This is a genomic window from Candidatus Jettenia sp. AMX1 (genome assembly GCF_030263775.1).
GTDB lineage: Bacteria > Planctomycetota > Brocadiia > Brocadiales > Brocadiaceae > Jettenia > Jettenia caeni.
Genome location: NZ_SZPP01000045.1, coordinates 1 through 47629, shown reverse-complemented (window position 1 = coordinate 47629; position 47629 = coordinate 1). Strand labels below are relative to the sequence as shown.

The following is a 47629-nucleotide window of genomic DNA, read 5'->3' as shown; positions in this document are numbered from 1 at the left end:
ATAAGGCAGGAACTTCTCCAACGGTGGATAATGCCTTGTTGAGAAGAGAGCAGGAAAGCCGTATGAGGGAAAACCTCACGTACGGTTTGACGAGAAGATGCTGGAAATAGGGTATGGTTGTGATCATGTGACACTCTCAGAGAAAACGGAGAGAAACGGGGAACACAAACCTCAGCCTGTTGCCACTACGCCAGTGTTTTACTCTACAACCCCTATATTTTGCATGGTCGATAGCTCATCGCGTTTTCATGGCTAAACACAGAGAGAAATATTCCAAATTGAGGGTTAAGATTATAAACCTGAACCTGCCTATGGGTATCGTCCCCATCTGCTTTTCCTGCCATCCCCACACAGCCTGTTCTTGTGGAAACGGGAGCTTTTCCTCACAAAACTTGTTCTCATGAAAAAGGGGAGTAGGAATCCAGTTTCCTTTGCTGTTTGCTTCCCTATGCTGGATTCCCGATAAAGACGTTCGGGAATGACAGGGAGAACCGCCGTAGATTATGCAAATCCAAAAATCGGTTTATGTGCAATTACAGGCGCCTATTTTTATGATATTACAACAACTATGCTTTTTCCCTTATTGACAAAGGGTTAGATGTCTGTTAGTATTTGCACCTACATAATTTGAACATACCCTGTAAAAATTCGAATATAAATACCTGTTGATTTTGGAAATGCTTTAATCCGTGTCAAATAAACGTAAAACATCCTATAATATACAATGAAACAAGTATTAATCAGGCAGGGACAGGTTGTAGTGGAAGAGATTCCAGTACCACAAGTTGAGTCTGGAACTGTACTTGTGCGGGTGAATTATTCCTGTATCTCTATCGGCACTGAAATGAGTGGCATCAAAGCAAGTGGTCTGCCACTCTGGAAAAAGGCGCTCAAACAACCTGAAAATGTAAAAAAAGCATTGCAGATGGTTGTAACACAGGGGCTTGCCCATACCCGTAACCTGGTTGATAGTAAACTCTCCGCAGGCCAGCCGACAGGGTATTCTGCTTCCGGTATTGTAATAGAAGCAGGCAGTGGAATTGATGATTTGCGGCCGGGTGACCGGGTTGCATGTGCCGGGGCTCAGTGTGCCCATCATGCGGAGTTCATCCGTGTTCCGGGAAATTTGACAGTTCCTGTACCGGAAAATGTAGATCTTGCTTTAGCGAGTACTGTTACCCTGGGAGCTATAGCCCTTCAGGGAGTACGCCGTGCCAGTCCGACATTGGGTGAAACATTCGTTGTTCTTGGTTTAGGTATTTTGGGGCAGCTTATTGTTCAGTTGCTCAAGGCCAATGGTTGCAGGGTTATAGGAACCGATCTTGATAGGGAACGTGTTAATCTGGCTAATAAGCTCGGTATGGATATAGGGATTCATCCTGACGAGGGCAATGATATTGAAGCGGTTGCGCGTTTCACTGATGGTATCGGCTCTGATGGTGTGATTATAGCGGCCTCTACATCTTCCGATAAAGTCATTTCAACAGCTTTTCAGATGTGCCGTAAAAAGGGACGCGTTGTATTAGTTGGCGACGTAGGACTAAACCTTACTCGGGCTGATTTTTATCAAAAAGAACTGGATTTTTTCATCTCAACTTCCTATGGGCCGGGTCGCTATGATTTTCTCTATGAGGAAAAAGGTTTAGACTATCCTGTGCCTTATGTACGCTGGACTGAGAATCGCAATATGTCGGAGTATCTCAGGTTGATTTCTGATAGAAAAGTCAAGGTAGATCCTCTCATTGCGGCTACTTATTCTATAGAACAGGCTGGGGAAGCTTATGAATCTCTAAAAGCTGAAGGGGCAAAGCCTCTTATGATACTGCTTTCCTATCCAAAATCAAAAGAAGATACTACTCCCATCCGTACTGTTCCAAATCCAACAGCAACTCCTGCAGGATCTCATCAGATCCGGATAGCAATTGCGGGGGCCGGTGATTTTGCCAGAGGTATGCACCTTCCCAATCTCCAGGCGCTATCAAGCTCTTACCATATACAGGCAATTATGAGCCGGACAGGCCATAACGCAGTCGCTACTGCAAAACAGTTTAATGTCAACTATGCTACTACGGATTATCAACAGATTCTTGATGATCCGGAGATTGATGCTGTTTTAATTGCTACCCGGCATAATCTTCATGCCATAATGGCTTTGAAGGCAATCCAGGCAGGCAAGCATGTGCTGCTAGAAAAGCCATTGGCGCTTACCAGGGACGAGCTAAAAGAAATCGAAAATTTCTATTTGTCATCTACCGGCCATCTCCTGCCGGTTTTAATGACGGGTTTTAATCGCCGTTTTTCCTGTCATATCCGCCGCATCTATGAAATAATCAAAAACCGGAGCAACCCGATGATATTGAATTACCGGATGAATGCAGGGTATATTCCTTTTAATCACTGGGTTCATACGGAAGAGGGTGGTGGCCGTAATTTAGGCGAGGCTTGCCATATTTATGATCTTTTTACCTATTTAACAGAAAGCAAAGTTACATCAGTGAGCGCAAAAGCCATCAAGCCTGCTCATAATTATTACCGTTGCAAGGATAATTTTATTGCAACAATAACCTTTGAAGAAGGCTCTGTTGCTACACTTACCTATACAGCTCTTGGAAGCAAAGAATATCCGAAAGAACAACTCGATATTTTTGTTGATGGAAAAGTTTTATCTCTCAATGATTACAAGGAACTTACGATAACTGGCTCTAAAGTGAAAGGAACTGAGACCAAAAGAATCGACAAGGGACAGAAAGATGAGCTTGAGGCCTTCGCCCTTGCTATTCAAAAAGGAGGAGAATGGCCTATTCCTCTCTGGCAGCAGGTGCAGGCAACAAACATAGCCTTTTTGGTAGAAGATGAGATTGGGAGTTGCTTTCTGCAAGGCTAAAGCCTTGCCCTACGTCGATACTGTTTTTTTCATGTGTAAGGGGCAGGTTTGAAACCTGCCCCCACTGTTTCATTTTAATTATACTATATCTGTTTCTCTCTAAATGTGTGGAATAGTAGGATCTTTCGTATTTCGAAATAGCGACTTTATTATTACAGAGCCGTATATCATCCGTATGCGGGATACTATGGTACACAGGGGGCCTGACGGTGCGGGTATATGGATTTCTGAAGACCGCAAGGTAGGACTTGGACATCGGCGCCTTTCTATCATTGATTTATCCCAGGCTGCTGCTCAACCTATGTGCAACGAAAACGGTACCCTGTGGGTATCTTTTAATGGTGAGATATATAACCATGCAGAGATACACTCTGAATTAAAAACAATCGGCGGTCATCATTGGAAGACAGATCATTCTGATACCGAGGTAATACTTCATGCCTTTGAACAATGGGGTATCAACTGTTTACATAAATTTCGTGGTATGTTTGCCATTGCCCTATGGGATGCAAAGAATCGGGAATTGTGGCTAATTCGCGACCGTATCGGTATTAAACCGTTATATTACAGTGTTCACAATAACCGTATTACCTTTGCCTCTGAAATCAAGTCATTATTAGAAGACCCTGATCAGAAGCGTGCAGTACATGAGGAATCCTTCTATCATTACCTCTCTTTTTTAACTACCCCCTCTCCCCAGACCTTATTTGATGGAATTAAGAAATTGTCTGGCGGTACATGGTTAAAGATAAGTGAAGACGGCCGGATCCAGGAACAACGCTATTGGGATGTATGGGATTATACGAAACCCTTAACGAACATCTCTGAAGATAAAATAGCTGGTATGATCCTCTCCGAGCTTCGTACTGCAGTAAAGTTGCGCAAAGTCAGTGACGTGCCGGTAGGCATTTTTCTCTCCGGTGGTATAGACTCCAGTACCAATGCCGCTCTGTTTTCTGAAGGAGAGGAAAGAACGGTAAAGACCTTTACCATTGGCTATGAGGGAGAATATCAGACGTATCAAAATGAACTCAACTATGCCCGCCGGATGGCCGGTGAAGTAAAGGCAGAATACCATGAGCGCTTACTGAATGTTGATGACCTTATGAACTTTCTGCCAGAGATGGTTTATCTGCAGGATGAGCCAATTGCTGATCCGGTTTGTGTGCCGGTTTATTACGTATCAAAACTAGCACGTGACAATGGCATCATTGTTTGTCAGGTTGGAGAAGGGGCTGATGAACTTTTTTGTGGTTACTCCGGTTGGATGACGGCACTCAAGCTGCAGCGTCTTGATGACCTGCCAGTGCCACGATTATTTAAGAAAATAGGACTTTCATGCTTACGCTTGCCAGGTAAGAATATGACTTCCTATTATGAATGGTTGCGTCGGGGTGCAGAGGGGGAGCCTATCTTCTGGGGTGGAGCGGAGGCGTTTACCGAAACGCAGAAAAGGCGACTGCTTTCTCCCCGGCTATGCAAAAAATTTATAAACTTTTCCTCATGGGAAGCCTTGAAACCAATCAGACGCCGTTTTGAAGAAAAAGCATGGGAGAAATCGCATCTCAACTGGATGACGTATCTTGATCTAAATCTGCGCCTTCCTGAGCTGCTATTGATGCGGGTGGATAAGATGACTATGGGGGTAAGTCTTGAGGGACGGGTACCTTTCCTGGACCATAAGTTTGTGGAGCTAGCCATGAGCATCCCTGAGGCAATAAAGACAAAAAACGGTACTTTAAAATATATACTCAAGAAAGCTGTGCGCGGCCTCATTCCTGATGAACTCATTGACCGCAAAAAACAGGGATTCGGTGTGCCGGTGTATGAGTGGTTCTTTGACAGGTTAGGAGAGCAAATTCGCAGAGAACTAAGCGATTTTTGCGACCAGACAGACTTTCTTGACCGTGTCGAGGTGATGCGCATGATTAATCAGGGTAACGGCCCTCAGGCGTGGTATCTGTTTAATCTTGCATTGTGGTGGAAGGAATACATTGTATGAGGACTAAGATATATGCCTTATTAACTGTGCAGAACGGCTCCTTCCATCAAACATTGTTTGATCTTTACAGGAGGTCTATTGCTTCCGATTTTATCCGAAAAGTGATGGAAACCTTTGCAGCTCAGGTGGTACAAGTATGCATTAGTTTACTTACTACTGTACTTGTGGCTAGGGCTCTTGGGCCTGAAGGAAGGGGGCTTTACGCTGTAGCGTCGGCCATAAGTGCCATGGGTGTGCAATTTGGCAATTTGGGTTTGCATGCTTCGAATACGTATTATGTTGCCAAAAACCGTGAACTCCTTCCTTCACTATTAGGCAATACAATAGCAGTTAGCTTTATATTCGGCAGCTTTGTGATAGGTCTGACGTGGCTGATATTTTTTCTATGGCCAACAATTCAACCTGTGCATGGTTTGTTGCTTATAATGGCATTGGCTTGGATTCCTTTTGGTCTTGCTCACATGTTAATGCAAAATCTCCTTCTTGGTATTCATAAAGTGCGTGCTTTTAATATAAGTGAGATAGTAACAAAAATTTTAGGAATTACCCTGATTGGATTAATAGTTATGTCTGGTAATGTAACGGTAGAGAAAATATTTCTCGCTGGATTTATTACCTTTTTTTTTACTTTACCCTGGATGTTATGGTGTTTAAAACCCTATATCGTATCTTTCCCTTTCCCATCATTTACGGTCTTCAAAGAAAACATTTTTTATGGGCTGAAAGCCTATTTGGGTGCTTTTTTTGCCTTCTTAGTGTTACGTGTAGATTTGTTGATGGTAAAACATATTTTAGGGGCACAGCAGGCTGGATACTATTCTATTGCCGTAACCATGACTAATGTGTTATTTATGTTGCCTGTTGCAATCGGAACTATTTTATTTCCAAAGTTGTCATCTCTATCAACTGAACTAGACAAATGGATTCTCGCAAAAAAAGTAGCACTGCTTGTGGGTGTCATGATGGTTGTTATAGCAGGATTAGCTACATTGTTAGCAGCGCCACTTGTGCGATTGTTATTTGGTATGGCTTTTTTGCCTGTAGTGATACCTTTTATTTGTTTGCTGCCAGGTATTGTTATGTTATCTATCAATTCAATTTACATGAACTACTTTGCGTCTATGGGGATGCCTCTTATTACGGTATACTCTCCTGCTATAGCAGCAATACTTAATATTCTACTCAATTTAAAGATAATACCCATATTTGGCGTTGTTGGGGCATCAATCGCATCTACAGTATCATATGGATTTATGCTTATTGCAAGTATTATCTATATTTTTTATGCCAGAAGAAATGTAGTATCATGAAATTAGTGACCTTCCAGGAGTTCAATGAAATATATCAAGAGTCTGTTCGCACTGTTTTTACGTATTGGACACCGCAAATGCAGATGGAAATTGCAACCCACTGCTATAGCTGGAGTCCAAATGTTTTCGATTTTCAAGGTTACTTACAGGCTTCGGCAATCCGCTTTTACAAAGCTTATTCAACATTTGCTGAAAACGGATGTGAACAGACAATCTGTGATATTGGAGGATTTTGGAGCGTCTTCCCAATAACACTGAGAAAATTAGGATTTGCGGTAACAATGACTGAATCTTTGCAATATTATAGTAATTCATTTAACAATTTATTTAAACATGCTGCCGATTGGGGAGTGACAGTCGTAAGCTATGATCCTTTTCAGGCAGGAGCAATTGTTCCTGGTTGTTTCGATGTGATTACAATTATGGCAGTTTTGGAACACTACCCTCACTCTTTAAAGACTTTTATGGACAATATTACTTCTATGCTAAATTCTAAAGGGATATTGTATATTGAGGTTCCCAATATTGCTTATTGGCCTAAAAGAATAAGCTTACTTTTTGGACGAACACCTCTTGTGCAACTCCAGGAAATTTATAAATCAAAAGTTCCTTTTATTGGTCATCATCACGAATTTACCATCGGAGAATTAAGAGATTTGGCAAAACTATCAAAACTTGCTATTGCTCAAGAATTATATTTCAATTACTCTGCGCAAAACAATTTTTTCCGGCGATTTATTGCTCAGCCTCTGGAAACTTTAATACAATTTGCTATACCTGATACAAGAGAAGTTTTAGCAATCGTTTGTCAACAATATACGAAATCATAATATTGTGGACAAAATCAAAGAAAACGCATTTGGCAGTCTCAAATGGTTGCGCCAGGTATTAACGTCCATCAACAAAAATGGCATGGTAGTGAAATATGGTTGTAGTAGAGGCTATTTGATTTTATTGCCATGAGCAAAAATCTTGTGGAGAGAATAATGGATACGAGAACTTTTAATGATCCAGAAGAATACAAAAAACAGGCACAGAAACATTGGATGTCTGCTCCATGTGGTTCCAACTATTCTGCTAAGGAATTGATGTCTAATGAATTTTTTGAGGAAGTCGAAAGACATCGTTACTGTACTCATCCATGGATACTTGAGAATATAAAAAGATTCGATCTGAAAGGTAAAAAAGTGTTGGAGATTGGTTTCGGTATGGGAACCGACCACCTTTCCTTAGCAAAACAAGGTGGTATTATGCACGGAGTTGACTTAACTCCACGAAATCTTGAAATTATCAGGAAAAGGTTTGAGATATATGGTCTCAAATCAGAACTTCTTGTTAGTGATGCTGAAAATTTACCCTATGATGATAATTTGTTCGACGTTGTATATTCGTTTGGAGTTATTCATCATTCACCAGATATACAGCGAATAATTTCTGAAATACATCGGGTATTAAGACCAGGCGGCAAATGCTGGGTAACGGTTTATCATAAAAATTCAATCTTTTTCTGGTGGTCTGTATTTCTGATAGACTGGGTTTTTAAAGGAGGGTTTCGGCGGGAAAGCTTAAAGGGACGACTGAGCAGAATTGAGTATCCAAATGACAACCCGAATATAGTAGTCCATCTTTATACAAGGAAAAAATTTGCTGCTATGTTCTCCATTGCTGGTTTTCGCAAGATTCAATCATCAATAAATCATTTAATTGCTGACGATATTGCTTCCCTGGGTAAATATATACCCAGGAAGATACTCGAAAGATTAGCAAAAAAGTTTGGCTGGTATGTAATTATTGAGGCAGTTAAGTGAAAGATGCAAAACTTACAAATATTATACCTAAAGAAAATATTTATGGGCATACCAAACGTCTGTTATGGATTCTTTCAAACATCAAAAAAAATGATACAATCATCGAGTTGGGCTGCGGAACCGGGTGTATGATCACTCTTCCTCTGGCGAAGTTAGATTATTCTATCATTGGTATTGATACGGATAAATCGAGTATTGAATTTGGACAAAGGGTTTTTAGCCAGGAAGGAACCAGTCCCGAGATACTAAAAGTTTCAAACATAGAGAAGCTGGACATTAATCCAGATATTATTATTGCTTCCGAAGTATTTGAGCATATGCCAGATAAGGATTTGGGTATTACTCTTACTAAAATTTACAATAAACTTATACCCAGGGGCAAATTACTTGTCACGGTTCCTAACGGATACGGTTGGTTTGAATTAGAGAGTTTTCTTTGGTTTAAGGTTGGAATTGGCAAACTTTTGGAGTGGACACAAGTGACCCGTGTGGCCAATAAAATTAAACATATAATAGTTGGCGCTGACTTCGAATCGCCATATTCTTCCACCCTTTCTGCCTCATCTCACGTACAACGTTTTACTTTTAAATCTATCCAGGAGTTGCTCCGGAAACATCATTTTAAAGTAGTTGCTATTTCGGGCTCTGTACTTTTCGCCGGACCCTTTAGTAATTTTTTATTTACTGGCATACGGCCAATTATGCAGTTAAATTGTGCACTGGTAAAATGGTTTCCCAGGCTGGCGTCTGGTTTTTTTGTCGAATGCCTGGCAGATACTGAAGGCTCTTTTTCCCACAGTGAAAACTAAAATTTGTCACGGAATTTATGCAAAAGATTACAATTCTTAAAGACGCAATTCAAAAACCTGAAGTATCTGACAATACTACAATCATTACATTTGATAAATTGAAAAGTTGGATTAAACAAGGCAAAATTGTTAAACATCTCTTTGGTTATCAGGAAGCAGAAATTTTAACATATCATCTGGCGATTATTCCCAAACCTTTTCAAACAGCAGTACTTCTTAAATTGTTAAGCAGAAATACCTGTCATTTCAGGGATGAACAAGGATTCCTCTGTGCAATTACGATTCGTTTTTTATCTCAACTTTTCTGGCAGTTAATAAAGGATTATAGACGGAAGCCTAAATTAATCCAGAAAGTTCATTGCGAAGTCGAAGACTTAATAAAACAGTCTACAGGAAAACCTCAGTCTTCACACAGGATTGATGTATTGGCAACGCCTGTTTATTTGCGCACTGATCTGTGGTTCGGCGTGCGTTCAGGAGGATCGGTAGGGCATATTGCAGGTGTTTTAAATAACGTAGACGAATTTGCTGACAAGCCTGTATTTTTGACAACCGATACAATTCCCACCGTCAGGACCGGGATAGAAACTCATGTAATTTTGCCGGACAACTCCTATTGGAATTTTAAAGAACTGCCAAGCTTTCAGTTTAATGAGGTCTTCGGCCAAAATGCGCGTAAGCTCTTGAATAATAAAAAATTATCCTTCATCTATCAGAGATATAGCATAAATAACTATTCAGGAGTCAAGCTGTCAACGTATTATCGTGTTCCCTTTGTGCTCGAATATAATGGCTCAGAAATATGGATAAATCGAAATTGGGGCAAACCTTTAAAATATGAATTTTTATCTGAACGCATCGAGATCCTTAATCTCAGAGCGGCTGATGTCGTGGTGGTGGTAAGTCAGCCGATGAAAGATGAACTGGTAGCAAGAGGAATCGGGGCGGATAAAATTTTGGTTAACCCCAATGGCGTCGATCCCAATAAATATTTTCCCAATGCAGATGGTTCGAAGATACTCAAACAATATAATCTTAACAGGAAAACAACCGTCGGTTTCATTGGTACCTTTGGCAGATGGCATGGCGCAGAGGTCCTGGCAGAGGCATTCGGGAGGCTTCTGCATGAATTTCCGGAGTATACGGATCAGGTACAGCTCTTCATGATCGGGGGTGGAGAAACCATGCCACAGGTTAAGAAGAACTTGCAGAAATATAACATCACCGATGCTTGTGTGTTTACGGGTCTGGTTCCCCAGGAGGAAGGGCCAGGTTATCTGGCTGTTTGTGATATTCTTGTCTCCCCGCATGTGCCGAATCCTGACGGCACGCCTTTCTTTGGTTCTCCTACAAAGTTGTTTGAGTATATGGCCATGGGAAAAGGAATTGTTGCATCTGACCTGGATCAAATTGGTGAAGTTCTTAAACATGGGCAAACTGCCTGGATGGTAAAACCAGGAGATCCAGAATCCCTGATGTATGGTTTAAAGTCGATGATTGATGATAACGAACTCCGGCAAAGGTTGGGAAATGCTGCCAGGCAAGAAGTAATCGCGAAATATACCTGGAAAGAACATACACGAAAAATTATTGAAAAATTGAAGGAACGCTGTGGACATTAAGCATTATCTGAGACGCGCTGTATCTCTGCCTCCACACATAATAATAAAGAAGATGTCAGACAAGATTTTCCGTAAAGTGGAGTTTGTCCGTCGGCGGCAACATGATATGAAACTCCCGACCTTTACGAAGGCATTGTCTTCTCATGATAAATTGGACAGTTTCTTTAAATGCGTTCCGGTGGAGTTATTATTACCTCACAAAGACTGGATTATTGCTGTAACCGAACACTACCTTGCCCACAGGTTTGACCTGCTTGGTTCAGGATGGGTACAGGTTAGGCATGGAATGAGATGCAGGGGGGTTGAAGGGCATGTGTATTATGCAGGCCGGGAGGTAACACCTGACAAAGACGGCCGCTGGCTTGAAGGTCGAATAAATAGGGCAAATGTAACAGAATCGAAGCGTATTTGGCGTTTCATAGACGGAGATTACAGTCCTATTAACTGGCATTTAGATTTCAAATCTGGCTATCTTTGGTCAGGAGATACCTGGTTTCAAGATATCCCGTATGGCCATGAGCCAGGCGTGGATATTAAAGTGCCCTGGGAGCTTGCCCGGATGCAGCATTTGGCACTTCTGGTTTGGGCTTATTCCCTGAGTAAAAATGGCAGGGAAGGTTTTCGTCAATATGATGTTTATCACCGTGAGTTTTGTAATCAAGTATTGGACTTTATTGCAACCAATCCTCCACGCTTTGGGGTAAACTGGCGATGTGCCATGGATGTCGGAATACGGGTATCAAACTGGCTGGTAGCATATGATTTATTCAAGGCACATGGCGCCGAATTTGACAGAGAATTTGACTCACTATTTTTAAAAAGTATCTATGAGCATGGCCTGCATATTGTAAATAATTTAGAATGGTATTCCCAATTACACGGGAATCATTATCTTGCAGATATCGTTGGACTCTTGTTTGTAGCAGCTTATCTGCCACGTACGCCCGAGACAGATGTTTGGTTGGCCTTTGCCGTGCAGGAGTTGGTAGAGGAGGTGGAATATCAATTCACATCTGATGGGGTAAATTTTGAGGCATCAACCAGCTACCACCGGCTTGCTGCTGAGATGGTAGTTTATGGAACAGCCTTGATAATGGCGCTGCCGTCTGAAAAACTAAGGGCTTTAAAAGACTACGATTACCGGCTCCACCATAGTATTCCTGAATTAAGACCTGCCCCAACGACACTGTATTCTTTAGAGGGGAGTGAAGAAAAGACCCCTTTTCCGGTAAGATATCTTGAAAAGCTTGAGAAAATGGCCGAATTTGCCATGCACATCACAATGCCCGATGGTCATGTCCCTCAAATTGGCGATAATGATAGTGGTCGTTTTTTAAAGCTCCAGCCAGTCTATCAAAGCATGACTGTTGCAGGAGCGAAGATGTGTTATAATAACCTGGATACGTACAATGTGCTCCCGGATGATACAGTCTATTGGTACGAAGACCATGCTGACCACCGGCATTTGGCCGCTGCTATAAACGGGATCTTTCAGCGACACGATTTTGCTGATTTTGCCACAGAGAAACAGCTCGAATACTCTATCGTAAAGTCATTGTGCAATAACGGGAAATTTTTTTCTTACCGTTCTAAAAAGAAGAATAATTATAAGGAACATGATACGTCGGATAATGGATTAGAGCTTTACACGTATCCCGGTTTTGGTCTCTATATCTACAAATCCAAATTTTTATATCTTGCAGTACGGTGCGGGCATATCGGCCAGAATGGAAATGGTGGCCACGCCCATAATGATCAGCTTTCCATCGAACTTGCAATACATGGGGTTCCCATTATTGTCGATCCAGGTACTTATCTGTACACCCCGATGCCAGAAAAACGTAATTTGTTCCGATCTACAACAATGCACAATACTCTATCGGTATCAGGAAAAGAGCAAAACACCTGGCACGAAGGTAGATCGGGTTTATTTGGAATGCTTGATCAGGCGAAGGCAAAAGTTGTTGAGATAAATACGCATAAATTTCTTGGTGAACACCGTGGTTTTGGCACTGTTCACAGGCGTTTGCTTGATATTCATGAACGGTATATTCATGGTTTTGATGAGTGCAATCTGAGTGAGAAAAAAACTGTCGTATTCCACATTGCGTCTGGGGTAAAAATTCATACGACACAGAGAGACAGCAGACTTGATTTACACTGTGGCAAGTTGAAAGTAAGGTTGTCTGCAGAAACAGGTGAGTGGTCAGTGCACGAGTCATTTCATTCTCCTGGATATGGGATAATACAAAATTGTCAGTTGGTAAAATTACAAAGTACTCAAAACAGTATTCGGTGGTTGGCAGAGATCATGGAGACAAAGTGAAACAGAGAAAGATTTTGATGATATGCAGTACTTACTGGAACTCGCCAATTCAGTTAGGAGACCATCATCTTGCTCGTAAATTTGCTCAGGCCCGGTGGGATGTAGCATACATTTCCAATCCTATTTCACCTTTTCACTTTTTTGCAGGAGTTACTTCCGATCTTCGTGACAGATTTAATACTTACCGGTCTGGTGGTATAAAGGATATGGACGGCCATATATGGAGTTATGTGCCTGGGACATTGTTTGCTCCTCAAAACAAACCATTTTTGCGGAGCAGGTGGATTTATAATTATTGGCAGAGATTGACTCTGCCCAATGTGGTAAAGGTTGTTTCTCAAAACGGCTTTACAGAAGTTGATGTCCTTTACTTTAGTGAGCCAAGACAGGCATTTTGGCTTGACGTCATTAAACACAAGATGTCTGTTTATCGTGTTGCTGATAAATATTCCAGTTTCCTGGTATACAATAGGGAGGTGCAGAAACTGGAACGATTATTGGCCAAATCTGTAGATTTAGTACTCTATACTGCAAAAAATCTCAAATGTTATGTTGATGATATGGGTCCAAAGCGCATTGTAAATTTACCGAACGGAGTCAATTTTTTTCACTTTGCCAATGGGAACAAACACATTCCTGATGAATATAAAAAAATCCAAAGACCCATTGTAATATATGTTGGTTCAATAGATTACTGGTTTGACTATGATGTCATTAACTATGCGACAAAAAGTTTACCAGAGGCGTCTTTTATTATCATTGGCCCTGATAAATTAGCACGGAAACAACTTATACCCCGGTCAAATTTATACCTGTTTGGAAAACGAAGCTACACCGAAATTCCCTCGTATCTTTACAATGCCGATGTGGGTATTATTCCCTTTAACATTGCAAGATATCCTGAACTCGTCAACAACATTAATCCACTGAAGCTTTATGAGTATATGGCTTGTGGTCTGCCAGTGGTTGCCACCGAATGGGAAGAGCTTAAAGAAATTAACAGTCCTGCAATATTATATCGTACCAAAGAAGAATTTGTGCAAAAGATTAAAGACGTCTTATTTACCAAGCCGGATAAGGCATCTTATATTAACTTTGCTGAAAAACAGGATTGGACGAAAAGATTTAAACTATTGGAAGATAACATTAATATGATACTATCTTCTTAAATTCAGCAACGATTGAGAAGCACATTGCCAGTAAGGGGATTGCAGGTGGTTGAACAAAGTTTAACAGTGGAACTGGTTATTCCAAGCTATAATAGATTAAGCATCCTGAGAAATACTTTGAAACAGGTAAGGATGTTATATCCGGATCTTAACATTTGTTTGGGGTTACAAGGTGAAAAGCCAGATCAGGATTTTCAGGATCAATTAGAAAGCGACCCCTGTGTGCGGGTTGAAGTATTGCCAGTCCCAAGTACTACCGGGACGTTGAATCATTGTATTTTGAGTTCTCAAGCTGATATTATATTAAGCCTGGACGATGATGCAGTTCCCTGTTTTGGCTGGCTTGAGGCCCATGTAGCAGCTTTTACGAGAGATACTGATTTAGTCTATACTTCTGGCCGTGAGATAAGATCAACAAAAGGGATATCTGCATTTTCAGACTGGTTCCGTATTATGACTGAGTGGTTTTTCGGATTATTTGTAGGATGTGATAAGAAATTACAGGGACGTATAGTTGGTTGGATCAATTGGATTGGATTAATTTTTGCAAATTTCGATCAGCCAGGAACCTGCAAAATAAATTCTCCACGAGAGGGCAACATGGGCATAAGGCGCGAGTTGTTTTTAAAATTTAGCGGATTTAATAAAGCGTTTAGAGGAAATGCGTGGGGATTTGGAGCAGATTTTGGTTTACGGCTGGCCCGGGAAGGTAAATTTGGGCAATATTTAGGAGATGCTATTATCATTCATCATGAGGTTTCTTTTGGTGGAAGCCGTGAGTCGAAAAAGGCACAATGGTTCAGTGATTTTTTCTCTAACAATAAGCTGTTGATACATAATTTAGGGCCTCAGGCGTGGATAGGGTCTCTTCCTCGGTTAGTAAAAAAACGTCTTTTTTAAAGAGATCCCAATATAGTATTTGGTATAACAGGAAAATGGTATCGAAGGAAAGCCTTTAACCATGAGAGACGGTAGTAAATTGCCTGTTTATTTCCCTGTTGCTCTCATGCTTATAAAACTTAAACAGGCATTCATTCATGCCTAACAGTAACATGATAAACCTGAGTCTCTTGCTGGAAAAAAACATCGGCTCAAAACTCCCGCATATCAGAAAGCCTAGAAATGCTGCAAAAAAGCAGATAGAGAGGATATGGTAAAAACTAAACGCCTCTCTCTTACGATTTTCCTTTTCGATGAGAAAGCATCTTTGAATAAAGGTAAATATGAGCCATGCATATGCTGAGAAGCCAACCAAACCTGATGTAGCCAATATCTGAACATAATCCATAGATATTCTCATGTGTTTATCTGTGGAGACAAATTTATATGCATCTGGACCAATACCGGTAAGTAAATCTTTTTTCAAAATTGATATGGTATCTTTTATCATCTGTAACCGCTCCAGATTACTACCCAGCCGTATTCCTCCTTGTTGAAAAGGGTTGATGATACTGCTTATGAGCTTGCCAGTTGTAGAATCCGGATGATATAGTATAGTAACAAAAGCTGCCAGTATTATCATTGATACAAACCATGATGATAGTTTCCAGTTTCGGTAAAATAGTACCAATATTACACTGCTAAAGGTACCTAGCCATGCTATTCTTGAGAAACTCAAAAAGCTTGCTATAAGAAGAACACAGAGAGAGAACAAGAGAAAAGCTTGTCTCCTTTTTTCGATTTGATCCATAATCAAAAGACCGATTATGAGTGGAATAATGAGAGTATTTATATGAGCTGTATAGATATCCAATCGGGAAGACTGCGTTTGAAAGTACTTGAAGATTTCGTAAACAGACCAGGCTGTTGCCATAAGAATAATGAGGCCGACTAACCTTTCTATGAAGTCTCTTTCTAACCGGTAGCTTGCAAGCATAAGATAAAGGAGAAAATATCTTAGATTACCAATTGAGGATAAACTGTAGAGAGGGTTTATCGAAAATAAAGAAGTAAGAACTAAGGCTAGCATAAAGATGCCCATAGGTCTTTCAATCCCGGTGATACAAAATAACGGTTTTTTATTACTGAACCTGTTGATAGTGTAGCCTGTCAAAGCTAGCCAAAATGCTCCTTCATTTACCGCTATCGATAAAGGTAGAGAAATTACAAAGAAAATAAGGCTGCTCCTGAATAAAACATCCCCAAATTTTCCTATCGTAGTCGTAGTAATCTTACGGTACATTATTCTTTTTTTTTCTCTCCTTCTTTTTTTGAACAAGACCTTCAACCCTTTTTATATAGGTATGCACATCTCTTTCCTTGCACTCATTGCAATAGGTAATAAGAAAACGATAGGTATCAGGTTTGGTAAAGAGATTGTCCATTGACACTATGATTTGTGCAAGATTCTTTAACCTGCGCCTCTTGCTAACACAGATGTTGAATTTAACACCTTCCAGATCGATCAGGAATAGCTCGCAGTCTGATTCTTTGCCTTGAACGAGGATATTGCTTGCCTTCAGATCATTATGATATATTCCTTTTGTGTGAAGCAGGGCTATTAATTGAGCTAAATCCTGTATTAATCTTCTTTTCCATTTTCCATGAGGTGCGTTGCTACCCAAAAACCATTTTGTAAAATACCAATCAAGTTTTTCAGTATTGGATACCTTCTCCGTTACATACCAACTTTCACGTAAAAGTCCATATCTCCTTTTATCTAATATGGCAAGTGGCCTGGGGCTATTTGCACCCAGGACCTTAAGATGTTGAAATGCCTGAAAGGCCTTTTTTGATTTTGATATTCTTCGCATGCCGGATAAAAATGGATACTTGTGTACCTTAGCAATAATAGGAAGGTTACTCATGGTAAAATCAACGATTGTTGTTTTGGGTGTTTCTTTGATAACCTTAATTTCAGGCGGTTTTCTGCTAACTGTTGAGATAATACTTTCAGCTACTTCTTTAAAACCTTCCTCTATTATACCTTTATGGCCTTCTATCTTAATGAACTCAAACATCACATCTCAAAATAATCTGGTATAAATGTATAAATTGCTGAGCATTTCTGGAAATGGTGTAGTATTCAGCTATTCTTCTGGCAGCAAGAGAAAATTTCTCTCTTTCGGTGTTATTTGCTAAAAGGAATCGTATTTTCCCCGCCATGTCTTCAATATCGCCTGGATTGTTCAGTAACAAATAATCCATCCCTTCCATTATTTCAGAAACTCCGTTTGCCCTGCTTGTTATTACAGGAAGACCGCTCGCCATTGCTTCAAGGCACACATTTCCGAACGGCTCATAGAGGGTCGGAAGTACAAAGATATCCGCTGCTGCATACAATGTTTTTACATCCGATTGCGGACCTGTAAAAATAACACTGCCAGACAGATTTAGTTTTTCAGAAAAATGCACATACTTTTGAGTCGTATTATCTTTGCCAACGACAATAAGCTTTGTATCCGGGTAATCATTCTGTATTATTGCAAACGCCTGTATAAGAGAGGATAAACCTTTTCTCTCAAACCCCGTTCCAAGAAAAAGGATTACCTTCTCATGCAATTTTATATGAAACCTTTTTCTCACTTCAGAGAAGTATTTTTTCCTGTTGCATGGATGAAACGTGTCTATATCAACGCCATTATAAATAACCTCAATATCGTTTTCTGATATTCTATAGTTTGCGATAAGCTCTTTTTTAACCTGGTTTGAAACGGCTACTATCTTCTTGAAATTTCTTTTTGAAAACTGCTTCTTTTCGATAGAGAGAAGGAGCAACTGATACGGTAGATACAATTTGAAGTATCGTAATATCGGGTTCTTGATTTTCCGCAAAACGTTTTTCCTGTATTCTTTGTGGCAGCCGCCGCCTGCCCGAAAAACATCCTGTTTTATCGTTCTTCCGAAACCCTGAATAATATCAAACCGGTGCTTCTTAAGGACTTGTTGAGAGAACAACAGGAAACTTAGTACCTTTAAAAACCTGCCAGGTTTGATGATAGGGACCTTGTGTACAATAATCCTTCCGTCAATTGGCTTATCAATTTTTCCTACGATAAGATGCACCTCATGTCCCATATCGAGAAGTTGCCTGGCAAAGGTAAAGACAAATCGTTCAGTGCCTCCATGTGTGGTATATTTCGGATAGACCAGGGCAATTTTCAATCCTTACCCGCTCCATTCAATAAATTTAAACGCTGCTTAATTTTTTACCAATAATATTTTGAAGCTCTTTCGATATATCGTATAAATTATGATACTTCCGGATATATTCAACACCTGCATTTCCTAACTGGTCAATTTCTGCCTGATTTTCAATCAATCGGCCCAAAGCCGCTTTCCATTCAGTTATTGAGTTTACCGAAATACTGTTCTTGTTGGTTAAGAATTCGCTCGCAGCTCCTTTAATGTTACCTACAACAGGAACTCCACAACTGAGATACTGTAAGGCCTTAAGTGGTGATTTGCCCATGGAATATGGTTCGTATTCAAGGGGGAGCAATCCAATGTCGAGTGATTGAATAAATCCTGCCTCCTTACCGGGTTCGTATTTATAGTAGTCGAACGGGATAGTGAAATCAGGCTTTTTTCCTGAAAAAACAGCTAGGCGTGTCTGTTGATATATTGTAAGGACTTCTTCAAGAACGCTTTGAAGTTTTTCCAGATGCCAGAGATTTCCGGGAGAGCCTGCCCAACCTATAATAATCTCCTTTTTCGGTAATTTTGGGACTGGCTTCCAAATACTTAAATCGAGGGCCATCGGCACAACATAAACACGGTCGGTAAATGTATTGGCAAAATCCGCCAGAACTCGATTGGCTGTGATTATTCCATCAACGTGCTTAAACCAATATCTGATTCTACCATTTACTTTGAGTTGGGTAAACCACGAATAAGGTTTTTTCGGCCGAGTCCATAGAGCGTCATCAAAATCGAAGAACACGGGTATACCGATGGCGAATAGTTTTCGTCCAAATGACGGCCTTAAAAGCGCTTTTTGATTTATGATAGCATCGTAAGATTTTATTCGTGACCAGAAATCTTTAGTAACTTTTTTGATATAATAAATATCGAGCAGATGGCCATCTTCAGCCCACATCTTCTGACAAGCGCGGTATCGGAAAACCGTGCTTGCCGTATTTTCAGCGCCATATCCTATTACCGCAACTCGCATATTTTATTATAAGGTCCTTGATGTTAAATTCTTCATATTACTTTACTTTCAGGCCATAAGCGCTCTGAAAGTTATCCCATTCCTCTTCTCTAAGGGTATTTTTCTATGCTTCATAACCCTTTTGACCGTAATTTCTCCTATTCTTTTCAGCATCCGATTTCTATCAGGTTTAAGGGACTGATTTTCTTCCAAATAAGCATCGAAAAATCTTATCCTGTCAGAAGCAGTTATCCCGGGGACTACCATTCTATTGAGTTGCACCAGATTTTTAATCCGATGTTTTGCTGTAATGATAGAGACCTGTTTTGTTCTTTCGTTATCGAGGAGATAGACAAGACATCTTCCTTCAGCCATTACAATAAATATATTTACCGGGAGGAGATCTCCATGGATAATGCTAAACTTATGTAACTTTCCTATTTCCCTTCCTAACTGATATACCATTTCACGTTTTGCCTTAAGGCTGGTAAGTGATGGAAACACCTCCATGAGGGAAGACCCTTTGACTGGAAGTGTAACCAAAAAAGATTCCTGTAATAACCCAAAACTCCTTTTTTCTCCAATAGCTACTACCTCAGGAGCACGGAAGCCTTTACTCTCTAACATTTCCCCTGCTTTCCATGCCCGATAGGCCCTGGATCCTCTAAAAAGGTCTTTTATCTTAAATAAAAAGCCCGCAGACTGGAAGGTTTTTATAAACAATTCACCAAGTGCAGGATAATAAGTCTTCCAGACTATGGAATGGCGGGATGTATGAAAAGGATGTGACTCTTTTTTACAAATATTTTCCAGAAGCCATTTTGTAATACCTTGAAACCGTTCGTCAATAGAAAGCTTATATCCACCCTGGTAAAATTTAACAAAACCCATAGTTACACTCCGGCGCAAAATGGATTGATGTATGGTAGGCGGTGAGATAAAGTTTTTCTTACTCCTCGTCTACGCCAATTATGTATCATTATTTGCTCCATGTAAGAAATATTTTCATGGTTATGTTAAAAGGCTTTTATACACGGCTTCGGTCTTTTCAACCATTCTATCTACGGAGAATTCATTTACTTTCCTGAGACCTTTACGCGCCAGGTTCTTCCTTAATTTATCATCGGTTAAGAGCTTTATCATGGCCAATGCCAGAGCTTTTGAGTTCATAGGAGGAACTACGAGACCGGTAATACCATCTTCCACAATCTCCACACTTCCTCCAACATCCGTTGTAATAACCGGCACGCCTGTAGCCATTGATTCCTTAAGCACACCTGGCGAGCCTTCACCACTGATGGAAGATAAGACAGTAATTGTGCACAGGGAAACTGCCTGAGGAATATCCTTTTGAAAACCAAGAAATGATACCCTCTCAGCAATATCCAAATTCTTTGCATATCGCTCTAACTCTTCTCTTTTCTCTCCATCACCGATCACCAAAAAACGTGCAGTAGGAATAATGGCTGAGACTTCTTTTGCCGCTTCCAAAAAGTATCTATGTCCTTTATGTTCGGCAAGATGGGCAATAATTCCTACTACGGGTTCTGATGGCTCACAATTTCTTTTCTTGTAACGATTAAGGTCTATGGCGCTGTGTATTGTTACTACTAATTGAGGAGGGATGCCGTAATGTATGAGACTCTCTCTTATATCTTCAGATACGGCAATTACCTTATCAACACCCATGTATTTAAGCCTTCTCAAAGAATGTTTGATAGGAAAACTGACCCTCCTTGAGACTACTGTTTTATGGCCTTTCGTTAGCATGGACGCCAGAAGTCCCAGGGTATGGGCATTGGATGTATGGAGGTGTAAAATATCATAGCCTCTTCTCAATAATTTAGCGACAGAGAAGATGGCACAAGGGTCGACACCGCCTCTCATCCTTACTTCATCAACCCATAGTTTCTCTACCTTTGCTCTTTCCGCCAGAGGACTATTAGGCTGGCATATGACGCCTGATTCATATCCCCGGTCTCTCAATCCCTTAACCAGGTAAAGAACTTGTTGTTCTCCACCGCGCCAGGTCTTTTCAGTATTTATGTGGAGGATTTTCAATTTATGTAAAAGAATTTCAATTCTGTAGGGCAACCCTTTAGGGTTGCTCTTTCCCGCGCACGTTCATGCGGGAAGCAAGGCTAAAGCCTTGCCCTACGGTTTCATAAAAAACAAAATAGCTGAAGGCCTAATTTAATATTTAGAAATTTCAGAGTTTTCCATTATGCTGTTAACACACCCCTAATCCAATTGTAGAGACACGGGATTTTGCGTCTCTCCAGGGGAACGAACCCACCCCTAACCCCTCCCAAGAGGGGAATAAAAAGTCCCCTCTTGGGAGGGGATTTAGGGGTGGGTAAAAAAGAAAAGTCGTTGGGTTTTGCCTTTTAAGACCAAACTAATTTAAAAGCAAAGTCTTTTATCGTTATTTATCTTTTCTCTGTACCTTTCTTTGCGCCCTGATAGTCGATTATATTGATTAACTCCCAGAGTTTTGCGTATTTTAAAAATACATAATAAGCCGAAGATATAGCTATGATAAAACCTGGAAGCCCATCCCTAAAGCCTTGTTTCAGGATATATTTTTTAAGAAATGTTAACGGAGGCCTTACCATGAGGCTCAGGAGGCCATCTCTTTTACCTCTTTTTTTGTATTCTTTAGCCGCCACACTGGTAAGGTTATTCATGGTCTTCACATGGTCTTCAATATTTTCATAGGTAAAGTGATATATATTGCCCTTCAGATAGCCAATCTTCCCATCAACCATAACTTCATCGTGGGGGTCAACCCCGTTCCATTTTCCTTTTTCCGTCCTAAAGAACCTGAGTTTGTAATCAGGATACCAACCGCTGTGCTCTATCCATCGGCCTAAATAATAGACCTTACGAGGTATAAAGTAACCATCATAATGACCTCCTTGCCCTAAGATGCTTTGAATCTCTGCTGCCAGTTCTGGAGAAACCTTCTCATCAGCATCGATATTGAGAATCCAGTCATACGTAGCAAGCTTTTTAGCAAAGGTCTTTTGGGTATTTATGCCTGGCCACGGGTTATAAAATATCTTTTCCGTGTACTCCTTACAAATGCTGATTGTTTTGTCACTGCTCCCAGAATCTACAATGATTATCTCGTCAGCCCATGTAAGGCTTTCTAAGGCATCACGGATATTTCTTTCCTCGTTAAGTGTTATGATGGTGACGGAGAGTTTTTCCATATGTATGTTTAGGAAATTCAAATGATTTATTCTAAGGGTAAAATAATACCATCAAATAGGCGCAGAAAGCAAGAAATTCCTAAGGCAGATGAGCTATTTCCGGATCAATCATTTTAATTCTTGAAAGAGAAAAATAAAAAACTATAATCTAGTGCTTGCACGTTAACTTTATAATAAAGAGAATACATAGTAATTCTTTTAAGGAATAAATAATTCATGAAATGGTCCCAAACACTAATTCCTACCTTGAAGGAGAGCCCTTCAGAGGCTGAAATTGATAGTCATAAACTTATGATTCGGGCGGGTCTTATCAGAAGAATCACGGCAGGCGCTTATGCCTATTTGCCACTTGGAATACTGGTTTTGAATAAAGTTATCAATATGGTGAGAGAGGAAATGAACCGGGCAGAGGCTGTTGAGGTGTTTCTTCCTGCGCTCCAACCGCTTGACCTTCTGCAGGAGAGCGGACGTTTAAACATATTTGGTGATGATTTAATTACCTTTGAAGACCGGCACGGCAAGGTAACTGCATTAGGTCCTACTCATGAGGAAATTATTACGGATATCGTAAGGAATGAGATTAATTCCTATAGACAGCTTCCTGTTACCCTGTATCAAATTCAAACCAAGTTTCGTGATGAAACAAGGCCAAGGTTTGGTGTCCTGCGGAGTAAGGAGTTTATTATGAAGGATGCCTATAGCTTTGATGTGGATTATGAAGGACTCAATAAGAGCTATAAATCCATGTACGATGCATATTGCCGTATATTTGACCGGTGTGGTCTTGAGTATATCATTGTTGAAGCAGACTCTGGTGCTATGGGTGGTGATGTCTCCCATGAATTTATGGTTCCCAGTAACGTGGGTGAAGATATCCTGATCCGGTGCTTAAAATGTGGCTACAGTGCCAATCGCGAACGTGCTGAGGCCGCACCCATTCCTTCGGAGAACAATGCAATTCCTCAAGCATTGAAAGAAATTTCTACTCCTAATAAGCGAACAATTCAGGAGGTGAGTGACTTTTTGAATGTAAAGCCAAACCGGATGGTTAAAACGATGATTTACATTTCGAACGGGCAGCCTATTGCCATTCTCTTGCGGGGTGATCATGAGGCCAATGAGACAAAGCTTGCTAAGGTTCTGGGACAAGAGACTCTTGCACTTGCAGACCATACCACGATTGAACATATCACGGGTGCACCAGTAGGTTTTGCTGGTCCTGTAAGATTGCCGGTAAAAATCATTGCTGATCAGGCAGTGTCCGTTCTTAATAACTTTGTTACGGGCGCTAACAGGCCAGACAATCACTTGTTAAATGTGAATCCTGAAAGGGATTTTACGATTGATCGGGTTGCCGATATTCGGTATGTAGCCAAAGGAGATAGGTGTCCAAAATGTTACCATGAAATCGATATCTCGCAAGGTATTGAAATTGGACACGTCTTCAAGCTAGGTACGAAATATAGTGATGCACTTAAGGCCAAATTCCTTGACCCGAATGGTAAGGAAAAATCTATGATCATGGGGTGTTACGGGATTGGAGTTAACCGCATCATTGCATCCCTTATCGAGATATCACATGACGAAAATGGTATTATATGGCCATTGTCATTGGCTCCGTATCATGTCATTATCATACCTGTTAATGTTAATGATGTACCGAGTATGCAGATGGCGAATCAACTGTATGATGATCTTACCAAGAATGCAGGTCTTGAAGTGTTGTTGGATGACCGGGACCAAAGGCCAGGAGTGAAGTTTAAGGATGCAGATTTGATCGGTATCCCTATAAAAATTATTATTGGTAAGAAGTTTACAGAGACAAAAGAGCTTGAGATAAAATTAAGGAAAACCGGCGAAACATTCCTGACACCACCTGAAGAAGTTAGATCAAGATTAAAATCTCTATTTGAAATATTATCAAAACCTTAAAATTAGCCACGAATTAACATGAAATGAAAAATAAATTAACCACAGATTAACACGAATAAACACTGATAAAGATATTTAAAGAGTGCTTTAATTTGAACATGTTAGGAAATACAAATTCCTTAGTTGTACTATTAACATCGTCAGTTTCTTTTTTTAGAGAAAATTCAGAGATGTGTTGATATGAGACAGAGTTTCACTCGTATATTCGATAGCAAAACAAAGATAAAGATGCTGAAGACCTCATTTAAGCCGATTTTCATTCGTGTCCATTCGTGTTAATTCGTGGCTAAACTTCTATGGGACAAATCTCTTTACCAAAACCTGCAAATTTAATTATCGGTATACTAACAAGCATTCCTGAGCTTTTATTCCAAATAGATAAGACACTGGAAGTATATTTCGGTCCTATAGACCTTCGAAGTGATATCCTACCCTTTACCTTTACTGAGTATTATAACGAAGAAATGGGTACAGGTATCCAAAGGCAGTTCTACAGTTTCGAAAAGCTGATAATGCCAGACGAGATAGCGCCCATTAAAGTACAGACCAATACACTGGAGGAAACCATTGCTTCATCAAAGAAATATCCTGTACAGCGACCCATCAATATTGATCCCGGCTACATGAATGAAAGTAGGCTCATCCTTGCCTCTACGAAAGATTTTTCCCATCGTATTTATCTACGAGATGGAATATATGCCGAAGTAACCCTCAACTATCGTGGTGGAAGACATGAATCCTTTCCCTGGACATTTCCAGACTACAAGAGCGCTGATTATCAAAACTTTTTTCTCAAGGCAAGAGAAGTTTATGTGAAGAAGCTCAAGGGAAAAGAACACTATTAGAATATTTTATCAGTGTTTATCTGTGTTAATCCGTGGTCAATTTAAAAGATGTTTATGTAATTACTCCTGTTTTCTCTATGTTCTCTGTGATTAAATTTTTTAACAAAAGGAATAAATCTCTTATGGAAAAGACCTTAATTATATTAAAGCCAGATGCTGTTCAACGCCGTTTATTAGGAAAGATCATTGCTCGATTTGAAGAAAAGGGATTTCAAATACTTGGGATGAAAATGACGCAGATTTCAGAATCCTTAGCGAGAAAACACTATGCCCCGCATGAGGGTAAGGACTTTTTTGAACCATTGATTAGATACACAACCTCAGCGCCAGTAGTGGTTATGGCGCTTAAAGGCAAGAATGCCATAGAAATCGTCCGAAAGATGATGGGAGCCACCTTTGGCTCTAAGGCTGAACCCGGCACGATCCGTGGCGACTATGCTGTCAGTAACCGTTTCAACCTGATCCACGGCTCCGACTCTCCTGCTTCTGCCGAAAAAGAAATCGGTATCTTCTTTAAGAAAGAAGAACTCTTTGAGTACAACCTAACGGATATTCAATGGGTTTATGATATGTCGACAGGGGATATAATATAGGAATATGGGGATATTTGCATTGAATATGACAGTAAAATTGCCTGATTAACAGAGATATTGAAAGATTTTACTATCGGGCAGTGAAAGTCCTGGAAAAAGCAGGCTATTGGAAGATAGCGCAAAGAATATCGATATTTCATACAAAACTCAGAAACAAATGCATCCAGGTAGTACATGATTTACATGGTAAGGCGGTTTTATAATGATAAAATTACAAATTCAATCTGACACAGAGGATGGAATTATTGATGTTATTCGGGCTGCCATTTCTGCTGAAATCAAAAGGCTCGAGATTGGCTTGAGTAAAACAAACATGCATATTAAAAAGTTTGAAACTGAGTATAAGGTAACATCAGAAGTATTTCAGAAAGAGTTTTCAGCCGAAAACCTGAAAAATGGAGACCAGGAATATATAGAGTGGGCAGGCGAATTGAAGAAATAGAATATGTTGCTCACTGAATATTTCGCCAGACTTGTAAAGGGTATTGAGGAATATTCAGGTATGATAATGCTGACCATAAACCTCGGTTAAACTTCAATTCTCATAAACACCTCTCATCGGGCGAAATAGTTCAATCTGGTGTGCCCGAATTAAACAATATTTTTGAAGAAGTAATGGATTATATTTTACGAATTAAATAACAAAACACAACTCCTGTGAAATAAAGGTATTATCTACTCAGTAGCCTGTAAATCTTAAATTTGCATTCCCAGAATTCCTGGTTAGATTTACTACATCTGGTAATATAAGCCAAATGAAGCATTAGCAATTCTCTTACTTCAAATTAAAAATCAAGGGCATATTAGTATACTCACTTAACATATCCTTCTGTTTGATTCTTGCCATAGGTGACCTCATACAGTGATCCTATCGCAATAAAAGAATTCCGGCTGTTGGGTTTTCTTGCATCTGTTGTATGGTTTCATAATGTGCTCGTATCAATTTCTCGATTTGGCTAGTAGTACAATTACCTACTCTGATCCAGATTATCTTGGGAGGGAAACCTCGCAATGTACTTATAGTGATCAACGCCTGAAACCGGACAGGAAGAGATATCATGATTATGGTATAAGGTATCTTTCTTTTTCAATCCCGAAGGGATGTCATGATGATAGCAAGAACAGAAAAAAGGTTTTCAACCCCGAAGGGGTGACATGAGGAACCTGCGTTCCGGTGTCATCCCTTCAGGATTTGATTTCATGATACTTTCTTATCTATAACCATGTCGCCCCTTCGGGGTTATGTATCCGTAGGTTTTCACTGTGTTTTGAGATACGCGGTATGTTCGGTTTCATATATGGAGCACTATAATTCGTTGAAATCAGCGTCTCTAGTTACAATAATAAATCCGCGTTCAAGCGCCCATTTCCAGACCTCATCATCTGTAGCGCGATCAAGTCCTTTTAAGGAAACATGTGTTGAATCAGGGAATACATCTGCGATGTCTGTCAACTAATTTCGGTGACAAATTCTGATCAAAGAGGAGTTTCATTATTACGTTATCAGAAGCTGGCGTTCACGGTCTGCAGCATAGCTCAAACACGCCTGGATGTCTTCCTTTGTCAGATAGGGGAAATCTTTTAGGATTTCCTCTGGAGCCATGCCAGCAGCCAAATATGACAATATATCATATACTGTAATGCGCATACCACGAATACAAGGCTTACCACAGCGTTTACCGGGTTCAATTGTTATTATCTCTTGATATTTCATCTTAAATTAGAGAATCCTAAATAAAGTATTTAAAAGGTTAACTATAATGACAGATTGACACTAACTATAACCGAATAAAGACCCTTTTTCAACAAAAAGGAAGTATTAAAACAATGTGTTTCCCGCAGCTATTTAGCTAAATGAAGAGTTGCCTATCTACCATTCATTCTGAGCCTGTTAAAGGGTAGTTGTCAATCTAAGTGTTCCTCCATCTTGTTCGCAATATCTTTCCCGTTCCCCGTTTTCACGAGGACATAGTTTGGGAAAACGCTTGTACGGAAACTCTGTTTCACGAATAAAGAGATACTACGTATAATTCCTGTAGGGGCAAGTTTGAAACTTGCCCCTGCTCGAAACAGAATTTCGAATCAATTGTGGGGTTGCCCAAAAAGTCCTAAAAATCAACATTTACGCATACCGTAGGTAAGGGCGAATCTTGTATTCGCCCTTATGTATTACACTGGTAAATACTTTTTGGATAACTCCAAGCTTCTAATAATGTCTTGTGACATTGCCATGAATTAAAGATTTGGTCCAGGCGCTTAGCGCTTCATGACCGGCAAAATCTTGTCAATGTCCTGTAATCATGTCCCAAAAGTGTCTTACGAGACAGAAGTGTCTCAGGACATATATGTCTCATGAGACACTTTTCATACCGAATACAATAATTCCATTTTTTTCGCTTATTGTTGTAAATTTTTATTGATATAAGATTTATGATATAAAATTGAAAATCCCTTCCAATGGTACAGAAATAGCCTCCTATAAACAAAATTGGGAGATAAATCCCATCTGCGTGAGCATAATTAAATAACGGAACAAGACAACCATGTGTTGAATAGTCTATATCAAAAAGACTTGACAGATATATCTTGTTTTTGGTAGAAACATCGTAACATCTAAGATAGAAATGAATTGTGAAGATTTCCTTGTAAAGATACGGCGTAACAATTCATTCATTTCCTCTACGTCAGCATTTGTAGTAAAAAGTTTTGATATTTCAAATAAATTGTAGGGAGTAAACCGATGGTATATTTCTTGCAGCCAAGCCAAGCCAAGCCAAGCCAAGCCAAGCCAAATAAATAACCCTATTTTAGTTTCGATATTTTCTAAAACGCCTTTTCTGGATTTCGCCAGAAAAGGCGTTTTTTGTTTAATCAGGTTTGAAAAACAGATGGATAAGAAAAAAAGTTCTTGTCATTATTAAAATCAGTACTCACTATCGACGTTATCGTACTGGCTGTTGGAGAAGAATGTATGGCAAATCCTTTAGACTTGGTCAAATTGACTTCATTGATGAAGCTCACCAGCGGTAAACCTGGAATTAAAATCGGATTAATAGATGGACCGGTTGTTATGAGCCATCCCGACCTTGAGACCAAAAATATCCGTACTGTTTCCGGGAAAATCCCAGGTGAATGTACTCAAAAGGGTAGCGATGCTTGTCTGCATGGAACCTTTGTTGCGGGTATTTTATGCGGGAAAAGAGGTTCTGTTGCTCCAGCGATCTGCCCTAACTGCACTTTAATGGTGCGTCCCATTTTTACCGAATTAACCTCCGTTAGTGAACGTATGCCAAGCACTACACCTCAAGAACTAGCTGGAGCTATTATCGAGTGCATTGAGGCAGGTTCCCACGTTTTGAACTTAAGCGTTGCGCTTGCACAACCGTCATCCAGAGGTGAACGTGAATTAGAGGAAGCGTTAGATTATGCAGTGAAACGCGGTGTTATCGTTGTCGCAGCTTCAGGTAACCAGGGAACCCTTGGAAGCTCCGCCATTACTCGACATCCCTGGGTTATTCCAGTAGTTGCGAGTGATCTTCAGGGAAGACCGATTAGTGAATCGAATCTGGGAAGCTCTATCGGCCGGAAGGGTCTATGTGCTCCCGGTGTTGATGTTACCAGCCTTGGAACTGAGGAGAAACCTCTTACATTGGGAGGAACAAGCGTAGCAACACCTTTTGTGACAGGTGCGATTGCACTCTTGAGGTCGGAATTTCCTGCCGCTACTGCTGCTGATGTAAAGTTTGCTATAACCCAAGCAGGTATGCGCAGAAGAAATACAATCGTACCTCCTTTGCTTGATGCATGGATGGCATATCAAATCATGACAAATAATTTAGAAAGGAGGTAAATGCTATGGAAAAAGATGAGGCGACGGACAACCACGAGGAAAAGAGTGAAAACCGTCCTTTCCGTGTGCGTCTTCCAGGTTTCGTTGCCGACGAGGATATTGGTCTTGGTGATGTTGTTAAGCGAGTAACCTCAGCAGCAGGAATTAAGCCATGTGGTGGTTGCGAACGCCGTGCTGCGGCGCTTAATCAATGGTTTGTTTTTACAGGCTGGCATTCGAAGTAGAGGATCATCAAGAAGGTATCTTATTGAGACAACAGTTTACCCATTAGTCTAAAACGCCACAAATAAAATAAAACCTGATTTGTCTTATATTCAGAGGGTTCATAATCAGTGAATATTTAAATTGATATACAGGGTGGCACGGACAAACTTCGTTTGTCCGTGTAGAACTTGCACGACGTTTTTTATAACTTATCCATTTAAAAAGGAGGGAATTTTATGGAACAAACAGAAGATAGAAAACAGTTAGGAGACAAACCCAGTGAGACAAATGTAACAACAGCACAATCTCCGGAAGACCGTGAGGGTGTGACGTTACCTCCACAACCTAAAGGCTCAACATCCGGTGAATCCCCATGTGCGAGAAACAGTTGTGGAGGAGGCGCTATGACCTATTCCAACGTGTATGCGTTGGGCAGGATCGAAACACGTTTTCCCAGCCTGGGAACAGAAAAAGAATTTGCCCAGGCTATGGCACGAACAAAGACATCCGGGCTTACAAACCAACAGGCATTCCATGCAGTTTTATCAGAACGGCAGAACCGTTATTTAGCACGGAAACTGTGCTGGATACTGACCATCGAAGGCATGGAGACATATATCTTGCAGCCGCGTGATCCTGCAGATTTTGATCTGTTGATCGAAGCTGTCCGTCCAGCTCCCAGTCCCATGGACATTGATGTAGCCATCGGAATAAAAGGACCAATTGCCCCGCCAGAGATGTGCAATGGGCTAATGGTTCCTATCGTGATGTTCGATCAGATTTATACCTTCGATCGAACATCATTTTTATCGGCCCTTAAAGAAAAAAGACCGGAGGCGATTGCTGCAGATGTATTTACAAATACCGCTGAGGAAGTGTTTGATAGGATTATGCAAATGGCTGACAATGCCGGTGCAACAGACGAACATCGCGCCTTGAACTATCTGGCAGTTCAATATGATGCAATCTATGCAAATACAGCCGAATGTCATCTGCGCAATTGTTCGTTAGCTGGGATAGAAGTTCGTCCCTCGCGTCTGAGTGGCACTCGGAAGATTTTCGATGTGATCTTTTCGTACACTAACCGTAACACCGATGTTACCGAAAAGTACTTTGTGCGGGTGGATGTGACGGAGGAATTTCCATTCCTTGTTACTAAGTTATCATCATACTACGATCGTTAAACTGGAAAAATAAAAAAATAAAAGGGGGTGAATAAGAATGAAAATGCCAGAATTTATTGCAGAAGTGTCATTATACAAGATGAACGGGAATTATCAATCAATAGCCGATTTGTCTTACAATACCAGTGAACAATCTGTTACTCCTGCTAGACCAATAAATTTACCACCGCTATGCTGTGTATGTGAGGGTGACGGCGGTTGTAAATGTAAGTGGTGCTAATCTAAAAAAAGTGGTTAATAAGTGAAGGATAATAATGTTATCGAACAGGTCTATATGAAGATAGGAGGGTAACTTAAATGACAAAACGATTGACGGATTTTTTTGCATATGGCGGGGGAATATATACACCTATTGTGTCGCCCACTTTTCAACCACGTACTGTGGGGGAACTCCGGCGACGCTTGGCTGAGTTAGGCAATCCCTGGTTCGTAGATGAGCGTCTCGGTGATGATGACCCTCTCCCTGAATACCCTATGGGTACTCAGGCAATTGAGGAAATTCCTACGGAAATACGTAGTTACAAACCAACACACGAGGATTTTGATAGAATCTTAAAGCAGCACCCGCCGGGCAATCCGTTCCTGCGGCTTCGCTGGATCGAGCTTGGCCTATTATCATCTGATGATCCTGGCATTCACGAGGGCACCTCTCAGATACCGAGGGACGAATCTGGACAATGCCATAGTACATCAAAGGAGGACAAATGAATATTGATTGGCGCAACCGATTTGGCTGGAACTGGATCAGCTCTGTCCGCGACCAAGTGGGCTCTGTTAATTGCTGGGCATTTGCAATGACTGCACTGTACGAGGCCATGGTGCGGATCGAGCATTGTGTTTGGTGTCGTCGGTCCGAAGGAGATTTAGCCCGTGGAGCTGGAAAGCAATCATGGGACATCGGAAATCCGGGAGAGGCTGCCTTTTTTGCGGAGAATTTCGGTATTGCCGATCCGGACTGTTTTCCATGGAGTGTGCCCGCCTCATTATACGTCTCAAAACCTCATGGCTCCGATATGAAACCCTTACCTTTATCTCCAACGCCTGACCGTATAGGACGTATTGTCAAGCTCAGCGAGCGGCATGTAGCGATTACAGACGTCACAGAAAAGAAGAACTGGATTGACAGGAAAGGACCGATGGCGACAATGCCCAGAGGACATGCTATATTAGTCGTAGGTTTTAACGATGACGATCCTGACCCTAAGAAAAAGTACTGGATTTTTAAAAACTCATACGGAACCGGCTGGGGGCAAAACGGTTTTGGCCAAATGGCATGGGATCAACTTGCTTCGGCGGAATTCTGGGGCATACATAATACTAATCCAGACCCTTGGACAAAAAGGCGCTTGCGCAACGGGGTGCTGGTTGAGAGTGGAAACGGACGCTGGCACAACAATTTTGAACTCTTTATCAAGCAAGGAATGACGTTGGAACACTGGTGGCGCGACCATGGAACTGCAAATTTCCCCTGGAATAAGGTCGGAATCGTTCGTTCATCTGATCGGTGGCGAGACACTTTTCATGATGATGCACTTGATTGCCCGGCGGTCATACAAAGCACGTTTAATCGCAATTATGAGGTGATTTATAGATCAAGTTCTGGTCGACTTCGTCATGTTTACTATGATCAGAATGCCGGATGGTGGTTTGATGCCACAAATGACCAAACTTTTGGCCCGAGCAACCCTGTCGGCATACCGGGATTCATTCAAAGCACACGGGGAGCGCCGGGAGATTTTGAGGTAGTCGTTCTCAAACTCAATGGCGAACTTGAACATTGGACGAAGCATAACAGTGCGCCTTGGACCCAGCGTCCTGGAACATGGTATTCCCGGGAGCAATTTGGCGCGGAGATTCGATTCGCCGGTCCTGCACTTGTTCAAAGCCACGCTGGGATAGCTAGTGAACTGGAAGCAGATAAAGGCGACTTGCATTATGTATGCACTGGCGGAGATGGTTTTATGCATCATTTCATTCGCCTCACTGGTGGCAGATGGAAACCTTTCTTAAAATTCGGTTCAAATATAACAAGCGCACCGTGCATGATCGAGGGACAATTTGATGCTAAGGACGAACTGGCTCCTGGGAACTTTGAGCTATGCGTTGCTGCGAATGGGCAAATCGAGCACTGGTGGCATAGACAGCTACCTGGTCAAACTTGGAATCGAAGTGCGGTTTTTGGCGCCGATGTACGGCGCGTGGTAGGACTTTTGGAGGGGAGTTTCGGTTTCAATTTAGAATTGATCGCAGAGAGGAATGACGGCCGATATCAGCACTATTGGCGTGATAGCAATGGTTGGCATGCAGGTGCAATAATAGTTTAAGGGATTCCATCGACTTTTTTCATGGGCTGCGGGTCAGACTTGACATGCCGTTGATTATTGATTTTCGGAGGAACAAAAAAATGTAAGTCTAGGGACACAACACTTACGAATTACCTGGACACCATACATACTTTTGAAGATTTCTATCATTCTTTTGTGAACCCTTCAGACCGGGAAAGACAGATGGGATAAAGGTAGGTTGAAGTATGAAACCCATCCTACACCAGGTAAGGTATAGTTTAGAATTCAATGAGAGTTAAAACCTTGATATATGTTTTATCAATAAAATGCTTGTTATTCCAGGTAATGAGAAAGTCTATATCGCGATTTGTTTCTAGTGCTCAAGAATAGCTGCCTCTCCGATATGAAGACCCTTTTCTGTACCTATTTTTTCGTATTGTAGAATTTAAAAATTTGAAAGGAGGTGAAATAAAATGAAAATACCAGGATTTATTGCAGAAGCATCACTTTATAAGACAAAAGGACAATACCGAACTGTTGCATCTTATACTATTCCAGAAATCCGGGTAGCGTTACAGTGGTGTCCCGATAAAAGGAAATGTAATAGCGCATGCTATTACTGTGAAGCATTCGGTAAACAGTGTGGTATTTGTGATGAGTGCAAGGATTGCGAGCCCGAGCTTCCAGGTGATAATGGTGGAGAATCCCCTCCGCCAAAACAATATCCCACAAAACCAGTTTGCAGGGAGGAATATGAAAGACGATGCCTTCCTCCGCCTTTTAATTGGTTTTGTTGGAACGAGTGTACGCGAACATGCTGTTACTATCAATCGCCGGATCAGAGATTTTGTGGCGTTGAGCCTTGTTGAGAATGACATTTTCCGAGCTTGGACAATTTATTAATTTTATCTAAAAGTAAACAAATATTTTTAAAGGGAGGTTAGCTATGAATGCTGAAAAAGTAAAACTACCACAGGATCCGATTCCAATGCGTTCAGTTCGTATTCCACCAGAACTTCTCAGAGAATTCAAGACGGAACCTATGCGTATTGTGCGAGATGTAGGGTCGAATGGTATACTTATTCTGCCTGACAATATCTTACGCAATTTTGAATTATTGTCAAAATTAAGAGATGAGTATGACGTGGTGCTTGTACCAAAATTGCAAGAGGTGGAAGAGAGATAGAAAATAAAATAAGAAGATTATTCAAGGGAACCGTCATTATGATGGTTCTCTTGAATAAATAGGATATATTGGAGGAGTAATAATGTCACTTGATGGATCAGGATGGACATCTTTTCTAAAAAATATTGGATGTATTCTAACATATAAATGCCAGGTTATGTGTCCTCATTGCATAATTGAGGCTAGTCCTGACAGAAAAGAAGAGTTATTAATTAACGATGCATTTGATTGGATCCAACAATTAGCTAATTATAGGAATGGGTATATCACAGCACTTTCACTAACTGGTGGTGAACCTTTTTATGATATTGGTAAATTGAAAAGGATCGCCAATTTTGCGGAAGATTGTGGTTTGGTAATTACGGCTGTAACCAATGCCTTTTGGGCAACTACAAGAGAAAAAGCAAGTAAGATACTTCGAGAAGTTCCTGAAATTAAAATGATTGCTATCAGTACGGATGTATATCATCAAAAATTTATACCTTTTGAAAGAGTGAAAAATGCCGTTCTAGCTGCAACCGAGTGTAACATACCTTACAATATAACTGTATGTACGGAAAATAAAGATGATAGAGAGTATAAAGAGATATTAAATAAATTACAGAAAATTACAGAAAAGGACAATATTAATACAGTTTGTACTTTTTTAGTAGGGAGAGCTTCAAAGAAGCTTTATACTCCAACATATGAAATGTCAGAAGACCCGCCTGTTTCAGCTTGTATAGCTGCTGGTTCACCTATAATCTTTCCTGATGGAAAAGTAATAGCTTGTATAGGACCGCTAATTGATTTGCAATCTTCACATCCTCTACTATTAGGAAATTTAAGGAAAAATTCAATAAATGAAATCTTCGAAGAGGCAGAATCGAATCCAATCTTACATGCAATAAGAATATGGGGTCCAAAAAAGTTAATTTCTATAATCAAAGAAGCAGGATTAAGAGAATATCTCCCCGAAAGATACATAAAGAATGGAATTTGTGATGCTTGTTATAAGCTTATGTCTAATAATAAAATTGTGGAGTTTCTTACCAATTTAGCAAATGATTTTGAATTTAATCGAAAGGTTGCATTTGCGAGGGCGTATTATCTGAATGAGACTAAAATGGCTGAAGTTTATTAATTAAGTAAAAATCCATCGACCACGAACTTTTATTCCTTTACCTGATTAATCAGAAGAAAATTGCCGATTATCATGGACTACATTACCCAACAATAAACAGGGCAAAAAAGGACTGATCTAAATTATAAGATTAAATACCCACTCACCTTACCTGCTTCTTCTGAGTGATTCGCAAAATTGTTCTTTTTATCTTACGTTCTTTGCAAATAGATCGAGATACCTTATATCATCAATGGCAAGAATCCCATCATTGACGGATGCAGTAGTTCTTTGTTTTTTAACAAAATAGTGCTCTATTTGGCTGCTGGCGTCCAGCGGCAGATTAGCGGAAGGACATTATATTTATGAAAGGGGGTGAGTGAAATGAAGGTTAAGATCAAGAAATTAAAGGGACAAGAGAAGCCAGAATGGTCGTGGACTTTCTGGTAATTGTTTCTTTAATGAAACTGGGGGTAGCAGTTGAAAAACTGCTACCCCCTATTTAATGAAGATTTAACCGAACTAGTTGAAAAGATAATAGAGATTGTGGGATGACATTTTGCGAGCTTGGAATATCTATTAATTTATCTAAAAGTAAACCAATATTTTTATATTGAAAGGAGAAACAAAATGCCAAAGGTAAATGATCTCGAAGCAAATGTGCAAAACCTAGTAGAAACCAAGGTCTTGAATCTCGATGTGTCGCTGTCATCACTGGTAAAGGGTGGCGCTATTTCTGGGCTCGACCCTTGGGATATCTGGTGTGGAAACGGTTGGATATTACGCAAGTGGCCAGGGCCTCGACCGATTGGCATCAATGAACTTGACAATATCAGGAACCTTATCCAACACGAACTCCGTTTGAAAGCTGGAGGATAAGTATAAGGGTCTTGCTAAAGATTGATGTTTTCTGCAACCCAAGAAATATTCTTCCCCTCAGCCTGTATTTGCTGAGGGGAAGAGTAGATAAGTTTTTAGGGAGATACATAAATGAACTTTTCTGAGTTAATATCAAGGCAAGCCTTGCAGTCTAGGATGCACAGCACTATACGGCTACTGCACAATGGCGCAAGTAACATCCAAAAGGCTACAGCTGGGGATGCGCGGGCTGACAAGGCGGCTTGCGAAATCGCTCTGCTATTCTGGGGGCTAAATCGACATGGGTATTTCTCCGTTGAGTCTAATACCGTAATTCAAAGCCTTCTGAATCTAATCGAGCAGCGCCTTAGGTCGAATGCAATAATTCAAGGGTTGCTTTGGAAACCGTCGCGCGCTTTTATGCTGTGTATGGGTACAGCATTGCTAAATAAGCTTGGAAGACATAACACTAAATTTGATAACATAGCACGCGCCGCATGGAGGAAACTATTCTTAGATTCATCCGAAAGAAGTCCATTTCAATTGCTTGAAGTCAAATGGAGTTCTCAAATCCTAGGGGTAAATATTCCACTTAATATTCCAGATGATAGCTTATTACATCGCAAGTCTTCTCCGCTGATGATGAATGCTGATGATGGTTACGCTTTTACGCATTCCGTATTCTACACCACGGATTTTGGCTGCCATCCATTGCCACTAACGACTGTCCCGAATGATATTTGGGAGACAATAGAATCTGGAATTATGTGGAGTCTATTACGATTTGACTTTGACCTCTTAGGTGAGTTTCTATTGACAGCGTTCTATTGTCGAATGCCGTATACACCCATCTTTTACATTGGGCTGAGTGCGCTATTTTTGACTTGGGATGTTAATGGTTTTGTACCAGATAGAGAGCTTAGTGCTTCAGAACTCACATCTAGTGGAATTTTCTATGGTATTTATCATGCTAATATTGTTGCCGCACTTTTATCCAGCGAACTTATGAAGCATAAGATGGATTATGATAGAGAAGCGATGCCATTACTCGTTTCGTCAGCCTCTTTTGAAGCGTTGTCTGCCAAATGTTCCTCCGTGTTGTCAAAATTCAATTTTGATAAGAACGAAAGGTTTCATCACAAGTTTATGTCAGCTTCTGCGTTATTAGAGAATGTCTTGGGACGCAGGGTAACAGAAAAGCTTGTATCAGTCCTCGGTGATGGTATGCTATCACATGCATATCCAGACTTGCTAATTGGGTATGGTCTTACATATCAGGACTTTGCGGCTGTATTGGTAGGTGTGAGTAGATCACTTGATAAAAAACGCATGTCGCCGACGATGGCCTGCGCGATTGAATGGTTGGTTATGGCCACAGAAATCCATGAATTAGCAACAGATAGCAACCATGATGGTATCGAGTATTCTTTAAATATCACCTAACAACCGCATCAACTTGAACTAGTTGCGTAGGATGGGTCAATCGGAGCGGTCTCATCGATTTCGTTGAATGTTATTATTTGATGGATGCGCTGTCGTCCATTCGGCAAGCTCAGGACAGGCTTCATCCATCCTGCATGGCTAAGATTTCAGGAAATCAATGCCATAAGATTTTACATCATGAGAATGTTTTGAATCATACTTTAAAATAGCTCTGGCTATCAGTGAAAAATTATCATCTGGTAATGTATGGGGAATTATGAGGACTCCACTATGAGAACGATGCTCATGAAAGAATTGAACGGTCAGGCGGATAAAATCATTCCTGTTGCGTGTTACAAGGCATCTCTTTTCAGAGGCAACCAGTTTAAGGTGTTCTCTATCTTCCGCCTGCACCATGCCAGTTTCATGGGCGCTGACGGCATCTATGCTGTGTTTTCTGAGTATTTCTGCAATCTTTGGGCTCAAATCTTCATCAAGATAATATTTCAACGGTTGTCTCTGATAAGGAATGGGAATCTTTTATGAATGTGCTCTTCAGCCTGGTAGGGTTGGCAGTGCCCACCAAAAAATCAGCAATGCAGGACGGGTCAAGCGGAGCGTACCCATCCAACTGAACGAAAGTTACAGGAATTCTGAAGGGGTTAAAACATTGATAGACGTCTTTCCGGTAAAGTGTTTGGTATTCCATAGAATGATTGTTTCTATACCGATAGCTATTTTCGAATGATTTGTTTAAAGTCCCAATACTTTTTTCAGTATAAAATCTACGTCCTTCAGAACGTCCGCATTTTGGAAAGGGTTTTTCGTATGCCAATACCGTCTCCTACTGTATTTTCAAAGGCCTTCCGAGTTTTTATCTCTTCCTTATCGAGAAAAGAGATAGATTCCTCTTCAAATCCTTTCCAAAAAGGCCTTTCATGCTCATATTGAATTCCCACGGAGTTACCAGATGGTTTTTATATTGGGAAGGTTTTGAAGGGTTTCGTCTTTTGTGATTATGGGGAGGTTGAGATATCTTGCAGTTGAGACAATGATCTTATCGTGAAGTTCAGGGATGTCTTTTAGGGTAATCATTTTCTGGAGAATGGGGTAATCGAGTGCGCTGATCACAAAATTTTCACTTTCACGTATTTCTTTAAATAATTTCTTAAAGTTAAAGGATATGCGTTTTTTATCAAAAATGCTTAATGCTTCTGCAATGACAATTGAAGGCACAAAGATTACATTTTCTCCTTTTTCACATTTCTCAAAGATTGCTGATGCCTTTGGACTTATTTTAGGACTGTCTGTAAACCACCAGAGAAGGGCGTGTGTGTCCGTTACAAAGTTCATAAAAGCTTTATATCACTATTTTGCTAGAGAGGGACTTTTTCGCGGAAGTTACATCTTCATCGGTAATATCCACCCCTTTGAGAATGCCCCTGAGCGATATGATTTTTTTACCTGTTGGAGCGAGTTTCTTGAGAACGGTTAATTTTAAATCAACAATCTCTTTCTCAATAGTTTCAATCTTATGGAGTATATCAATAGCGCCGTTTAAAGCTATCTGTTTCATGGGAGTTGTTCCTTTTTTAAGAATATTTATTAAATATTAATCTTTGTGTGAGGTTAGTTTTAATGTAAATACTGCTCTTTGTCAAGATATTACTGAGATATTTATTAAGCCTAGAGCGTGTTATGCGCTTTTGTGGATAAAACTGTTATAATTTGGGTATGGAACCAAATAAAAACAAAAGAAAACCATACCCAAGTGATGTCACTGATGCTGAATGGGCATTTGTCGCCCCTTGCCTGGCCTTGATGAAAGAGGAAGCTCCTCAAAGAGAGCATTTTTTGAGAGAAGTCTTCAATGGGCTGAGATGGATGGTCAGAGGGGGAACCACCTGGAGGATGATCCCCCATGATCTTCCTTCCTGGTATACCATCTACCAGCAAGCTATGAGATGGATAAGAGCTGGAGTCTTTGAGGCCATTGTTCGTGATCTTCGAGAGATCTTGCGGCTGGCTGAAGGAAGGAAAAAGGAGCCTTCTGCGGCGATTATCGATAGCCAGACTATTCAGTCTACCCCTGAGAGTGGAGGAAGAGCCGGATATGATGGACACAAGAAGAAGAAGAAAGGAAGCAAGATCCATATGGCTGTCGATACTCTCGGACATCTTCTGGCTTTGCAGGTAACTCCTGCCCATGAGCAGGAACGAGCTCAGGTGAAGAAGCTTTGTCAAGAGATTCAGGAAGTAACGGGAGAATCCGCCTTGATAGCCTTTGTGGATCAAGGCTATACAGGTGATCAGGCAAAAGAGGATGCCAAAGAGCATGGAATAGAGCTTCAGGTGGTGAAGCTCCCTCAGGCAAAGAAAGGATTTGTACTTCTCCCCAGAAGATGGGTCGTTGAGAGATCCTTTGCCTGGAAGAGCAGGTTCAGAAGACTCGTAAGGGATTATGAGCGAATGCCTGAAGCGCTGGACTGGTCTTCATTTCCTTGCTTTTGCCATACTCATGCTCAGAAGATTTGCTAAGGTGATATTTCAAAGTGCATAACACGCTCTAGTAGGGTGGGCAGTGCCAACCGGAAAATAGGCAAGAAGGATAGGACAAGCGGAGCTGAACGAAAGTTATAGGAATTCTGAAGGGGTTAAAACTTTGACAGACGTCTTTCCGGTAAAGTGTTTGGTGTTCCATGTAATGATTGTATCTATGTTGTTTGTCTCTAACGTCCATAAAATGACGGAGTCGCCGAGTCGGAGTCCTCTCTGTATTCTGGACAGACATTCCGAAACGAGCGTGGCCCAGAAGTCCTTTTCTTCGTTTGCTGTGAAACGTGGAAAGAGTATTTGTGTATCTTCGGCTGTGAGGTACTTATGAAAGAGCGTCATGGAGTCTTCTTTTCTTATAGCAGTGGTAAGTATTCCGCACAATTCAAGAAGATTGAAGATGGTAATGGCCTTGATTTGATCGCCAATCTTGTCGAAAAATCCTCTCGTGGCATTATACCTTTGGTCATTATGGAAGATATGATAAATGGCAAGAACATCCGTATCAAGTGCAATCATATCGATAGTCATTTTCGAACAATTTCTATTACGTTGCTGATATCTGTTGAACCAAAGGTGGTTTTAACAGCTTCCTCAATGCTTGCTGAATCTAGTATCAGATCTTTTAGTTTACCTTTTTTCTTAAGCTTTCCATCGAGATAAAGAGATACAGAATGTTGAATATCGTCTATGGAGGTCATTACTACTTCAAATTCTTTACCAACGGCAGATGTTGCTAATTCATCCGGAATGGAGAGATGTCCATCGGGAAGGACTTTTCCTTTGAACCTATATGTTTTATGAAAGATATTCATAAGCATATTATTAAAGTACATGAAATCTTTGTCAAGTATTAAATGAGTTGTGTAGGATGGGTCAAGCGGAGCGGACCCATCGATCCCGTTGAATGTTATTATTTGATGGGTGCGTTGTCGCTTCACCCATCCTACATGGCTTAAAAGTATTTTTTACAAGCATTTTTTAACAAAGTAATGCTCTAATTGATCACTGGGCGTCCAGCGACAGATCAGCAGCAATCTTATTTGCTGAAGGACATTTTACATATATGAAAGGGGGTGAGTGAAATGAAGGTTAAAATCAAGAAATTAAAGGGACAAGAGAAGCCAGAATGGACGCTCAAGGGTTGGTAATTGATTGTTTCTTTAATAAGGGGTAGCAGTTGAAAAACTGCTACCCCTATTTAATGAAGATTTAACTGAACTAGTTGAAAAGATAAAATCAAAATTTGGTCCATGGTTGGGGAGATTGCACAATTGAATGATCGTATGGCTGATCAATTGACCATATAACCATTTAGCCATAGAACTGTTTTTCCAAGTAGATAAGGTTAAGAGACAAAACTCAATTTTTTTTATATACCCGAAGTTCTTGAACCAGCAAAAGGAGATTCGGTTATGCTTTTTTCGGGATATTTCCCTCCCTCAATATCCATGGGGCAAGTGGGTTGGTTACTCTGGCAATAGCCTTGAAGTGTTCATGTTGGAAGTGGTCATCAGCAGAAAAAATTTCTGTAACAATATCTGCCAGAGGTAAGCACATAAATAATCATAGATGTGAATATCCGAGGAAAGGCTTTTATAGAAAGAGGCTTCGATTAACTCTATTGTAAGATTTACTATATGGAACTTAGGGGTTTTAAAACTCTCCAGGATATCTTTTCTTATATTAACGGAAAGGTTGCTTTTGCGTAATACATCAAGGATTTCGGCAATTTGGTGAGTAGTTATTGCTATGATAAGGTTGGCATCTTCTAGTTTTTCAGTTAGGAACTGAACCGCCCGATTATGAATCTTTACGAATTCCAGTCTTTTGGGAATTACGTAAGCATAATACCAGATGTTGGTATCAATGAATATGAAATTAGTCAACATCTATCTGAGTATCTTTGATAAGTTCCTTAGACGTACGCGTAGGAAGAGTACTTTTGAGGTGACGGATTATTTTTTTCACAGCCGGAGGAATCTTTTGTTTCCTATGTGCTTCAGGAGAAACAATAGCGATTTTAACAACTTGATGTTCTCCTAATTTAAGGACTTTCGTGGGTTTTAATACCCCATTTTCATAGATAGCTTCAATGATTTTAGACATATTATTTCCCTTGCTAAAGTATCGTAAGTGCAGAAGTACCAGTAGAATTGCAAAAATCAAAAGGGTAATAATCATATTTTATGACTAATTATTCAGGGAATCAAGCGCAATTAAAGGGACACATGGGTCTTGGTATTCGTTCTATTTAGTCATTATTTGATAGGTGCGCTGTCGCTTCACCCATTCTACACAGCTATTTTCGAATGATTTGTTTAAAGTCCCAATACCTTTTTCAGTATAAAATCCACGTTCTTCAGAACATCTGCATTTACTGCTCCCCATCGTTCTGAAAACCATTGGATAGAAAGAGATTTCACCTGGTCGCTCGTATATGGAAGTTTGACGAATACCACCTTCAGGAGGTGATATGAGGGACGTGGAGCCGAAAGGGTTTATTCTTTCTGAAAGTTGTAATAGGGCAAACAACAATCAATCCCCATGTACTCTTGTTGAGTTCATCAACGGAAACAACAAGGGCGGGATGCAGGTCTTGTATTTCTAAACCGATAGATGGGCTGAAATCAACGAGCCAGATTTCTCCTCTTTTTGGAAAGGGTTTTTCGTATGCCAATACCGTCTCCTAATGCATTTTCAAAGGTCTTCCGTGTTTTTATATCTTCCTTATCGAGAAAAGATATAGAGTCCTCTTCAAATCCTTTCCAAAAAGACCTTTCATGCTCATCCACAAGTTTGTCAACTAATTCCATAATGCTGATATGTTCAGCCGTGGAAATTTTTTTAAGTCTTGCCTGTGTTGTCTTAAGCACTCTTAGAGTTGTCGTTTTCATAATAATCCTCCATATATTTGTCTACAAGTATATCATGTATACAAAGGTTTTCAATTTTAATTTTGTATCAGTTTACCGTCGAGGGCGCTGAGAACGCAGAGTGATAAAGGGAAAAGGAGAAACTATTGCATAATTTTAAATCAACAATTTCTTTCTCAATAGTTTCAATCTTATGGAGTATATCGATAGTGCCATTTAAAGATGTGTGTTTCAAGGTAATAAATTTAAAATTGTCGCTGGATTGAGGTTATAAATTGGTATTACTGACAATTCAAATCAGTAAAGGGGAAAGGTATTCATATTACATCACCTTTATTAAAGGTTGTTATATAGAGAGTCCTCTGATAATGAATATCAGGATGACGGGTAAATTATTCAAGATAGGGTTGGCGTAGGCGCGGTAATATTTTTAAAAATTTCACAAATCCTGAAAATTATCACAAGAGTTTGTGTGGAATGTTTATAAGCGATAGCTGTTTAGAAAAGGGTTTATCGAATGTTAATATGGGAATTTTGAGTTCGGATGCAGCAGCGGCTAACACTGCATCCCCATAATCTTTTATTGTATCGGGCCACAAGGATAAAATAGTGCTTATAAAATACCCTTGTTGATGTTTTATCCCTGGATTTTTAAACAGATCGAGAAGCATGTGGTTTATGAATAATGAATCAACTTTGTAAATAGATTGCAAAGTGTAAACGAATTCGGTAATGGTGTTTGAAATTATGATTATCTCAGCCTGAAAGTTTGATGCATCTTCTATATATCCGGAGATCTTTTCAGTTTGAGTCTTGCTTCTGGTTGTGGTATACGAAATCAGGCAATTGGTATCTATAAGAAAGGAGTTCATTTGTTCTTCAATATCCACATTTTTCTAGCCTCCAGGATATCCTCTTTGATATTGCCGGCTTCGACTTTAATGGATCCTTTATACTTAAGAAATGGTTTATCGGCAGGTTCAACGAATATTCTGTTTTCTTCAATTTTCCATTCGATTGAATCTGAAACACTTAAATGAAGTTTCTCTCGGATTTCTCTCGGAATGGTAACTTGGAATTTTGAGGTAATTTTAGATTTCATACGTATTCTCCACGCATTATAGTAAACGTCAAAAGTAAGTTGTCATTGCGAGAGAAGCGAAACAATCTAAACCTCCGGGATTGCTTCGGGCTATTGCTCTCGCAATGACATTTGGATATATGGTTATTTAATTCGTTTATAATAATGATACACGCTATTTAATACTATACGCCATACTGATCTCCTTACAATAATACAATAACGTAAGGTAAATAATTTGTCAATGTATTTATCATTGCATCTCAATCAATTTGGAAGGAAACTATATTTATGAATTCGTTTCAAACGGCACTACTTTTTCCCCCTGTATGGTATTATCCGAATACACCGGCAGAGGTGGCTTACCTGGCGGCTTATCTGCGTACGAAAGGCATTGAACCTTACGTACGGGATCTCAGTATCGAAATGTTCGACCTTATTTTAGATGATGACTGGCTCAAGAATATTTACCATCGCTTGTTGCAAGAGTGGCAATCTTTAGATGCAAAGAATCATCTTTCGCAACAGGAACAGGCCCGATACCATGCCCTGACCCCGGTTGCCATTACGGGCAAATATGTCGTAGAAGAGGTCAACCGGGCGAAGAACGTTATGCGCGACCCCGCGTGTTTCTATAATTATCGCTCCTACTGGCATGCGCGTCAGGTTTTAGAACAGGCCTGTACACTGATCTCCACAGCCTTTGCACCAACACGTATTACGCTCTTTAACTACCAAATGCAGTACGATGAGCGTTCTTTCCGGCAAGTTTTACAAGCGATCCAGGCAACGAAGGAACATCCGTTCCTCAGCATTCTTTACTCCCGGTGGCTGCCTGATATTCTTGAAAAAGAATTTGATCTCATAGGCCTCAATGTGACACACCCGGACCAGATAATCCCTGCCCTTACCCTTGCCCATGTATTGAAGAAAGAAGGGTCAAAGGCACATATTACCGTCTTTGGGTGTCTGGAAGACCAATTCAGCTTTACCCACATCCTGGACTGTTTAGAGACAGGGGATGCCTCACCACTTTTTTCCCTGATAGATAGCATAATTGTGTATGAATGCGAGCGTCCTTTTACGAGGCTTGCAGAGGTTCTTGCCTCAGGAAAGAACCTCGATGATGTACCTAATCTGGCATACTGGAATAATGGGAAGATGCACGTGAACCCCATTTGCGAGCCAGAAGATATCCAGGCATTACCGGCACCGAGTTATAAGGATTTTCCTCTTGAAAAATATTTCTTTCCAGAAAGGGTTATTGACTATTTGATCTCCCGGAGTTGCTATTGGGGGCATTGTTCTTTCTGTTCCATTGGCGCCCCGCGCCGCAGCTACCGTTGCCGGAAGGTGAATAATGTGCTTGATGACCTGGCGTCTATACAAACCCAGACACAGGCACGGTTCTTCCGCTTCCGTGACCAGATTCTTTCCCCTTCCTATTTATCACAATTTGCACAGGGTATTCTAGACCGAAAGCTCAATATTAGATGGACGTGTCGTGCCCGGTTTGAGTCGGGTTTTACGGTAGAACTGCTCAGGAAATTACGGCAGGCAGGGTGTATAGCGATATGGTTTGGCCTGGAGAGTTTTTCGGAACGATTACTGAACCTCGTGAAGAAGGGCACAAAACGTGAGACCATCGAAAAGGTGTTAGAGAATTGTGTTCAAGCAGGCATAAAGGCACGCCTCCTGACCATTGTGGGATTACCTACAGAAACAGAACAAGAAGCCCATGAGACGCGGGATTTCCTTATCCGGCATCATAAGCAGATTGAGGATTTTAGTTACACCCCGTTTATTCTCTTCCGGCAATCCGATATGGCAAAGAATCCTGCTCACTATGGCATTACTACGCTCAATTACCCGGATGAGGGGATGTTAGCGTATTATCTTGACTATACGACCTCAAGCGGGATGTCGCCAGATGAGATACAACAGGTATCCCAGGACATTGCTTCTGAGTTGAAAAAGTACTTCCCATCACATTTCTTAATTCCTACCCATCGTTATCTCTATATGGAGCATTACGGAGCAGGTTTTACTGATGCGGTATCGAAAGAAGAAGAGGAGCCAGCAATTGAAGGGGAATTCTTGGAATGGAGGCCGAAGGTGCCTTCATGGATCCTTTACGGGACGATTCATTACAATTATGATTTCATTGATGAGCAGCAACAAGCACGGGATAAAGCGCCCAATGCGTCCAATAAGGAGGCTATAACCGATCCACTTACGCCACAAGAGGTGCTTCTTGTGTACAATATAGAAACCGGTGAAAGGTGGCAGATGGAGAAAGATGCCGCCTTTCTGCTTGCTTCGAGTGATGGCAAAACCACGATTCGTTCTATCATCGAACAGGCAAGTAATATATTCAACATTTCAATGGACGAATCGCAGCAGGTATGTAGTGATTTTTTCAAAGAGGCGTTGGGGCTTAAAATTATTGAATTTGTATGAAAATAAGACTTTTATCTCACCTCTAAAAAGGCTTGTCCCGTACTCGATACCGGGAGGGGCCGGGGATGTATTATGGGCACTTTTACCCACCCCTCAATCCCCTCCCAAGAGGGGACTTTTCAAATTCCCCTCTTGAGAGGGGCAAGGGGTGTGTTTATTCTGCTCGTTTCCAAACAGAGTCTGGAAACAAGCGGTTAAACCATATTTGGCTGCTGGCGTCCAGCGGCAGATTAGTGGAGGAATATTATTTACGAAAGAGGGTGAGTGAAATGAAGGTCAAGATCAAAAAGTTAAAGGGGCAAGAGAAGATACAGGCTGGTAGTGGTTGTATGTGGTAATTGTTTCTTTAATAAGGGGGTTAGCAGTTGAAAAACTGCTAACCCTATTTATGAATAACAACTTAGAGGGGTTAAACTTTCAAAATGGCGTGCCCAGAGAAGGGTACTGCTTTCTAACGGGTGAAAGTCCCGTCATGGTAAAAGCCGGAGCCATGTAGCTTGGATGGCAGGGGGCGATGGAAACGTTGCCTTCTGAAGCCCCATTGACAACTGGCCGAGCCTGTCAATTTTAGGCGAAGGCGGAATTCACTAACCTAAACTGGCTAATAGGGAAAAGAACGGTGGCGGGGTATCAGCGGCGACACGGAGAGAAAGGAGCAGTAGCAACTGGGGAAACCCTCCTTGACCCTGATAGAAATATCAGGAACGAAGGTAAGCCTTATAAGTCCCACGGCGAAATGGGCTGACAGACAAGAGGGTGGCGGATGAGTCCGTAGTAGTGAGGATGGCAAGGACAACAGAACTTTACCGGAGCGAAGGGGCTCTGCTGTGTCTTAAATCTTTCTACGGAGGTAAAGCAGGCGAACCTTTACCTCAACGAAGTGGATGAGATGATGGAGCGGGCACGGGAGGTAACCCGCCGCAATGGATACTACAATCTTGAATATATTCGGAGCGCAGAT

The 47629-nt window shown here is 40.7% G+C and carries 49 protein-coding genes and 1 pseudogene; 28 read left to right on the top strand and 22 right to left on the bottom strand.

The window, feature by feature from the left end:
- Nucleotides 1–724 precede the first annotated feature (724 nt).
- From FBQ94_RS13710 to FBQ94_RS13665, 10 genes are all read left to right on the top strand, one after another.
- The gene (locus tag FBQ94_RS13710; RefSeq protein ID WP_007222698.1) at nt 725–2884 is read left to right on the top strand and encodes a bi-domain-containing oxidoreductase; all 2160 of its coding nucleotides are present in this window, start codon (nt 725–727) and stop codon (nt 2882–2884) included.
- Between the two features lie 103 nt (nt 2885–2987).
- Nucleotides 2988–4886, top strand: coding sequence for an asparagine synthase (glutamine-hydrolyzing) (asnB, locus tag FBQ94_RS13705; protein ID WP_040544448.1), 1899 nt, complete (start codon nt 2988–2990; stop codon nt 4884–4886).
- A complete protein-coding gene (locus tag FBQ94_RS13700) occupies nt 4883–6196 on the top strand; it encodes a flippase (RefSeq protein ID WP_007222696.1) in 1314 nt (437 codons plus the stop codon). The genes asnB and FBQ94_RS13700 overlap by 4 nt, the downstream gene beginning before the upstream one ends.
- On the top strand, nt 6193–7026 hold the full coding sequence (locus tag FBQ94_RS13695; protein WP_007222695.1) for a class I SAM-dependent methyltransferase: 834 nt from the start codon (nt 6193–6195) through the stop codon (nt 7024–7026). The genes FBQ94_RS13700 and FBQ94_RS13695 overlap by 4 nt, the downstream gene beginning before the upstream one ends.
- Before the next feature lie 156 nt (nt 7027–7182).
- Entirely contained in the window at nt 7183–8004 is an 822-nt protein-coding gene (locus FBQ94_RS13690) for a class I SAM-dependent methyltransferase (protein ID WP_007222694.1), read from the top strand.
- The gene (locus tag FBQ94_RS13685; protein ID WP_007222693.1) at nt 8001–8813 is read left to right on the top strand and encodes a class I SAM-dependent methyltransferase; all 813 of its coding nucleotides are present in this window, start codon (nt 8001–8003) and stop codon (nt 8811–8813) included. The genes FBQ94_RS13690 and FBQ94_RS13685 overlap by 4 nt, the downstream gene beginning before the upstream one ends.
- A 17-nt stretch (nt 8814–8830) precedes the next feature.
- Nucleotides 8831–10435 (top strand): glycosyltransferase family 4 protein, encoded by a 1605-nt coding sequence (locus tag FBQ94_RS13680; RefSeq protein WP_007222692.1) that lies wholly within the window; start codon nt 8831–8833, stop codon nt 10433–10435.
- Nucleotides 10425–12761 (top strand): alginate lyase family protein, encoded by a 2337-nt coding sequence (locus FBQ94_RS13675; protein WP_007222691.1) that lies wholly within the window; start codon nt 10425–10427, stop codon nt 12759–12761. The genes FBQ94_RS13680 and FBQ94_RS13675 overlap by 11 nt, the downstream gene beginning before the upstream one ends.
- Nucleotides 12758–13930, top strand: a complete 1173-nt coding sequence (locus FBQ94_RS13670) for a glycosyltransferase (protein ID WP_051006221.1) — start codon at nt 12758–12760, stop codon at nt 13928–13930. The genes FBQ94_RS13675 and FBQ94_RS13670 overlap by 4 nt, the downstream gene beginning before the upstream one ends.
- 45 nt (nt 13931–13975) lie before the next feature.
- Entirely contained in the window at nt 13976–14830 is an 855-nt protein-coding gene (locus tag FBQ94_RS13665; RefSeq protein WP_007222689.1) for a glycosyltransferase family 2 protein, read from the top strand.
- A 55-nt stretch (nt 14831–14885) separates the two neighbouring features.
- Here the strand turns inward: FBQ94_RS13665 and FBQ94_RS13660 are convergent, their stop codons facing one another.
- The 7 genes from FBQ94_RS13660 to FBQ94_RS13630 all read right to left on the bottom strand — a co-directional run bounded on the left by FBQ94_RS13660 (nt 14886) and on the right by FBQ94_RS13630 (nt 22237).
- The gene (locus FBQ94_RS13660; RefSeq protein ID WP_007222688.1) at nt 14886–16112 is read right to left on the bottom strand and encodes an O-antigen ligase family protein; all 1227 of its coding nucleotides are present in this window, start codon (nt 16110–16112) and stop codon (nt 14886–14888) included.
- Nucleotides 16102–16890, bottom strand: a complete 789-nt coding sequence (locus FBQ94_RS13655) for a lipopolysaccharide kinase InaA family protein (protein WP_007222687.1) — start codon at nt 16888–16890, stop codon at nt 16102–16104. The genes FBQ94_RS13660 and FBQ94_RS13655 overlap by 11 nt, the downstream gene beginning before the upstream one ends.
- Entirely contained in the window at nt 16883–18034 is a 1152-nt protein-coding gene (locus FBQ94_RS13650; RefSeq protein WP_007222686.1) for a glycosyltransferase family 4 protein, read from the bottom strand. The genes FBQ94_RS13655 and FBQ94_RS13650 overlap by 8 nt, the downstream gene beginning before the upstream one ends.
- A 25-nt stretch (nt 18035–18059) precedes the next feature.
- On the bottom strand, nt 18060–19043 hold the full coding sequence (locus FBQ94_RS13645) for a glycosyltransferase family protein (RefSeq protein WP_007222685.1): 984 nt from the start codon (nt 19041–19043) through the stop codon (nt 18060–18062).
- Between the two features lie 48 nt (nt 19044–19091).
- Nucleotides 19092–19913: a lipopolysaccharide kinase InaA family protein gene (locus FBQ94_RS13640; protein ID WP_007222684.1), complete on the bottom strand. Its 822-nt coding sequence runs from the start codon at nt 19911–19913 to the stop codon at nt 19092–19094.
- A gap of 120 nt (nt 19914–20033) precedes the next feature.
- On the bottom strand, nt 20034–21116 hold the full coding sequence (locus FBQ94_RS13635) for a glycosyltransferase (protein ID WP_007222683.1): 1083 nt from the start codon (nt 21114–21116) through the stop codon (nt 20034–20036).
- A 335-nt stretch (nt 21117–21451) separates the two neighbouring features.
- A complete protein-coding gene (locus FBQ94_RS13630; protein ID WP_007222682.1) occupies nt 21452–22237 on the bottom strand; it encodes a glycosyltransferase family 2 protein in 786 nt (261 codons plus the stop codon).
- A gap of 216 nt (nt 22238–22453) precedes the next feature.
- On the opposite strand from FBQ94_RS13630, the gene FBQ94_RS13625 reads away from it, so the two are divergent.
- The 5 genes from FBQ94_RS13625 to FBQ94_RS17535 all read left to right on the top strand — a co-directional run bounded on the left by FBQ94_RS13625 (nt 22454) and on the right by FBQ94_RS17535 (nt 26249).
- On the top strand, nt 22454–24169 hold the full coding sequence (locus tag FBQ94_RS13625; RefSeq protein WP_007222681.1) for a proline--tRNA ligase: 1716 nt from the start codon (nt 22454–22456) through the stop codon (nt 24167–24169).
- Between the two features lie 296 nt (nt 24170–24465).
- Nucleotides 24466–25014 carry a DUF4416 family protein gene (locus FBQ94_RS13620; protein WP_007222680.1) on the top strand — a complete coding sequence of 183 codons (549 nt, stop codon included), beginning with the start codon at nt 24466–24468 and terminating at the stop codon, nt 25012–25014.
- 122 nt (nt 25015–25136) lie between these two features.
- A complete protein-coding gene (gene ndk / locus FBQ94_RS13615) occupies nt 25137–25607 on the top strand; it encodes a nucleoside-diphosphate kinase (protein ID WP_007222679.1) in 471 nt (156 codons plus the stop codon).
- A 202-nt stretch (nt 25608–25809) separates the two neighbouring features.
- On the top strand, nt 25810–26049 hold the full coding sequence (locus FBQ94_RS13610) for a hypothetical protein (RefSeq protein WP_285442197.1): 240 nt from the start codon (nt 25810–25812) through the stop codon (nt 26047–26049).
- 50 nt (nt 26050–26099) lie between these two features.
- Nucleotides 26100–26249: a toxin-antitoxin system TumE family protein gene (locus FBQ94_RS17535; RefSeq protein WP_352246827.1), complete on the top strand. Its 150-nt coding sequence runs from the start codon at nt 26100–26102 to the stop codon at nt 26247–26249.
- Nucleotides 26250–26475: 226 nt separating this feature from the next.
- Here the strand turns inward: FBQ94_RS17535 and FBQ94_RS17530 are convergent, their stop codons facing one another.
- The 3 genes from FBQ94_RS17530 to FBQ94_RS13600 all read right to left on the bottom strand — a co-directional run bounded on the left by FBQ94_RS17530 (nt 26476) and on the right by FBQ94_RS13600 (nt 27321).
- Nucleotides 26476–26667 carry a DUF5615 family PIN-like protein gene (locus FBQ94_RS17530; protein WP_352246820.1) on the bottom strand — a complete coding sequence of 64 codons (192 nt, stop codon included), beginning with the start codon at nt 26665–26667 and terminating at the stop codon, nt 26476–26478.
- 246 nt (nt 26668–26913) lie between these two features.
- Nucleotides 26914–27060 carry a DUF5615 family PIN-like protein gene (locus FBQ94_RS13605; protein ID WP_285442196.1) on the bottom strand — a complete coding sequence of 49 codons (147 nt, stop codon included), beginning with the start codon at nt 27058–27060 and terminating at the stop codon, nt 26914–26916.
- A gap of 42 nt (nt 27061–27102) precedes the next feature.
- Nucleotides 27103–27321, bottom strand: coding sequence for a DUF433 domain-containing protein (locus FBQ94_RS13600; RefSeq protein WP_007222676.1), 219 nt, complete (start codon nt 27319–27321; stop codon nt 27103–27105).
- Between the two features lie 1194 nt (nt 27322–28515).
- On the opposite strand from FBQ94_RS13600, the gene FBQ94_RS13595 reads away from it, so the two are divergent.
- The 11 genes from FBQ94_RS13595 to FBQ94_RS13545 all read left to right on the top strand — a co-directional run bounded on the left by FBQ94_RS13595 (nt 28516) and on the right by FBQ94_RS13545 (nt 37719).
- The gene (locus FBQ94_RS13595; protein ID WP_285442195.1) at nt 28516–29457 is read left to right on the top strand and encodes a S8 family peptidase; all 942 of its coding nucleotides are present in this window, start codon (nt 28516–28518) and stop codon (nt 29455–29457) included.
- 5 nt (nt 29458–29462) lie between these two features.
- Complete coding sequence (locus FBQ94_RS13590) at nt 29463–29681, top strand: hypothetical protein (RefSeq protein WP_007222674.1); 219 nt, start codon at nt 29463–29465, stop codon at nt 29679–29681.
- 216 nt (nt 29682–29897) lie between these two features.
- Nucleotides 29898–30845, top strand: coding sequence for a cyanobactin maturation protease PatG family protein (locus FBQ94_RS13585; RefSeq protein WP_007222673.1), 948 nt, complete (start codon nt 29898–29900; stop codon nt 30843–30845).
- A 37-nt stretch (nt 30846–30882) separates the two neighbouring features.
- Entirely contained in the window at nt 30883–31065 is a 183-nt protein-coding gene (locus FBQ94_RS13580) for a hypothetical protein (protein ID WP_285442194.1), read from the top strand.
- A 77-nt stretch (nt 31066–31142) separates the two neighbouring features.
- Nucleotides 31143–31553: a hypothetical protein gene (locus tag FBQ94_RS13575; RefSeq protein ID WP_007222672.1), complete on the top strand. Its 411-nt coding sequence runs from the start codon at nt 31143–31145 to the stop codon at nt 31551–31553.
- Nucleotides 31550–33169, top strand: coding sequence for a C1 family peptidase (locus tag FBQ94_RS13570; RefSeq protein ID WP_007222671.1), 1620 nt, complete (start codon nt 31550–31552; stop codon nt 33167–33169). The genes FBQ94_RS13575 and FBQ94_RS13570 overlap by 4 nt, the downstream gene beginning before the upstream one ends.
- A gap of 434 nt (nt 33170–33603) precedes the next feature.
- On the top strand, nt 33604–33999 hold the full coding sequence (locus tag FBQ94_RS13565) for a hypothetical protein (protein ID WP_007222670.1): 396 nt from the start codon (nt 33604–33606) through the stop codon (nt 33997–33999).
- Nucleotides 34000–34076: 77 nt separating this feature from the next.
- Nucleotides 34077–34316 carry a hypothetical protein gene (locus FBQ94_RS13560; RefSeq protein WP_007222669.1) on the top strand — a complete coding sequence of 80 codons (240 nt, stop codon included), beginning with the start codon at nt 34077–34079 and terminating at the stop codon, nt 34314–34316.
- Between the two features lie 82 nt (nt 34317–34398).
- Nucleotides 34399–35439: a radical SAM/SPASM domain-containing protein gene (locus tag FBQ94_RS13555; protein WP_007222668.1), complete on the top strand. Its 1041-nt coding sequence runs from the start codon at nt 34399–34401 to the stop codon at nt 35437–35439.
- Between the two features lie 639 nt (nt 35440–36078).
- Nucleotides 36079–36297, top strand: a complete 219-nt coding sequence (locus FBQ94_RS13550) for a hypothetical protein (protein ID WP_285442193.1) — start codon at nt 36079–36081, stop codon at nt 36295–36297.
- Nucleotides 36298–36408: 111 nt separating this feature from the next.
- On the top strand, nt 36409–37719 hold the full coding sequence (locus tag FBQ94_RS13545; protein ID WP_007222666.1) for a DUF6895 family protein: 1311 nt from the start codon (nt 36409–36411) through the stop codon (nt 37717–37719).
- A gap of 138 nt (nt 37720–37857) precedes the next feature.
- Here FBQ94_RS13545 and FBQ94_RS13540 read toward each other — a convergent pair whose 3' ends face one another.
- The 4 genes from FBQ94_RS13540 to FBQ94_RS13525 form a co-directional block, all read right to left on the bottom strand.
- Complete coding sequence (locus FBQ94_RS13540; protein WP_007222665.1) at nt 37858–38208, bottom strand: DUF5615 family PIN-like protein; 351 nt, start codon at nt 38206–38208, stop codon at nt 37858–37860.
- Nucleotides 38192–38533 (bottom strand): hypothetical protein, encoded by a 342-nt coding sequence (locus FBQ94_RS13535; RefSeq protein ID WP_285442192.1) that lies wholly within the window; start codon nt 38531–38533, stop codon nt 38192–38194. The genes FBQ94_RS13540 and FBQ94_RS13535 overlap by 17 nt, the downstream gene beginning before the upstream one ends.
- Nucleotides 38534–38661: 128 nt before the next feature.
- Nucleotides 38662–39051 (bottom strand): type II toxin-antitoxin system VapC family toxin, encoded by a 390-nt coding sequence (locus FBQ94_RS13530; RefSeq protein WP_007222662.1) that lies wholly within the window; start codon nt 39049–39051, stop codon nt 38662–38664.
- 7 nt (nt 39052–39058) lie between these two features.
- Nucleotides 39059–39274 (bottom strand): hypothetical protein, encoded by a 216-nt coding sequence (locus FBQ94_RS13525; RefSeq protein ID WP_007222661.1) that lies wholly within the window; start codon nt 39272–39274, stop codon nt 39059–39061.
- 158 nt (nt 39275–39432) lie between these two features.
- Here FBQ94_RS13525 and FBQ94_RS13520 point away from each other — a divergent pair.
- Nucleotides 39433–40258: pseudogene (locus FBQ94_RS13520) on the top strand (IS5 family transposase).
- A gap of 74 nt (nt 40259–40332) precedes the next feature.
- On the opposite strand, the gene FBQ94_RS13515 reads toward FBQ94_RS13520, so the two are convergent.
- The 8 genes from FBQ94_RS13515 to FBQ94_RS13485 form a co-directional block, all read right to left on the bottom strand.
- Entirely contained in the window at nt 40333–40782 is a 450-nt protein-coding gene (locus tag FBQ94_RS13515) for a type II toxin-antitoxin system VapC family toxin (protein WP_007222658.1), read from the bottom strand.
- Complete coding sequence (locus FBQ94_RS13510; RefSeq protein ID WP_285442191.1) at nt 40779–41192, bottom strand: hypothetical protein; 414 nt, start codon at nt 41190–41192, stop codon at nt 40779–40781. The genes FBQ94_RS13515 and FBQ94_RS13510 overlap by 4 nt, the downstream gene beginning before the upstream one ends.
- A 528-nt stretch (nt 41193–41720) precedes the next feature.
- Nucleotides 41721–42143, bottom strand: coding sequence for a hypothetical protein (locus FBQ94_RS13505; protein WP_007222656.1), 423 nt, complete (start codon nt 42141–42143; stop codon nt 41721–41723).
- Nucleotides 42133–42360: an antitoxin family protein gene (locus FBQ94_RS13500; RefSeq protein WP_007222655.1), complete on the bottom strand. Its 228-nt coding sequence runs from the start codon at nt 42358–42360 to the stop codon at nt 42133–42135. Before FBQ94_RS13500 ends, FBQ94_RS13505 begins: the two co-directional genes overlap by 11 nt.
- 355 nt (nt 42361–42715) lie before the next feature.
- Complete coding sequence (locus FBQ94_RS17525) at nt 42716–42931, bottom strand: type II toxin-antitoxin system PemK/MazF family toxin (protein ID WP_007222654.1); 216 nt, start codon at nt 42929–42931, stop codon at nt 42716–42718.
- Nucleotides 42882–43148 carry a hypothetical protein gene (locus FBQ94_RS13495; protein ID WP_007222653.1) on the bottom strand — a complete coding sequence of 89 codons (267 nt, stop codon included), beginning with the start codon at nt 43146–43148 and terminating at the stop codon, nt 42882–42884. The genes FBQ94_RS17525 and FBQ94_RS13495 overlap by 50 nt, the downstream gene beginning before the upstream one ends.
- Before the next feature lie 437 nt (nt 43149–43585).
- Complete coding sequence (locus FBQ94_RS13490; protein ID WP_285442190.1) at nt 43586–44017, bottom strand: type II toxin-antitoxin system VapC family toxin; 432 nt, start codon at nt 44015–44017, stop codon at nt 43586–43588.
- Nucleotides 43996–44229 (bottom strand): AbrB/MazE/SpoVT family DNA-binding domain-containing protein, encoded by a 234-nt coding sequence (locus tag FBQ94_RS13485; protein ID WP_007222651.1) that lies wholly within the window; start codon nt 44227–44229, stop codon nt 43996–43998. Before FBQ94_RS13485 ends, FBQ94_RS13490 begins: the two co-directional genes overlap by 22 nt.
- 270 nt (nt 44230–44499) lie before the next feature.
- Between FBQ94_RS13485 and FBQ94_RS13480 the strand changes: the two genes are divergently transcribed.
- Nucleotides 44500–46668, top strand: a complete 2169-nt coding sequence (locus tag FBQ94_RS13480) for a B12-binding domain-containing radical SAM protein (RefSeq protein ID WP_007222650.1) — start codon at nt 44500–44502, stop codon at nt 46666–46668.
- Nucleotides 46669–47629 lie beyond the last annotated feature (961 nt).

What these genes read in the sequence shown, in the direction of transcription:
- FBQ94_RS13710 (WP_007222698.1), top strand. Translation starts at nt 725, where the DNA reads ATGAAACAAGTATTAATCAGGCAGGGACAGGTTGTAGTGGAAGAGATT.
- asnB (WP_040544448.1), top strand. Translation starts at nt 2,988, where the DNA reads ATGTGTGGAATAGTAGGATCTTTCGTATTTCGAAATAGCGACTTTATT.
- FBQ94_RS13700 (WP_007222696.1), top strand. Translation starts at nt 4,883, where the DNA reads ATGAGGACTAAGATATATGCCTTATTAACTGTGCAGAACGGCTCCTTC.
- FBQ94_RS13695 (WP_007222695.1), top strand. Translation starts at nt 6,193, where the DNA reads ATGAAATTAGTGACCTTCCAGGAGTTCAATGAAATATATCAAGAGTCT.
- FBQ94_RS13690 (WP_007222694.1), top strand. Translation starts at nt 7,183, where the DNA reads ATGGATACGAGAACTTTTAATGATCCAGAAGAATACAAAAAACAGGCA.
- FBQ94_RS13680 (WP_007222692.1), top strand. Translation starts at nt 8,831, where the DNA reads ATGCAAAAGATTACAATTCTTAAAGACGCAATTCAAAAACCTGAAGTA.
- FBQ94_RS13660 (WP_007222688.1), bottom strand. Translation starts at nt 16,112, where the DNA reads ATGTACCGTAAGATTACTACGACTACGATAGGAAAATTTGGGGATGTT.
- FBQ94_RS13655 (WP_007222687.1), bottom strand. Translation starts at nt 16,890, where the DNA reads ATGTTTGAGTTCATTAAGATAGAAGGCCATAAAGGTATAATAGAGGAA.
- FBQ94_RS13645 (WP_007222685.1), bottom strand. Translation starts at nt 19,043, where the DNA reads ATGCGAGTTGCGGTAATAGGATATGGCGCTGAAAATACGGCAAGCACG.
- FBQ94_RS13640 (WP_007222684.1), bottom strand. Translation starts at nt 19,913, where the DNA reads ATGGGTTTTGTTAAATTTTACCAGGGTGGATATAAGCTTTCTATTGAC.
- FBQ94_RS13630 (WP_007222682.1), bottom strand. Translation starts at nt 22,237, where the DNA reads ATGGAAAAACTCTCCGTCACCATCATAACACTTAACGAGGAAAGAAAT.
- FBQ94_RS13625 (WP_007222681.1), top strand. Translation starts at nt 22,454, where the DNA reads ATGAAATGGTCCCAAACACTAATTCCTACCTTGAAGGAGAGCCCTTCA.
- FBQ94_RS13620 (WP_007222680.1), top strand. Translation starts at nt 24,466, where the DNA reads ATGGGACAAATCTCTTTACCAAAACCTGCAAATTTAATTATCGGTATA.
- ndk (WP_007222679.1), top strand. Translation starts at nt 25,137, where the DNA reads ATGGAAAAGACCTTAATTATATTAAAGCCAGATGCTGTTCAACGCCGT.
- FBQ94_RS13610 (WP_285442197.1), top strand. Translation starts at nt 25,810, where the DNA reads ATGATAAAATTACAAATTCAATCTGACACAGAGGATGGAATTATTGAT.
- FBQ94_RS17530 (WP_352246820.1), bottom strand. Translation starts at nt 26,667, where the DNA reads ATGATATCTCTTCCTGTCCGGTTTCAGGCGTTGATCACTATAAGTACA.
- FBQ94_RS13600 (WP_007222676.1), bottom strand. Translation starts at nt 27,321, where the DNA reads ATGAAATATCAAGAGATAATAACAATTGAACCCGGTAAACGCTGTGGT.
- FBQ94_RS13590 (WP_007222674.1), top strand. Translation starts at nt 29,463, where the DNA reads ATGGAAAAAGATGAGGCGACGGACAACCACGAGGAAAAGAGTGAAAAC.
- FBQ94_RS13585 (WP_007222673.1), top strand. Translation starts at nt 29,898, where the DNA reads ATGGAACAAACAGAAGATAGAAAACAGTTAGGAGACAAACCCAGTGAG.
- FBQ94_RS13580 (WP_285442194.1), top strand. Translation starts at nt 30,883, where the DNA reads ATGAAAATGCCAGAATTTATTGCAGAAGTGTCATTATACAAGATGAAC.
- FBQ94_RS13575 (WP_007222672.1), top strand. Translation starts at nt 31,143, where the DNA reads ATGACAAAACGATTGACGGATTTTTTTGCATATGGCGGGGGAATATAT.
- FBQ94_RS13570 (WP_007222671.1), top strand. Translation starts at nt 31,550, where the DNA reads ATGAATATTGATTGGCGCAACCGATTTGGCTGGAACTGGATCAGCTCT.
- FBQ94_RS13565 (WP_007222670.1), top strand. Translation starts at nt 33,604, where the DNA reads ATGAAAATACCAGGATTTATTGCAGAAGCATCACTTTATAAGACAAAA.
- FBQ94_RS13560 (WP_007222669.1), top strand. Translation starts at nt 34,077, where the DNA reads ATGAATGCTGAAAAAGTAAAACTACCACAGGATCCGATTCCAATGCGT.
- FBQ94_RS13555 (WP_007222668.1), top strand. Translation starts at nt 34,399, where the DNA reads ATGTCACTTGATGGATCAGGATGGACATCTTTTCTAAAAAATATTGGA.
- FBQ94_RS13545 (WP_007222666.1), top strand. Translation starts at nt 36,409, where the DNA reads ATGAACTTTTCTGAGTTAATATCAAGGCAAGCCTTGCAGTCTAGGATG.
- FBQ94_RS13530 (WP_007222662.1), bottom strand. Translation starts at nt 39,051, where the DNA reads ATGAACTTTGTAACGGACACACACGCCCTTCTCTGGTGGTTTACAGAC.
- FBQ94_RS13525 (WP_007222661.1), bottom strand. Translation starts at nt 39,274, where the DNA reads ATGAAACAGATAGCTTTAAACGGCGCTATTGATATACTCCATAAGATT.
- FBQ94_RS13515 (WP_007222658.1), bottom strand. Translation starts at nt 40,782, where the DNA reads ATGACTATCGATATGATTGCACTTGATACGGATGTTCTTGCCATTTAT.
- FBQ94_RS13505 (WP_007222656.1), bottom strand. Translation starts at nt 42,143, where the DNA reads ATGTTGACTAATTTCATATTCATTGATACCAACATCTGGTATTATGCT.
- FBQ94_RS13500 (WP_007222655.1), bottom strand. Translation starts at nt 42,360, where the DNA reads ATGTCTAAAATCATTGAAGCTATCTATGAAAATGGGGTATTAAAACCC.
- FBQ94_RS13495 (WP_007222653.1), bottom strand. Translation starts at nt 43,148, where the DNA reads ATGAAAACGACAACTCTAAGAGTGCTTAAGACAACACAGGCAAGACTT.
- FBQ94_RS13485 (WP_007222651.1), bottom strand. Translation starts at nt 44,229, where the DNA reads ATGAAATCTAAAATTACCTCAAAATTCCAAGTTACCATTCCGAGAGAA.
- FBQ94_RS13480 (WP_007222650.1), top strand. Translation starts at nt 44,500, where the DNA reads ATGAATTCGTTTCAAACGGCACTACTTTTTCCCCCTGTATGGTATTAT.